Annotated in this window: 54 protein-coding genes (1 of these 54 running past the window's edge); 22 read left to right on the forward strand and 32 right to left on the reverse strand. The window is 62.5% G+C overall.

Annotation, left to right across the window (positions count from 1 at the left end):
- The 3 genes in view from holA to leuS are tightly spaced (at most 10 nt apart) and all read right to left on the reverse strand, a layout consistent with a single transcriptional unit that may run on beyond the window.
- A protein-coding gene (gene holA, locus CNX70_RS27040) for a DNA polymerase III subunit delta (protein WP_092802781.1) crosses the window boundary here: on the reverse strand, nt 1-148 show its 5' portion. 869 nt of this gene lie to the left of the window's left edge; the window shows 148 of its 1,017 coding nt (coding positions 1-148); its start codon is at nt 146-148; its stop codon lies beyond the left edge, outside the window.
- A 10-nt stretch (nt 149-158) separates the two neighbouring features.
- Nucleotides 159-761: an LPS-assembly lipoprotein LptE gene (locus CNX70_RS27045; protein WP_096238081.1), complete on the reverse strand. Its 603-nt coding sequence runs from the start codon at nt 759-761 to the stop codon at nt 159-161.
- 2 nt (nt 762-763) lie between these two features.
- Complete coding sequence (gene leuS, locus CNX70_RS27050; RefSeq protein WP_096238082.1) at nt 764-3,403, reverse strand: leucine--tRNA ligase; 2,640 nt, start codon at nt 3,401-3,403, stop codon at nt 764-766.
- Nucleotides 3,404-3,535: 132 nt separating this feature from the next.
- Between leuS and CNX70_RS27055 the strand changes: the two genes are divergently transcribed.
- Entirely contained in the window at nt 3,536-4,324 is a 789-nt protein-coding gene (locus CNX70_RS27055) for a helix-turn-helix domain-containing protein (protein ID WP_244198969.1), read from the forward strand.
- Nucleotides 4,325-4,401: 77 nt separating this feature from the next.
- Complete coding sequence (locus CNX70_RS27060) at nt 4,402-4,767, forward strand: VOC family protein (RefSeq protein ID WP_096238702.1); 366 nt, start codon at nt 4,402-4,404, stop codon at nt 4,765-4,767.
- A gap of 157 nt (nt 4,768-4,924) precedes the next feature.
- Here the strand turns inward: CNX70_RS27060 and CNX70_RS27065 are convergent, their stop codons facing one another.
- Nucleotides 4,925-5,830, reverse strand: a complete 906-nt coding sequence (locus CNX70_RS27065) for a LysR substrate-binding domain-containing protein (RefSeq protein WP_167389725.1) — start codon at nt 5,828-5,830, stop codon at nt 4,925-4,927.
- Nucleotides 5,831-5,989: 159 nt separating this feature from the next.
- Here CNX70_RS27065 and CNX70_RS27070 point away from each other — a divergent pair, with 159 nt between their 5' ends.
- Nucleotides 5,990-7,171 carry an acyl-CoA dehydrogenase gene (locus CNX70_RS27070; protein WP_096238083.1) on the forward strand — a complete coding sequence of 394 codons (1,182 nt, stop codon included), beginning with the start codon at nt 5,990-5,992 and terminating at the stop codon, nt 7,169-7,171.
- The gene (locus tag CNX70_RS27075) at nt 7,171-8,418 is read left to right on the forward strand and encodes a CaiB/BaiF CoA transferase family protein (RefSeq protein WP_096238084.1); all 1,248 of its coding nucleotides are present in this window, start codon (nt 7,171-7,173) and stop codon (nt 8,416-8,418) included. The genes CNX70_RS27070 and CNX70_RS27075 overlap by 1 nt, the downstream gene beginning before the upstream one ends.
- 101 nt (nt 8,419-8,519) lie before the next feature.
- Here CNX70_RS27075 and CNX70_RS27080 read toward each other — a convergent pair whose 3' ends face one another.
- The 3 genes from CNX70_RS27080 to CNX70_RS27090 are packed head-to-tail and all read right to left on the reverse strand — an operon-like array spanning nt 8,520 to nt 10,331.
- Complete coding sequence (locus CNX70_RS27080; protein ID WP_096238085.1) at nt 8,520-8,846, reverse strand: barstar family protein; 327 nt, start codon at nt 8,844-8,846, stop codon at nt 8,520-8,522.
- Nucleotides 8,847-8,854: 8 nt separating this feature from the next.
- On the reverse strand, nt 8,855-9,664 hold the full coding sequence (gene dapB, locus CNX70_RS27085) for a 4-hydroxy-tetrahydrodipicolinate reductase (RefSeq protein ID WP_092711959.1): 810 nt from the start codon (nt 9,662-9,664) through the stop codon (nt 8,855-8,857).
- 19 nt (nt 9,665-9,683) lie between these two features.
- On the reverse strand, nt 9,684-10,331 hold the full coding sequence (locus tag CNX70_RS27090; RefSeq protein WP_244199208.1) for an outer membrane protein assembly factor BamE: 648 nt from the start codon (nt 10,329-10,331) through the stop codon (nt 9,684-9,686).
- A gap of 195 nt (nt 10,332-10,526) precedes the next feature.
- On the opposite strand from CNX70_RS27090, the gene fur reads away from it, so the two are divergent.
- Nucleotides 10,527-10,958 carry a ferric iron uptake transcriptional regulator gene (gene fur, locus CNX70_RS27095; RefSeq protein WP_096238086.1) on the forward strand — a complete coding sequence of 144 codons (432 nt, stop codon included), beginning with the start codon at nt 10,527-10,529 and terminating at the stop codon, nt 10,956-10,958.
- Nucleotides 10,959-11,130: 172 nt separating this feature from the next.
- On the opposite strand, the gene hrcA is transcribed toward fur, so the two are convergent.
- Entirely contained in the window at nt 11,131-12,147 is a 1,017-nt protein-coding gene (gene hrcA / locus CNX70_RS27100; RefSeq protein ID WP_096238087.1) for a heat-inducible transcriptional repressor HrcA, read from the reverse strand.
- 117 nt (nt 12,148-12,264) lie between these two features.
- The gene (locus tag CNX70_RS27105) at nt 12,265-12,990 is read right to left on the reverse strand and encodes an HAD family hydrolase (protein ID WP_167389726.1); all 726 of its coding nucleotides are present in this window, start codon (nt 12,988-12,990) and stop codon (nt 12,265-12,267) included.
- A gap of 243 nt (nt 12,991-13,233) precedes the next feature.
- Between CNX70_RS27105 and CNX70_RS27110 the strand changes: the two genes are divergently transcribed.
- Both CNX70_RS27110 and CNX70_RS27115 read left to right on the forward strand, forming a co-directional pair.
- Entirely contained in the window at nt 13,234-13,836 is a 603-nt protein-coding gene (locus CNX70_RS27110; RefSeq protein ID WP_096238088.1) for a hypothetical protein, read from the forward strand.
- 36 nt (nt 13,837-13,872) lie between these two features.
- On the forward strand, nt 13,873-14,454 hold the full coding sequence (locus CNX70_RS27115; protein ID WP_096238089.1) for a DUF4369 domain-containing protein: 582 nt from the start codon (nt 13,873-13,875) through the stop codon (nt 14,452-14,454).
- A gap of 186 nt (nt 14,455-14,640) precedes the next feature.
- Here CNX70_RS27115 and mmsB read toward each other — a convergent pair whose 3' ends face one another.
- The 5 genes from mmsB to CNX70_RS27140 are packed head-to-tail and all read right to left on the reverse strand — an operon-like array spanning nt 14,641 to nt 20,162.
- Nucleotides 14,641-15,546, reverse strand: a complete 906-nt coding sequence (gene mmsB / locus CNX70_RS27120) for a 3-hydroxyisobutyrate dehydrogenase (protein ID WP_096238090.1) — start codon at nt 15,544-15,546, stop codon at nt 14,641-14,643.
- Between the two features lie 20 nt (nt 15,547-15,566).
- Nucleotides 15,567-16,697, reverse strand: a complete 1,131-nt coding sequence (locus CNX70_RS27125; protein ID WP_096238091.1) for an enoyl-CoA hydratase/isomerase family protein — start codon at nt 16,695-16,697, stop codon at nt 15,567-15,569.
- A complete protein-coding gene (locus CNX70_RS27130; RefSeq protein WP_035822702.1) occupies nt 16,690-17,475 on the reverse strand; it encodes an enoyl-CoA hydratase in 786 nt (261 codons plus the stop codon). Before CNX70_RS27130 ends, CNX70_RS27125 begins: the two co-directional genes overlap by 8 nt.
- The gene (locus CNX70_RS27135; RefSeq protein WP_096238092.1) at nt 17,472-18,632 is read right to left on the reverse strand and encodes an acyl-CoA dehydrogenase family protein; all 1,161 of its coding nucleotides are present in this window, start codon (nt 18,630-18,632) and stop codon (nt 17,472-17,474) included. The genes CNX70_RS27130 and CNX70_RS27135 overlap by 4 nt, the downstream gene beginning before the upstream one ends.
- A 9-nt stretch (nt 18,633-18,641) precedes the next feature.
- The gene (locus CNX70_RS27140; RefSeq protein WP_096238093.1) at nt 18,642-20,162 is read right to left on the reverse strand and encodes a CoA-acylating methylmalonate-semialdehyde dehydrogenase; all 1,521 of its coding nucleotides are present in this window, start codon (nt 20,160-20,162) and stop codon (nt 18,642-18,644) included.
- Between the two features lie 158 nt (nt 20,163-20,320).
- Between CNX70_RS27140 and CNX70_RS27145 the strand changes: the two genes are divergently transcribed.
- Nucleotides 20,321-21,703 (forward strand): short-chain fatty acyl-CoA regulator family protein, encoded by a 1,383-nt coding sequence (locus CNX70_RS27145; protein WP_096238094.1) that lies wholly within the window; start codon nt 20,321-20,323, stop codon nt 21,701-21,703.
- On the opposite strand, the gene CNX70_RS27150 is transcribed toward CNX70_RS27145, so the two are convergent.
- Genes CNX70_RS27150 through CNX70_RS27180 form a run of 7 tightly spaced genes read right to left on the reverse strand, consistent with a single transcriptional unit; the run spans nt 21,700 to nt 28,628 of the window.
- Complete coding sequence (locus tag CNX70_RS27150) at nt 21,700-22,761, reverse strand: adenosine deaminase family protein (RefSeq protein ID WP_096238095.1); 1,062 nt, start codon at nt 22,759-22,761, stop codon at nt 21,700-21,702. The two genes, CNX70_RS27145 and CNX70_RS27150, sit on opposite strands and share 4 nt — an antisense overlap.
- Before the next feature lie 25 nt (nt 22,762-22,786).
- The gene (locus tag CNX70_RS27155) at nt 22,787-23,731 is read right to left on the reverse strand and encodes a nucleoside hydrolase (protein WP_244198970.1); all 945 of its coding nucleotides are present in this window, start codon (nt 23,729-23,731) and stop codon (nt 22,787-22,789) included.
- Nucleotides 23,732-23,750: 19 nt separating this feature from the next.
- A complete protein-coding gene (locus CNX70_RS27160; protein WP_096238096.1) occupies nt 23,751-24,782 on the reverse strand; it encodes an ABC transporter ATP-binding protein in 1,032 nt (343 codons plus the stop codon).
- 13 nt (nt 24,783-24,795) lie between these two features.
- Complete coding sequence (locus tag CNX70_RS27165) at nt 24,796-25,575, reverse strand: ABC transporter permease (RefSeq protein ID WP_070290842.1); 780 nt, start codon at nt 25,573-25,575, stop codon at nt 24,796-24,798.
- Nucleotides 25,572-26,411, reverse strand: a complete 840-nt coding sequence (locus CNX70_RS27170) for an ABC transporter permease (RefSeq protein ID WP_071075234.1) — start codon at nt 26,409-26,411, stop codon at nt 25,572-25,574. Before CNX70_RS27170 ends, CNX70_RS27165 begins: the two co-directional genes overlap by 4 nt.
- 21 nt (nt 26,412-26,432) lie before the next feature.
- Nucleotides 26,433-27,455 carry an ABC transporter substrate-binding protein gene (locus CNX70_RS27175; RefSeq protein ID WP_244198971.1) on the reverse strand — a complete coding sequence of 341 codons (1,023 nt, stop codon included), beginning with the start codon at nt 27,453-27,455 and terminating at the stop codon, nt 26,433-26,435.
- A gap of 57 nt (nt 27,456-27,512) precedes the next feature.
- The gene (locus CNX70_RS27180) at nt 27,513-28,628 is read right to left on the reverse strand and encodes a porin (protein WP_244198972.1); all 1,116 of its coding nucleotides are present in this window, start codon (nt 28,626-28,628) and stop codon (nt 27,513-27,515) included.
- 227 nt (nt 28,629-28,855) lie between these two features.
- On the opposite strand from CNX70_RS27180, the gene CNX70_RS27185 reads away from it, so the two are divergent.
- On the forward strand, nt 28,856-29,773 hold the full coding sequence (locus tag CNX70_RS27185; protein ID WP_096238099.1) for a LysR family transcriptional regulator: 918 nt from the start codon (nt 28,856-28,858) through the stop codon (nt 29,771-29,773).
- Between the two features lies 1 nt (nt 29,774).
- Here CNX70_RS27185 and rsmA read toward each other — a convergent pair whose 3' ends face one another.
- The 4 genes from rsmA to CNX70_RS27205 all read right to left on the reverse strand — a co-directional run bounded on the left by rsmA (nt 29,775) and on the right by CNX70_RS27205 (nt 35,416).
- A complete protein-coding gene (gene rsmA, locus CNX70_RS27190; RefSeq protein ID WP_096238100.1) occupies nt 29,775-30,554 on the reverse strand; it encodes a 16S rRNA (adenine(1518)-N(6)/adenine(1519)-N(6))-dimethyltransferase RsmA in 780 nt (259 codons plus the stop codon).
- Between the two features lie 51 nt (nt 30,555-30,605).
- Nucleotides 30,606-31,655 carry a 4-hydroxythreonine-4-phosphate dehydrogenase PdxA gene (pdxA, locus tag CNX70_RS27195; protein WP_096238101.1) on the reverse strand — a complete coding sequence of 350 codons (1,050 nt, stop codon included), beginning with the start codon at nt 31,653-31,655 and terminating at the stop codon, nt 30,606-30,608.
- 19 nt (nt 31,656-31,674) lie between these two features.
- Nucleotides 31,675-33,069: a peptidylprolyl isomerase gene (locus CNX70_RS27200; protein ID WP_244198973.1), complete on the reverse strand. Its 1,395-nt coding sequence runs from the start codon at nt 33,067-33,069 to the stop codon at nt 31,675-31,677.
- Between the two features lie 103 nt (nt 33,070-33,172).
- Nucleotides 33,173-35,416, reverse strand: a complete 2,244-nt coding sequence (locus tag CNX70_RS27205) for an LPS-assembly protein LptD (RefSeq protein ID WP_096238103.1) — start codon at nt 35,414-35,416, stop codon at nt 33,173-33,175.
- 99 nt (nt 35,417-35,515) lie between these two features.
- Here CNX70_RS27205 and CNX70_RS27210 point away from each other — a divergent pair, with 99 nt between their 5' ends.
- The 5 genes from CNX70_RS27210 (at nt 35,516) to CNX70_RS27230 (ending at nt 40,900) form a co-directional block, all read left to right on the forward strand.
- The gene (locus CNX70_RS27210) at nt 35,516-36,583 is read left to right on the forward strand and encodes an aminoglycoside phosphotransferase family protein (RefSeq protein ID WP_096238104.1); all 1,068 of its coding nucleotides are present in this window, start codon (nt 35,516-35,518) and stop codon (nt 36,581-36,583) included.
- 45 nt (nt 36,584-36,628) lie between these two features.
- Nucleotides 36,629-37,357: an N-acetylmuramate alpha-1-phosphate uridylyltransferase MurU gene (gene murU / locus CNX70_RS27215; protein ID WP_096238105.1), complete on the forward strand. Its 729-nt coding sequence runs from the start codon at nt 36,629-36,631 to the stop codon at nt 37,355-37,357.
- Entirely contained in the window at nt 37,357-38,679 is a 1,323-nt protein-coding gene (locus tag CNX70_RS27220) for an aminopeptidase P N-terminal domain-containing protein (RefSeq protein WP_167389787.1), read from the forward strand. Before murU ends, CNX70_RS27220 begins: the two co-directional genes overlap by 1 nt.
- A 9-nt stretch (nt 38,680-38,688) precedes the next feature.
- Nucleotides 38,689-39,831, forward strand: coding sequence for a UbiH/UbiF/VisC/COQ6 family ubiquinone biosynthesis hydroxylase (locus CNX70_RS27225; protein ID WP_096238107.1), 1,143 nt, complete (start codon nt 38,689-38,691; stop codon nt 39,829-39,831).
- Nucleotides 39,832-39,946: 115 nt separating this feature from the next.
- Nucleotides 39,947-40,900, forward strand: coding sequence for a GGDEF domain-containing protein (locus CNX70_RS27230; RefSeq protein WP_096238108.1), 954 nt, complete (start codon nt 39,947-39,949; stop codon nt 40,898-40,900).
- A gap of 45 nt (nt 40,901-40,945) precedes the next feature.
- Here the strand turns inward: CNX70_RS27230 and CNX70_RS27235 are convergent, their stop codons facing one another.
- Genes CNX70_RS27235 through CNX70_RS27245 form a run of 3 tightly spaced genes read right to left on the reverse strand, consistent with a single transcriptional unit; the run spans nt 40,946 to nt 43,860 of the window.
- The gene (locus tag CNX70_RS27235; protein ID WP_071075223.1) at nt 40,946-42,400 is read right to left on the reverse strand and encodes an NAD(P)(+) transhydrogenase (Re/Si-specific) subunit beta; all 1,455 of its coding nucleotides are present in this window, start codon (nt 42,398-42,400) and stop codon (nt 40,946-40,948) included.
- An 8-nt stretch (nt 42,401-42,408) separates the two neighbouring features.
- On the reverse strand, nt 42,409-42,723 hold the full coding sequence (locus CNX70_RS27240; protein ID WP_071075222.1) for an NAD(P) transhydrogenase subunit alpha part 2: 315 nt from the start codon (nt 42,721-42,723) through the stop codon (nt 42,409-42,411).
- 24 nt (nt 42,724-42,747) lie between these two features.
- Nucleotides 42,748-43,860: a Re/Si-specific NAD(P)(+) transhydrogenase subunit alpha gene (locus tag CNX70_RS27245; protein ID WP_096238109.1), complete on the reverse strand. Its 1,113-nt coding sequence runs from the start codon at nt 43,858-43,860 to the stop codon at nt 42,748-42,750.
- 410 nt (nt 43,861-44,270) lie between these two features.
- Between CNX70_RS27245 and CNX70_RS27250 the strand changes: the two genes are divergently transcribed.
- Nucleotides 44,271-44,750 carry an NUDIX hydrolase gene (locus CNX70_RS27250; protein WP_096238110.1) on the forward strand — a complete coding sequence of 160 codons (480 nt, stop codon included), beginning with the start codon at nt 44,271-44,273 and terminating at the stop codon, nt 44,748-44,750.
- A gap of 41 nt (nt 44,751-44,791) precedes the next feature.
- Nucleotides 44,792-45,913, forward strand: coding sequence for a tRNA 2-thiouridine(34) synthase MnmA (gene mnmA / locus CNX70_RS27255; RefSeq protein WP_096238111.1), 1,122 nt, complete (start codon nt 44,792-44,794; stop codon nt 45,911-45,913).
- Here the strand turns inward: mnmA and CNX70_RS27260 are convergent.
- The 3 genes from CNX70_RS27260 to CNX70_RS27270 all read right to left on the reverse strand — a co-directional run bounded on the left by CNX70_RS27260 (nt 45,910) and on the right by CNX70_RS27270 (nt 47,877).
- Nucleotides 45,910-46,320: a response regulator gene (locus CNX70_RS27260; RefSeq protein ID WP_096238706.1), complete on the reverse strand. Its 411-nt coding sequence runs from the start codon at nt 46,318-46,320 to the stop codon at nt 45,910-45,912. The genes mnmA and CNX70_RS27260 overlap by 4 nt on opposite strands.
- Before the next feature lie 40 nt (nt 46,321-46,360).
- On the reverse strand, nt 46,361-47,134 hold the full coding sequence (locus CNX70_RS27265) for a 5'-3' exonuclease (RefSeq protein WP_096238112.1): 774 nt from the start codon (nt 47,132-47,134) through the stop codon (nt 46,361-46,363).
- A gap of 71 nt (nt 47,135-47,205) precedes the next feature.
- Nucleotides 47,206-47,877: a glutathione S-transferase gene (locus CNX70_RS27270; protein ID WP_096238113.1), complete on the reverse strand. Its 672-nt coding sequence runs from the start codon at nt 47,875-47,877 to the stop codon at nt 47,206-47,208.
- Nucleotides 47,878-48,042: 165 nt separating this feature from the next.
- On the opposite strand from CNX70_RS27270, the gene CNX70_RS29165 reads away from it, so the two are divergent.
- The 6 genes from CNX70_RS29165 (at nt 48,043) to nagZ (ending at nt 55,039) form a co-directional block, all read left to right on the forward strand.
- Nucleotides 48,043-48,171, forward strand: a complete 129-nt coding sequence (locus CNX70_RS29165) for a hypothetical protein (RefSeq protein ID WP_279629338.1) — start codon at nt 48,043-48,045, stop codon at nt 48,169-48,171.
- Nucleotides 48,172-48,213: 42 nt separating this feature from the next.
- Entirely contained in the window at nt 48,214-49,563 is a 1,350-nt protein-coding gene (locus CNX70_RS27280) for an IS4 family transposase (RefSeq protein WP_425269253.1), read from the forward strand.
- A 3-nt stretch (nt 49,564-49,566) separates the two neighbouring features.
- Nucleotides 49,567-50,589, forward strand: coding sequence for a YjgN family protein (locus CNX70_RS27285; RefSeq protein WP_096238115.1), 1,023 nt, complete (start codon nt 49,567-49,569; stop codon nt 50,587-50,589).
- Nucleotides 50,590-50,592: 3 nt separating this feature from the next.
- On the forward strand, nt 50,593-51,603 hold the full coding sequence (locus CNX70_RS27290) for a M48 family metallopeptidase (protein ID WP_096238116.1): 1,011 nt from the start codon (nt 50,593-50,595) through the stop codon (nt 51,601-51,603).
- A 102-nt stretch (nt 51,604-51,705) separates the two neighbouring features.
- Nucleotides 51,706-53,316: an FMN-binding glutamate synthase family protein gene (locus tag CNX70_RS27295; protein WP_096238117.1), complete on the forward strand. Its 1,611-nt coding sequence runs from the start codon at nt 51,706-51,708 to the stop codon at nt 53,314-53,316.
- Between the two features lie 181 nt (nt 53,317-53,497).
- A complete protein-coding gene (gene nagZ / locus CNX70_RS27300) occupies nt 53,498-55,039 on the forward strand; it encodes a beta-N-acetylhexosaminidase (protein WP_096238118.1) in 1,542 nt (513 codons plus the stop codon).
- A gap of 45 nt (nt 55,040-55,084) precedes the next feature.
- Here the strand turns inward: nagZ and CNX70_RS27305 are convergent, their stop codons facing one another.
- Entirely contained in the window at nt 55,085-56,074 is a 990-nt protein-coding gene (locus CNX70_RS27305) for an oxidoreductase (RefSeq protein WP_096238119.1), read from the reverse strand.
- Between the last annotated feature and the right edge of the window lie 55 nt (nt 56,075-56,129).

Genomic DNA, 56,129 nt, shown 5'->3' on the forward strand with positions numbered 1-56,129 from the left:
CGCGCTCGGAATAGCCCTGCGCACGCGCCGCGCGACGGATCTTGTCGGCCGCTTCCAGCGCCAGCAAGTGTTCGTCGCTGGTGATCACATATAGCTGCGCCAGCGGCTTGGCCACATGCCCGTCGAGCGCGTCTATCCGCAATTGCATGGCGTCCCCGTTACTGCTGCGGGGCGGCCGGCGCGACCGGCGTCACGGGCGCCACCGACATGGCCGGCAGCACCGGCTTGATGGCGGCCAGGCGGCGCATGATCTGCTGCACCAGGTCGTTGCGCATGTCGCGGTACAGCGCCGCCTCCTCGGTTTCCTTGGCCAATACCTGCGACTCGTCGAAGGTAATCGGACGCACCAGGCTGATGGTGGTCGGTGCCAGCAACTGGTTGCCGGCCTTGTCCAGGACGCGGAAATTGATCGAATAGCCAAGTTGATACTCTTGTACGCGACCATTTTTGTTCAGCGACAAAATGGTCTTGGTACGATTCCTCTCCGGGTCGCTGAGCACTTCAAGGACAGCGTCGGCGCCATCCTTGGTGCCCACCACCTCGGTGCTGCCGATGGCGCGGATATAGCGCTTCAGGCCAATCGCCAGCGGCGATGTCTCGGGCAAGCCGATGTACATCGTCGCGAACGGCAGCATGAAACTGCCGTTCGAGCCGCGCAAATGAAAGCCGCAGGCCGACAACAAAACAGTCAGACCCAACGCCAGCACGGCACGGCGGCCCAACAGCGATGCTTGAGAGAAAGTCGGAGAGAAAGTCGTCATGATTACACCACGATGCTGATTAACTTGCCTGGCACGACGATGATCTTCTTCGGCGTGGTTTCGACGTACTTTTGCACACTTTCGCACGCCAGCGCAGCCGCTTCGATACTGGCCTTGTCCGCATCCTTGGACACCGTGATCGAGCCGCGCAGCTTGCCGTTCACCTGGATCATCATCTCGATCTCGGACTGCTCCAGCGCTTGCGGGTCGACCTGCGGCCAGGCGACGTTCAGCAGGTCGCCGTGCACGCCCGCGTAGCCCAGTTCCTGCCACAGCACGTGGGTGATGTGCGGCGCGACAGGATTGAGCAGGCGCAGGAAGATGGAGAAGCCTTCGGCGATCAGGGCCTTCGACTGCGCGCTATCGTCCAGCTTGGCCGATTCCAGGGTATTGAGCATCTTCATGCAGGCCGACACCACGGTGTTGTACTGGATGCGCTTCAAGTCGTAATCGGCTTGCTGCAGCAGCTTGTGCAATTCGCGGCGCAGGTTTTTCTGCGCGTCACCCGTGGCCGGTGCGGCGCCGCCAGCCAGTGCGGCTTGAATCGTGGCCGACTGGGCGTAGCCGAAGTTCCATACGCGGCGCAGGAAGCGGTTCGCGCCTTCGACACCGCTGCCCGACCATTCCAGCGTCTGTTCCGGCGGCGAGGCGAACATGGTGAACAGACGGGCCGTGTCGGCGCCGTACTGCTCGATCTGCGCTTGCGGATCGATGCCGTTGTTCTTCGACTTCGACATTTTTTCCGTGCCGCCGATTTCCACCGGCTGGCCATCGGCCACCAGGACGGCGCTTTGCGGACGGCCCTTGTCATCGAGCGACAGGCGCACGTCGTCCGGGTTGAACCAGGTGGTCTTGCCCACCGCGTCCTTGCGGAAGTACGTTTCGTTGAGCACCATGCCTTGCGTCAGCAGGTTGACGAACGGCTCGTCGAACTTGACCAGGCCGAAGTCGCGCATGATCTTGGTCCAGAAGCGCGCGTACAACAAGTGCATGACGGCGTGTTCGATGCCGCCGATGTACTGGTCCATCGGCATCCAGTAATCGTTGCGCGCGTCGACCATGGCGTCGTTCGAGCCTGGCGACGTATAGCGCATGTAATACCACGACGAATCGACGAAGGTATCCATGGTGTCCGTCTCGCGGCGCGCCGGCTTGCCGCACTGCGGGCAGTCGCACTGCAGGAAGGCTTCATATTTGTTCAGCGGATTGCCCGTGCCGTCCGGCACGCAGTCTTCCGGCAGCACCACCGGCAAATCTTTTTCCGGCACCGGCACCACACCGCAATCGGCGCAATGGATCATCGGAATCGGCGTGCCCCAGTAGCGCTGGCGCGAAATACCCCAATCGCGCAGGCGGAAGGTGGTTTTCTTTTCGCCCAGGCCCAGGTCTGCCAGGTCGGCGGCCACCGCATCGACGGCGGACGCGAAATGCAGGCCGTCGTATTTGCCGGAGGCGACACAGACGCCGTCCTTGCTGCCATACGATTCCTGCCAGGCGTCCGTCGAAAATTGCTGACCCTTGACTTCGATCACTTGCTTGATCGGCAGATTGTATTTCTTGGCGAAGCCGAAATCGCGTTCGTCATGCGCCGGCACGCCCATCACGGCGCCATCGCCGTAGGTCATCAGCACGTAATTGCCGACCCACACTTCCACTTGCGCGCCCGTCAACGGATGGGTGACGAACAGGCCGGTCGGCATGCCCTTCTTCTCCATCGTCGCCATGTCCGCTTCGATCACGGAACCGAGCTTGCATTCGGCGTTGAAGGCAGCCAGCGCAGGATTGCTTTGCGCAGCGTGGATGGCCAGCGGGTGCTCCGCGGCCACGGCGCAGAAGGTCACGCCCATGACGGTGTCCGGACGGGTGGTAAATACATACAGCTTGCCGTCGCCGATCAGGGCGCCATTCGCGTCCTTGATTTCATGCGGGAAGGCGAAGCGCACGCCCGTCGACTTGCCGATCCAGTTGGTCTGCATGGTGCGCACGCGCTCGGGCCAGCCCGGCAGCTTGTCGTCCACATACGCCAGCAATTCTTCCGCGTAATCGGTAATGCGCGCGTAGTACATGGGGATTTCGCGCTTTTCGATCAGCGCGCCGGAACGCCAGCCGCGGCCATCGACCACTTGCTCGTTGGCCAGCACGGTCTGGTCGATCGGGTCCCAGTTCACGGTACCGGTCTTCTTGTAGATGATGCCTTTTTCCAGCATCTTCAGGAACATCCACTGGTTCCATTTGTAGTATTCGGGCTTGCAGGCGGTCATTTCGCGCGACCAGTCGATGGCCAGGCCCATCGATTCCATCTGCTGCTTCATGTGGGCGATGTTCGAATACGTCCATTGCGCGGGCGGCACGTTGTTGGCCATGGCCGCGTTTTCCGCCGGCATGCCGAACGCATCCCAGCCCATCGGCATGAGCACGTTGTAGCCGTTCATGCGCAGGTAGCGGTACATCACGTCATTGATCGTATAGTTGCGTACGTGACCCATGTGCAGCTTGCCCGAAGGGTAAGGCAGCATCGAGCAGGCAAAATACTTGCCTTTTGGGAAACGCGGGTCGTGTTCGACGGCTTTGTAGGCGTCGATCGCCTTCCAGTGCGATTGGGCGGCTTGTTCGACGTCGGCGGGACTATATTTATCTTGCATGATGTGCGGCCAATAGTGGATATGAACCGAGCATTATACTGGTTGTCGCCGCCCGATAGCGCGGCGCGCTGGCGGCCCGGCCTGGCAAATTTTGGCCGGCGCACAATTATGCTGTGTAATATATGGGCAATCTTGTTCTTTGCATCAAAGCCGGCCATGATCGTCTACCAGGAATATCTGCCCATTCCCGCCCTGCGGCCCTGGCTGGACTGCGTCTGGACCTGCCGCGTGCAGACGGGCGCCACACCCGTCACGCACCAGGTCTTGCCCGACAATTGCATCGACATCCTGTGCCAGGACCAGCAGGATGCCAGCTTTGCCGTGGGCATGATGACGGTGCCGATTGCCGTCGCCAGCCTGGGGCTGGTGCAGACGGTGGCGGCCCGCTTCAGGCCGGGCGCGGCGGCGTCCTTCTTCCAGCTGCCGCTGTGCGAACTGAGCGATGGCCGCACGGGACTGCGGCAACTGTGGGGCCGCGAGCTGGCGGCACGCCTGGGTGACGCGCTGTGGAGCGAGCCCTTGTCGAATGCACAAAGAGTTTCTGTTTTGCAAGATTATCTGCTGCTGCGCCTGCGCAGCGCGCCGCCACGGCACCAGGCCGGCGCGGCCGGACATGCCATCGCGGCCATTGAGGCAGCGTCCGGCCAGGTGCGCGTGGAGGAACTCGCCGCGCAATTGGGTGTGTCGCGCCAGCACCTGGCGCTGCAATTTCGCCAGCACGTCGGCATCAGCCCGAAATTGTTTGCCCGTATTTGCCGTTTTCGCGCTGCCAGCGCCGGCATGCAAAGCCTGGCGGGGCAGCCGGACTGGGCGCAAGTGGCCTTGCAATTCGGTTATTTCGACCAGTCGCACCTGATCCGCGACTTCCAGGATTTCGCGCACAGCTCGCCCGAGGCGTGGCTGACGGGCCGGCGCGCCTGAGCACCTTCCATTTTTCCAATCGCCCCGCACGCGCCGGTGGCATGATGGCGTTATTCTTCATTCACCAGGAGCAGAACATGATCAAGGGCTTACGCACCGTCACCTATCCCGTCCCCGACCTGGACCAGGCCAAAGCCTGGTACAGCCAGGTATTTAACGCGGCGCCGTATTTCGACCAGCCGTTTTATGTGGGTTTTGCCATTGGCGGCTTCGAACTTGGGCTGATGCCGGGCGGCGAGCCAGGCACGCAAGGCAGCGTGACGTACTGGGGCGTGGACGGCATCGAGCAGGAAGTCGAGCGCATCGTTGCGCTGGGCGGCACCTTGCACCATCCGATCACGGACGTGGGCGACGGCATCCGCACGGTGGAGTTGCTCGACCCGTTCGGCAACCAGATCGGCCTCATCGACAATCCCCATTTCGAGACCGGCAAAGTCGTTTAAGAGCCTATCCCAGTAGGGAGCGTCTTCTGCTGGCAGTTCATCAGGAGCGCGGACAAGGCGTGAGGAGGACGCGTGGCGAGCCACGCGACGACGATCAACGCCGTCCCCGCTTCTGAGGGGCGCCAGCAGGGGATGTATTCATCTACTGGGATAGGCTCTAAGCCGCTTCGTCCTGCAGCCAGGTACGCAATTGCTGCAAGGCCGTCTTTTCATGCGCCGTTTCAGGCGTGATCAGGTAATACGCCCGCTGGCCGCGCAGTGGGCGCTCGCAGACGATGCGCAGTTCGCCACGCGCCAGTTCCGCCTCGACCAGCATGCGCGGCAGCAGAACTGCCCCTTGCCCCTGCACGGCCGCCATGGCCAGCATGGAAAACAGTTCGTAGCGGGCGCCGTAATGCGCCCCATCGCGTCCTTCGCCCTCCACCTGCATGGCGTCAAACCACTGACGCCAGGCGCCCGGACGCGTACTTTGCTGCAGCAAGGTCAGTTCCAATACATCGTGCGGCTGCCAGTCACTGCGCGCCGCCAACAGGCGCGGGCTGGCGACGGGCACGATTTCTTCGTGCATGAGCAAAGTGGCGCGCGTGCCGGGCCAGCGCGCCAGCTGCTCGGGCGTGCCCGCATACAGGGCGCCGTCGTATTCCGTATCGGCAAACATGAACGGTTTTGTATACGCGTCGATATGCACGACGATGTCGGGGTGCAGCCCTGCCAGCGAGCTCAGGCGCGGCATCAGCCAGCGCGTGGCAAAGGTGGGCACGGAAGCGAGCTGCAAGGCCCCGCCGCCACCCTGGCGCGCCATGGTGTCGAGCGTGTCGCGCTCCAGGCCATCGAGGCGGGCCGCGATCTGGCGCGCATACGCGGCGCCGGCGCTGGTCAGCAGCACGCCATGGCGCGTGCGCTGGAACAGTTGCACGCCAAGAAAGCTTTCCAGTGATGAAATCTGCCGCGACACGGCGCTTTGCGTCAGCGACAGTTCGCGCGCCGCGTGCGTGTAGCTCTGGTGGCGCGCGGCCGCCTCGAAACAATTGAGCGCCTGCAGCATCGGGATTTTGCGTGACATGGGGTATCCGGCCGGTGAAAGAACATCAGTATGCCGCAAGATATGCGTAACACGCATGTCTGGGTGCGAAAAAATCGTTTGCGCAAGGCTAGGCAAGAACCTACCATGAGCCATATTCAATCTTGCGCCGATCACCGGCGCTCACCTGCGAGGCCTGTGATGAGCAAAACCGTATTCGACTGGAATTCCCCCCTGCTGCTGGAAGAACAACTGACGGGCGACGAACGCGCCGTGCTGGAAGCGGCCCGCGACTATTGCCAAGGCAGCCTGGTGCCGCGCGTGCTCGAATCGTTCCGCCATGGCCGCACGGACGCAGCCATCTTCCGCGAAATGGGAGAATTGGGCTTGCTGGGTACGACGATACCCGAAGAATACGGCGGCGCCGGCCTGAACTACGTCTGCTACGGCCTGGCCGCGCGCGAAGTCGAGCGCGTCGATTCTGGCTACCGCTCGATGATGAGCGTGCAATCGTCGCTAGTGATGGTGCCGATCCATGCCTTCGGCAACGAAGAAACGAAACAGAAATACCTGCCGAAACTGGCGACGGGCGAATTTATCGGCTGCTTCGGCCTGACGGAACCGAACCACGGCTCCGATCCGGGCAGCATGGTCACGCGTGCGCGCAAGGTGCCGGGCGGCTACAGTCTGTCGGGCGCCAAGATGTGGATCACCAATAGCCCGATTGCCGACGTGTTCGTCGTCTGGGCCAAGGATGATGAAGGCGCGATTCGCGGCTTCGTGCTGGAAAAAGGCTGGAAAGGCTTGTCGGCGCCGGAAATCCACGGCAAGGTCGGCTTGCGCACCAGCATCACCGGCGAAATCGTCATGGATGAAGTGTTTTGCCCGGAAGAAAATGCCTTCCCCGACGTGCGCGGCTTGAAGGGTCCATTTACATGCCTGAACAGCGCCCGCTACGGCATCGCCTGGGGCGCGCTGGGCGCGGCGGAAGATTGCTATCTGAAGGCACGCCAGTACACGATGGACCGCCAGCAATTCGGCCGCCCATTGGCCGCGAACCAGCTGGTGCAAAAGAAACTGGCCGACATGCTGACCGAAATCACCATGGGCTTGCAAGGCTGTTTGCGCCTGGGCCGCATGAAGGATGAGGGTTCGCCCGCCGTGGAAATCACCTCTATCATGAAACGCAACAGCTGCGGCAAGGCGCTCGATATCGCCCGCGTGGCGCGCGACATGATGGGCGGCAACGGCATTTCCGACGAGTTCGGCGTCATCCGCCACCTGGTCAACCTGGAAGTGGTCAACACCTATGAAGGCACGCACGATGTGCACGCGCTGATCATCGGCCGCGCCATCACCGGCATCGCCGCCTTCAACAACTGATGGACGCCTTGGCTTCCACCCTGCGGCCCGCACCGCTGACCGGCTTGCGCGTGCTGGACCTGTCGCGCGTGCTGGCCGGCCCGTGGGCCGGGCAAATGCTGGCCGACCTCGGCGCCGACGTGGTCAAGGTTGAACAGCCGGGCCGCGGCGACGACACGCGCTCCTGGGGTCCGCCGTATCTGAAAGATGCAGACGGCCGCGACACCGCCGAGGCCGCCTATTTCCAGTGCGCCAACCGCAACAAGCGCTCCTTGTGCATCGACCTGGCCGTGCCCGAAGGCCAGGCGCTGGTGCGCCAGCTGGCCGCCGAAGCGGATGTCTTGCTGGAAAATTTCAAGCTGGACGGCTTGAAGCAATATGGTTTGGACGCGGCCAGCTTGCTGGCACTCAACCCGCGCCTCGTCTACTGCTCCATCACGGGCTTTGGCCAGGATGGGCCGTATGCGGCGCGCGCCGGCTATGACTTTTTGATTCAGGGCATGGGCGGCTTGATGAGCATCACGGGCGTGCCCGATGGCCAGCCGGGCGCCGGGCCACAAAAAGTGGGCGTGGCGCAAACGGACATCATGACGGGCCTGTACGCCACCATCGCCGTGCAGGCGGCGCTGGCCGAGCGCGAACGCTCGGGCCTGGGCCAGCATATCGACCTGGCCCTGCTGGACGTGCAAGTGGCGGCGCTGGGCAACCAGGCGGCGAATTACTTGTGCGGCGGCAAAGTGCCGCAGCGCATGGGTAATGCGCATCCGAACATCGTGCCGTATCAAGACTTCCCGACGGCCGATGGCGACATGATTCTGGCGATCGGCAACGATGGGCAATTTTCGCGCTTTTGCGCCGTCGCCGGCCACCCGGAATGGGCACAGGACGAGCGTTTCATGAGCAATCCGCAACGCGTGGCAAACCGGGCGATTCTGATTCCCTTGATGCGCCAGACCACGGTCATGCGCACGACAGCCGAGTGGATCAGCGCGTTCGAGGCGCAAGCCGTGCCGTGCGGCCCCGTCAACCGCATCGACCAGGTGTTTGCCGACCCGCAAGTGGTGGCGCGTGGCTTGAAAGTGGAGATGCCGCATCCGACAGCGGGGACTGTTGCGCTGGTAGCCAATCCCGTGCGCCTGTCCGGCTCGCCGGTGCAGTACCATTTGCCGCCGCCGTTGCTGGGGCAGCATACGCAGGAGGTGCTGCAGCAGTGGCTGGGCCTCGATGGCAGCCAGATCGACGGCTTGCGCGAGCGCAAGGTGGTGTAAATGTTGGTCGTCTGGACGTAGGTCGGATTAGCGCTTGCGCGTAATCCGACTTGCACAGCCAACAATGTTGTCGGATTACGGCCCGCAGGGCCTAATCCGACCTACTTCAATACCAGCTTCAGCGCCGGCTTTTCGCCATAATCTTCATAGCGCTCATTGATGCCGGCGATACAGAACGTCATTTCTTCCAGTAAATCAGGCACTTGCGCCTTCATTGCCTCTGCGTCTTGCACCACGATTTCCAGCACTTCGTTCGGTTTCAAACGGAACTGCGTCATGTTTTCGTCGTCGCGCAGGTAGCTGAGGCAATCGACCCAGGCATCCATGCTGTTGCCGTAGAATTCAGGGAAACCGAAGGCTGGCACGCATTGGGCGTGAAAGCTCGCTGCGTCGGTGATGTCTTTTCCATTCAGGATGGCAGTGGCCATGATCTTCCTCAGTTCTTCAGCGACAGCACATCCTGCATGTCGAACAGGCCGGTCGGCTTGTCCGCCAGGAAACGCGCGGCGCGCAGCGCGCCGTGGGCGTAGGTGACGCGGCTGCTCGACTTGTGGCTGATCTCGATGCGCTCGCCGATGCCGGCAAACAGCACCGTATGATCGCCGACGATATCACCGCCGCGGATGGTGGCAAAGCCGATGGTCGACGGATCGCGTTCGCCCGTCACGCCTTCGCGGCCGTACACGGCGCACTCTTTCAAGTCGCGGCCCAGGGCGCCGGCCACCACTTCACCCATTTGCAGGGCGGTGCCCGATGGCGCGTCGACCTTGTGGCGGTGATGCGCTTCGATGATTTCAATGTCATAGCCTTCGGACAGGCTTTTTGCCGCCAGTTCCAGCAACTTCATGGTGACATTCACGCCCACGCTCATGTTCGGCGCGAACATGATGGCCGTTTTTTCGGCAGCGGCGGCAATCGCCGCCTTGCCCGCGTCATCGAAGCCGGTGGTGCCGATGATCATCTTGATGCCGTGCTCGGCGCAATACGCCAGGTGCTGCAAGGTGCCTTCGGGACGCGTGAAGTCGATCAGGTAATCGGCGCCGGCCAGGCCGGTGGCCAGATCGGACTCGATCAGCACGCCGGCCGGCTTGCCCAGGAAAGCGGCGGCGTCCTGGCCGACGGACGGTGAACCAGCGCGGTCGAGCGCACCGGCCAGCACGGCGTCGGGGGCGTTGCTGACGGCTTCGATCAGGATATGGCCCATGCGGCCACTGGCACCAGCGATGGCGATTTTCAGTTCAGTCATTTTATTCTCTTACAACAGCTTATTTGGTGGGTTCGGCAGCAGGTGCAGGCTCGGCGGCAGGCGCCGTTGCAGGTGCAGGTGCAGGTGCAGGTGCAACGTCAGGCTTGCTCACAGGAATGGCAGGAGCGGCATCGGCCGGCACGGGCACGGCGCTCGGCGCCACGGGCGACGGCACGGCGGCGGCAGGCACGTCGGCCTTGGCGACCTTGGCGAACGGCGACGGACCGGCGATGCGGTCGATGTATTCTTTCTCGGTCGGCAAGTTGCCGCCTTCGAAACGTGCCACCTTGCCTTCTTTATCAAAAAACACAACCACGCGGCTGCTGGTGGTTTCGCCACTGCCCCGGGCCAGGCGGAACGGGTAATCCCAGCGGTCGGCATGGAAAATGTCGGTCAGCAACGAGGTGCCGAGGACGAAACGTACCTGGTCGCGCGTCATGCCCACTTTCAACTGGGCCAGCATCTCTTCGGAGACAAAGTTGCCTTGTTGAATGTCAGGACGATACGGCGAGAAAAACCACATGAATTTTTGCAGCGGCGTAATAGTGGTCGTTTGTGCGCCCTGTTCAGGGACCACTTCCTTGCCTTCTTTTTGGCTGGCTGCCGGCTTTTCGCCAAGGATGCCGCGGCTGGCGCAGCCGGACATGACCAGCGCGACACAAACCATGCCTGCCACGACTGGTGCTCGAAATGAAATACGGTGCCAGAGAGATGGCAATACAGCCGGTGTTACGCGCATAAATGACCTCAATTGGATGAACAAAACGCCAGGAGTGACCGGCCTGCCAAAAAATGCATATTTTGGCACTCCCCGACAAAACGCTATATGATAAAGCACCTGACCCACATACGAGCAACAAACATGAGTAACAATCCTAGTGATCTCAAGGCAAGCGGCCTGAAAGCCACCCTGCCACGCCTGAAGATACTCGATATCTTCCAGAGTAGCCCGGTACGCCACCTGACAGCGGAAGACGTCTATAAAATTCTGCTGGCCGACAATATGGATGTCGGTTTGGCAACTGTCTACCGTGTCCTGACGCAGTTTGAACAGGCAGGCTTGCTCAACCGCAACCATTTTGAAACCGGCAAGGCAATTTTCGAACTCAACGAAGGATCGCACCACGACCACCTGGTGTGCCTCGACTGTGGCCGGGTCGAAGAATTCTTCGACGAAGAGATCGAAATCCGCCAGCAAAAAGTTGCTGAAGAGCGCGGCTTCAAGATCGCCGAACACGCCTTGGCCATCTACGGCAACTGCATCAAGACGGCTTGCCCGCATAAAGCCGCCTGACGCTTGCCGGCCGCTCCCACGGGGCGGCTGGCAGTAATACTCGGCAATACAACGCCGGACAAAACCGTCGCGAGCGGAAGGGAGAGGTGGCCGAGAAGCGCAACCGTACTTTCAGTACGGTGAGCATCGCAAGCCGCCTATACCGACGCGCAGCAGGTTTGGTCAGGCGTCCCTAGTGATGGCTAAGCGCGCTCGACAGTAATTTAGCCGTGATATCGACGATCGGGATGACGCGCTCGTAGGCCATGCGCGTCGGTCCGATCACTCCCAACGTTCCCACGATCTTGCCGTTGACTTCATACGGCGCCGTCACCACGCTCATCTCATCCATCGGCACCAGGTTCGATTCGCCGCCGATGAAAATCTGCACGCCCGTCGCCTTGCTCGACACGTCGAGCAGCTGCATCAAGCCCGTTTTTTGCTCGAACATGTCGAACATCTGGCGCAGCGAATGCATATTCGATGACAGATCGCTCACGCTGAGCAAGTTGCGTTCGCCGGAAATCACCATGTCGTCGCTATGGTCGGCCATCGCTTCGCTGCCCGCTTCCACGGCTGCCTGCATCAGGCTGCCCATGTCGTCGCGCAGCTGGCGCAGTTCGCCCCGCAGGCGCACGCGCACGGCATCGAACGACAGGCCGCCATAGTTCTGGTTGATGTAATTGGCCGATTGCACCAGTTGCGCCGGCGTGTAGTCAGCCTCCGTCAGCAATAAACGGTTCTGCACGTCGCCGCCCGGGGCAACGATGACGAGCAGGATGCGCTTTTCGGACAGGCGCAGAAATTCAATTTGCTGGAACACGGATTCGCGGCGCGGACTGAGCACGACGCCGGCAAACTGCGACAGCGACGACAGCATCTGCGCCGCATTGGCGATGGTTTTTTGCGGCTGCGGTGTCTGCAGACGCATGCGCGATTCCACCATATGCTCGTCCAGGTGCCGGACGGTCAGCAAGGTGTCGACAAAGATGCGGTAGCCGCGCGGCGTGGGGATGCGTCCGGCCGAGGTGTGCGGACTGGACACATAACCGAGCTCTTCCAGATCGGCCATGATGTTGCGGATGGTGGCTGGCGACAGGTCCAGGCCGGAAATTTTCGACAGGGCGCGCGAACCAACCGGCAGGCCGTCGGCGATATAGCGCTCGACCAGGGCTTTCAGCAGTGTTTGGGCACGGGTATCGAGTTGCATGGTGTCTCAGGTAAGCAAATATTCTTTAAACAAACATATTGTTAATCAAGCGGCAACGACAGCGGCCGAACGTGCAATAACAGCACCTATTATGCACGTTCGCCCGTCCGGCGGCGATCAATCTTCCAGTTGCCCCTGCAGCCACAGCAGCAACTCGTCAAAGTTGGCACAGATGGCGTCGGGCTGCACACCGGCGGCCAGGTGGGCGTCGCTGCCCTTGCGGTTCATCCAGATGGCACGCATGCCCGCGCCTTGCGCTCCCGTCACGTCGAAATACAAATCGTCGCCGACATACACGGCCTCGCTCGGCGCCACGCCCAGCGCGGCGCAGCCGGCCAGGAAGATGCTGGCATCGGGCTTGGCCACGCCAAACTCGCTGGCGGCGATGGACACCTTGAAATGCTGCGCCAAGCCGATAATTTCAAGGTCCGCATTGCCATTCGAGATGGAGCCGAGCAGCATGCGCTGGCGCATCCAGGCCAGGCCAGGCAAGACGTCGTCATACGGCTGGACGCGGTTGCGCGCGGCCAGGAAGTGCACGATGGCCTGCTCGACCAGGGCGGCATCCTCGCCGGCGGTCTCGAAGGCGGCCAGCAGGCCGGCGCGGCGCAACTCGATCAAATTGCCATGGAAATGCGGTTGCGCATTGAGCATGGCCAGGCGGTGCTGGCGCAGCACCTCGATGGAAAACTGCTGCGCCACCCTGGGCGCATGCGTGGCCAGCCAGTCGTGCAGCAGGGTTTCGGCGGCGGCAATCACGGGCGCGATGGGCCACAAGGTATCGTCGAGATCGAACAGGATGGCCTTGGGCGGCACGGCGGGTTTGACAGGGGCAAGGGACATGGGACTCACGGTGGATGCCGCGCCACGATGCGCAGGCTGCATGTATTGTCGCACCGATCGCCGCCGCCGGCATGGCCGCGTACCGTGAAATGGGGCCGGGCCAGCGCTTCCCGGCGAAAAATTGTTACAGGGTGATACAAGGCAAGATCATTCGGCTTGCCAGATAGACTAAAATAGGCGCCATTCCAATGCGGCGCCAGCGTCCGCGTTGCGCTACCCAACCTAATTCGTTTTGGAGAATGTATGAAAAATTTGTACCTGCGCTCGATGCTGGCGGCGGCTTGCGCCGTCACACTGGCAGCTTGCGGCGGCAGCGGCGGCAACCTGTATCTGAGTGGCCAAGTCTCCAATCTGGCAAAGGATGGCCTGATTCTGCTGAATGATGGCGAAAGATTGCCTGTTCCTGCGGGCCAGTCCTCCTTTGTTTTCACCAAGCTGGTCAAGACCGATGACCGCTACGACATCAGCATCGCGGAACAGCCAAAAGGCGCCGTTTGCAGCATTACCAATGGCAGCGGCAAGGCAACGAGCTATTCCGTGAGCACGACCGTGGTGAGCTGCACGACCAACACCTACCCGCTGAGCGGCAAGATCACGGGCCTGACCGCTGGCGGCTTGCGCCTGGTGATGGGCCCCAACGGCATCAGCCCCCTGGCTGGCACCGACTCCTACAAATTCGATTCGGTACCTGACGGCGCCCCATACAGTATTTCCATACTGCCTCCCCAGCCAACGGGCCTGAAGTGCCGCTTCCAGGGTTCCACCAGCACCGACGGCAGCGATACGGTCGGCACGATGGGCTCTGCCCCCACGATCGCAGCCACACTCGACTGCACGCCGCAGTAATCCTTGCGATCCGTCACCTAATTTTTGGAGAAATACATGAAGTTATCCTTCCTGCGCCCACTCGCCGCGCTGCTGCTGACCCTGGGACTGGCCGCTTGCGGCGGCAAGGCATCGTATGATGTCAGCGGCACCGTCAGCAACTTGAACAACAATGGCCTGATCCTCGCCAATGGCGGAGAAGAGCTGCCGATTGCAGCCGGCCAGACCTCGTTCACCTTTAAAAAGCGCATCGACTATGGCACCGACTACAACATCACCTTCAAGCAACAACCGGCCCATATGACTTGCGGCATCAGTGGTGGCTCCGGTTCGGCTGGCCATTACATCAACATCAGCGCCGCTGTTTCTTGTTCACAAAATACGTATAGCGTGAGCGGCACGATTTCTGGTCTGACGGTAGACGGCTTGGTACTGATTAACGGTAATGTAACAACCATAGTGGCCAAGGATGCCAAGACCTTTACCTTGAGCGGCGCTGTCGCCGATGGCACCACCTATGGCGTCGGCGTCTCCACCCAGCCGAAGGGGCTACTGTGCGTCGTACAGCCAGGCACAGGCGCTGGCACCATGGGCAGCGCCAACGTCACCAACGTACAGATCGCCTGTAATCCGGTCTGAGTTGCGGGAACGGTAGCCGCCATGCGGCTACCTGGAAGAGATATCACGTAAATCTATAATAGATATTCAAAAGATAAATTGGAGTTATATGTGGCGATGCAGCATAATGCATCTGTCTCCTCCAACTCTTCCAAGAATTGGATTTAGCCCGCTTTTACCAGCGGGCTTTTTTTTGCCCAAAATTTCTCAGGCGGCAGGCGTTTGCAAACCAGGCTGCAGCATCTGCACGATGCTGGAGAAATCCTGCTGCGCATAACCGGCTTGCGCATGCATCTGGTACAGCTGGCGCACCAGGCCGCCCAGTGGCGTGGGGGCGTTTGCCGACAAGGCCGACTGCTGCGCCAGGCCCAGGTCTTTCAGCATCAGCGCCGTGCCGAAGCCGCCCGTGTAATTGCGCGACGCGGGCGTGCCCTCCATGACACCCGGCCACGGGTTGTACACTTCCAGGGTCCAGTTGCGGCCCGAGCTCTTGGCCATGATGTCGGACAACACTTTCGGGTCCAGGCCATGCGCCACGCCCAGGTTCAGCGCCTCGGCCGTACCGGCCATCAAAATGCCTAGCAGCATGTTGTTGCAAATCTTCGCCACTTGGCCCGCGCCCGCCTCGCCCGCATGGAAGATGTTCTTGCCCATCTTTTCCAGCAGGGGTCGCGCCTGCTGCAAGGCCGCATCGCTACCGCCGACGATGAAGGTCAGGGTGCCAGCCGCCGCGCCCGCCGTGCCGCCCGAGACGGGCGCATCGATCATGGCAAAGCCACGCTCGCTGGCTGCCTGCGCCACCTGGCGCGCCACATCGGCGGCGATGGTGCTGCAATCGATGAACAAGGCGCCGGGCTTGGCCGAGTCGAGCACGCCCCCGGCGCCCAGGTACAGTTCCTGCACGTGCTTGTTGGCTGGCAGCATGGTGATGACGGCGTCGGCCGTCTGCACGGCTGCGCTGGCGGATGCTGCCGCCGTAGCGCCTGCTTCAACCAGCGACGCCACTGCCGCCGGCGCCAGGTCGAATACGGACACGTGGAAGCCGGCGGCCACCAGGTTGCGGGCCATCGGCGCACCCATGTTGCCCAGGCCGATGAAAGCGATATGTTGCATATATGTCTCCTGTTATTCTTTTACTGTAGGTCGCGCAAAGGATGGCTATCCCATGGCGCCGTGAAATATTCATTGAGATACGCTTCGCTGACCTCGGCCAGGCTGGCCGGCTGCCATTGCGGCGCATTGTCCTTGTCGATCAGCAAGGCACGTACGCCTTCGCTGAAGTCCGCGTGGGCGCAGCATTGCACGGCAACAATGAGTTCCAGCTGGAACACTTGCGCCAGACTCAGGTGAAGAGTGCGCTCACGCATGGCCCACACCAGGGCGGCCGAAGTGGGCGCGCCCTTGCCCAGTGCATGGGCCGCCTTTTGCAGCCAGGCCGAATCGCCGTCATAGGCGGCAATGGCGGCCACCACTTCGGGCAAGGTGGGCGCTTGCGTCAAGGCGGCGATGGCGTCGAAGTTGGCGCGCACTTCGGAGACGGGCAGCATGGACGCCGGGGCCGAGAAGCCGCGCAGCAAACGGCTCAGCTGCTGGTGGTTTGCGGGCGCATCCACTTGCCATTGCGCCAGCGCCAGCGCGTCGAGCACCATGGCGCGCTCTTCCTGGCGCAGGAAATAATCACCGAGGCCCGCAAACAGGGCGTCGGCCGCGTTCATAGGCGCGCCCGTCAAGCCCAGGAACAGGCCGCTGCGTCCCGGCATGCGGCCCAGGAACCAGCTGCCACCCACGTCCGGGAACAGGCCGATCGTAATTTCCGGCATGGCGATACGCGTGCTTTCCGTCACCACTTTGTGGCTGGCACCGGCCATCAGGCCCAGACCGCCGCCCATGACGATGCCGCCGCCCCACACCAGCAGCGGTTTCACATACGTATGGATACGGTGGTCGAGCCGGTATTCCTCGGCAAAGAAGGCCAGCGCCTGCGGGTTCGGTACGACGCCCGACTGCTCGACCACGGCAGTGCGCAAGCTGCGCACGTCGCCGCCGGCACAGAAGGCCTTGTCGGTCGACGACTGCAGCACCACGCAGGCGATGGCATCGTCACCGGCCCAGCGCACCAGCGCGCCATCGATGGCGCGGATCATCTCCAGCGTCAGCGCGTGCAGGGACTTCGGTGCGTCGAGGGTGATGACGCCCAGCTTCATGCCGCCGGGGCAGTCGCGTTCCTCGATCCTGACAGTTTCAATACTGACGGTCTCAACCATTCTTCCACTCCGCAGGACGTTTTTCCAGGAACGCTTGCACGCCCTCTTTCTGGTCTTGCGTATCGAACAGGCCCAGGAACAGGGTGCGTTCGTCGGGCAGGGAATTGACCAGCGGATGACTGCGCGCGCCCTGGATCAGGGTCTTGCATGCCGTCACGCTGCTGGGGCTCTGGCGCGCCACCTTGGCGGCCAGGGCCAGGGCCGTGGCGGCAGCCTTGCCGGTAGGCACAACTTCCTCGACCAGGCCGATGGCCAGGGCCTTGGCCGCATCGACTCTTTCGCCACATAAAATCATGCGCTTGGCCCAGCCTTCGCCCACCAGCCACGGCAAATGCTGCGTGCCGCCCGCGCACGGCAGCAAGCCGACGGACGCTTCCGGCAAGGCCATCTGTGCGTGTTCTTCGGCAATGCGGATGTCGCAAGCGAGCGCGCATTCGAGCCCGCCGCCCATGGCATAGCCATTGATGGCGGCGATGCTGACGCCGCGAAACGCGGACAGCGCCTCGAACGCCTCGCCAAACGCGGCGGCCATGGCGAACGCCGTGTCCTTGTTGCCGTCGGCAAACACTTTCAGATCGGCACCAGCCGAGAAGAACTTGGCGCCGCCGCCGGTGATCACCAGCGCATACACGTCCGGATCGGCATTCAGGTCGGCCACCAGCTGCGTCAGCGCGTTCAGGCTGGCCAGGGTCCACGTGTGGGCGGGCGGGTTGTCGAGGGTCACCAGGGCCGTGTGGCCACGGCGTTCCAGCAGCAGATTGGTATACACTTTGCTCATCGTAAGGTCTCCGTGGCGCCGTCTTTCAAAATCGCTCGCGCGACGATCAGGCGCATGATTTCATTCGTCCCTTCCAGGATTTGATGTACGCGCGTGTCGCGCACGTGGCGCTCAAGCGGGTACTCGCGGATGTAGCCGTAGCCGCCGTGCAATTGCAGCGCATCGTTGGCGACATTAAAACCCACATCCGTGGCGAAACGTTTGGCCATGGCGCAATACGCGGTGGCGTCCGGGCTTTCCTGGTCCAGTTTCCAGGCCGCCAGGCGCACCATCTGGCGCGCCGCCACCAGTTCCGTCAGCATATCGGCCAGCTTGAATTGCAAGGCCTGGAACTGCGCCAGTTCGCGGCCGAATTGCGTGCGCTCCTTCATGTACGCTTGCGCCCGCGTCAAGGCCGCCTGCGCCGTGCCCACCGAGCACACGGCGATATTGATGCGCCCGCCATCGATACCCTTCATGGCAATGGCAAAACCTTCGCCTTCCGCGCCCAGCAAGTTACCAACAGGCACTTTCACCTGGTCGAAGCTGATGATGCGCGTAGGCTGGCTGTTCCAGCCCATCTTTTCTTCTTTCTTGCCATACACGATGCCGGGCAAGTTCGCCGGCACGGCAAACGCGGAAATGCCGGCCGCGCCTTCGCCGCCGGTTCTCGCCATGACGATCAGCATGTCCGTCTGGCCCGCGCCGGAGATAAACGCTTTCGTGCCGTCCAGCACATAAAAGTCGCCATCCCTGACAGCTTTGGTGCGCAAGGACGCCGCGTCGGAACCCGACTGCGGTTCCGTCAGGCAATAGCTGGCCAGCTTCTGGCCGGCGGCCAGGGCTGGCACCCACTCGTCGCACAGGGCTTCCGATCCCCAGCGCGACAGCATCCACGTGGCCATGTTGTGTATCGTGATGTAGGCCGTGGTCGAGGTGCAGCCGCCGGCCAGCTCCTCGAAGACGATGGCCGCATCCTGGCGGCTCAAGCCCAGGCCGCCCCAGCGCTGCGGCGTGTACAGGCCGCAAAAGCCCATCTCGCCCGCCTTGGCAATCGTTTCCACGGGGAAGATCGATTCCGCATCCCAATGCGCCGCGTGCGGCGCCAGTTCGCCTTCGGCGAACGCGCGCGCCGCCTGCTGAAACTCGCGCTGCTCGTCGCTCAATTCAAAGTCCATGGCAACTCCTTACTTGAGGCTGATGGTGGTGTTGACCTTGCCCACCGAGGCCGCGTCCGTAAACCAGCGCTGGGTAATCGTTTGCGTCTGCGTGTAGAACAGCACGACTTGCTTGCCGAACGGACCCAGATCGCCCAGTTTCGAGCCGCGCGAACCCGTAAAGCTGAACAGGGGAACAGGCACGGGAATGGGCACGTTGATGCCGACTTGCCCCACGTCAATTTCTTCCTGGAAATAGCGCGCGGCCGCGCCGCTTTGCGTAAACAGCGCCGTGCCATTGCCGTTCGGATTCGCGTTCACCAGGGCGATCGCTTCATCGAGGGTATCGACTTCGACGACGATCAAGACCGGGCCAAAGATTTCCTGGTCATACACGACCATGCCGGGTTTCACGCCGGAAAGGATGGTCGGGCCGACGAAGTTGCCGTTCGGATAGCCATCGACCTTCACGTCGCGGCCATCGAGGGTCAGCACCGCGCCTTGCTCGATGCCCTTGGCGACCAGGCTGAAGACGCGCTCTTTCGCCGCGCAGGAAATCACGGGGCCCAGGTCAGGATTGTCCTTGCCCGCACCGACCGTCAAGGTTTGCGCCTTGGCGGACAGTTCCGGCAGCCACTCGCGCGCCGCACCCACCAGCACGGCCACGGAAGCGGCCATGCAGCGCTGGCCGGCTGCGCCGAAACCGGCGCCCAGCAGCTGGTTCAGTGTCTGCTCCTTGTTCGCGTCAGGCAAGACGACGGCGTGGTTCTTGGCGCCCATCATGCATTGCGCGCGCTTGCCGTTCAGGCTGGCGCGCTGGTACACATGCGTGCCCACCTTGCTCGATCCCACGAACGAAATCGCCTTGATGTCCGGGTGGTCGCACAGGGCGTTGACCACGTCTTCGCCGCCGTGAATCACGTTCAGCACGCCTGCCGGGATGCCCGCCTGCAGGGCCAGGCGCACGAGTTTTTCCGTCACCAGCGGATCTTGCTCCGATGGTTTCAGCACGAAGGTATTGCCGCAGGCAATTGCCATCGGGAACATCCACAGGGGGATCATGGCGGGAAAGTTGAACGGGGTAATGCCGGCGCACACGCCCAGCGGCTGCATCACGCTGTAGGTATCGACGCCGCCGGCCACGTTTTGCGCGTATTCGCCCATTTGCAGGGTGCCGATATTGGCGGCATGCTCGACCACTTCCAGGCCGCGGAACACGTCGCCTTCCGCGTCGAGCAGGGTCTTGCCCTGTTCCATCGTCAAGGTGGCGGCCAGGTCGGCCATGTTTTCGCGGATCAGTTGCTGCAATTTGAGGAAAATGCGCGCGCGTGCGCCGATCGGCGTCTTGCGCCAGGTCTTGAAGGCGCGCTGGGCCGAGGCGATGGCGGCATTGACTTCATCGGGCGTGGCAAACGGCACACGCGCCAGCACTTCCTGCGTGGCCGGATTGACGACGTCGCGCCAGACGGTGGTTTGGGATTCAACCCACTCGCCGTTGATCAACAGTGGAACGGTCGGAACGTTATTGGCAGCAGCGGTTTGCGTGGTCACTCGGTGTCTCCTGGTTTTATGGATAGGTCTGTTTGCATTATTCGCACAATACGGGCCGCAAACAAGGCGTGAAAATGCGAGATAATGCAAAGCTGAATCTGTTAATCTGCAAATATTGTAAATTTGCAGATTCCACAAACCGGGGAAGAGGAAGCGCGATGGCAAAGGTTTTCATGGGCGTGCGCCTGCAGCGGCTGCGCGAAGAACGGCGCATGACGCAGGTGGCGCTGGCCAAGTCCCTGGGCATTTCGCCCAGCTATCTGAACCAGATGGAGCGCAACCAGCGCCCGCTGACGGTGCCGATTCTGTTGCGCATCGGCACGGTACTGGGGGTCGATCCGCAAATTTTCTCCGAACACGACAGCGCCAGCCTGGTGGCCGACGTGCGCGACGTGTTCGGCGAATTGCCCGACGCGCCGCCCACCTCGATGGCCGAACTCAAAATGCTGGTGGAAAACATGCCGGAACTGGCGCGTTCCATCCTGCTGCTGCAGCGGCGCTACCGGGTGATGGCGGAACGGGCTGACACGCTGGCCGCGCGCCTCGACGACGGCAGCCGTGGCGCCAGCTCGGCGGCGCCCTCCACGGACGAGGAAGTGCGCGAATACCTGAACCGGCGGCAAAACTATATCGATGAGCTGGACCGGGCGGCCGAACTGGTGGCGGGCGAACTCGATCCGCAGCTGCGCGCGCTCGACGCGCTGCAAAGCCGCTTGCTGTCGCGCCACGGCGTCAAAGTGCAGCTATCCGATGGCGACGCGGGCATGGTGCGCAAGCATCGCTTTGATGCCCAGCAACACATCCTGTGGCTGCCCGACACCCTGACGGGCGGCCAGCGCGCCTTCCAGATGGCGGCGCAAATCAGCCTGCTCGAGCACAGCGAGCTGATCGATGCCCTGGTGCTGGCGGCGGGATTTTCCGGCGCGGCCGCGCAAACGAGCGCGCGCCTGGCATTCTCGAATTACTTTGCCGGCGCCCTGCTGATGCCATACCAGCGCTTTTTGCAGGCGGCGGAAACGCGCGCTTACGATATCGAGCGCCTGGCGCACCAGTTCGGCGTGGGTTTCGAAGCTGTGTGCCACCGTTTGAGCACCATGCAGCGCCCCGAGGCAGCGGGACTGCCCTTCTTCTTCGTGCGCGTCGACCGCGCGGGCAATGTCTCGAAGCGCCAGTCGGCCACGGACTTTCACTTTTCGCGGGTGGGCGGCACCTGCCCCCTGTGGATCGTCTACGACGCCTTCAGCCATCCGGGCCAGGTGCTGACGCAAGTGGCCAGCATGCCCGACGGCTGCACCTATTTATGGATCGCGCGCCAGGTGAGTACGGCCTCGCCAGGCTTCCGCGCGCCGGGCAAGACCTTTGCCGTGGCACTGGGCTGCGACATCTCGCAGGCGCACCGGCTGATTTACTCAAAGGGGCTCGATTTGCACGACCCTTCCAGCGCCACGCCCATCGGCACGGGCTGCAAGGTGTGCGAGCGCCAAAGCTGCCCGCAGCGGGCGTTTCCGTCCTTGCTGCTGCCGCCGCCCGTTTCAGCTTAGGAGGCGTCAACCACGCGGGCGCGCAGCGCGTCGAACTCGCGCGTAAAATCGGCGCGCCAGTCGCGCCGCGTACTCTCATCGATCCAGGCCGCGTCCAGGCCGTTCAACATGAAGCCGCGCATGTCATCCAGGCCGAAACCGAATTCACGCATCATCATCCAGGCGCCCGTTGGCGTCACGTGATGCAGGGTCGGGTCGTCCGTGTTCGGATGCAGTTTCAGGCCCAGCTTGGCCATGGCGCGAATCGGGTGATCCAGCGCCCAGCGCTCGGGCGCCAGCGTGCGCAGATAATACGAATTGGTCGGCACGACCGTAAACACCAGGCCACGCTCGACGCAGCGCTGCGCCAGTTCCGGGTTGTCGACAATCGTGTAGCCATGGTCGACACGGTCCACCTGCAATTGCTCGATGGCCGTCGCCACGTTCATCCACGGCATGCCGAATTCACCCGCATGCGCCGTGCATTTGAAGCCGGCTTCGCGCGCGGCCCGGTAGGCTTCGATGAAGAGTTCCGGCGGGCGGTCGTTTTCGCGGTAGTCGATGCCGATGCCGATGACTTCCGGCGCGCGGTGCGCCTTCATCCATTCCACCATCTGCACGGCTTCGGCGGGAGCGGCTTCGCGGTCGATGCTGGGAATCAAACGGCCGATCACGCCAAAATCGCGCTGCGCGTCGCGGATGGCGGCCACGATGGCGTCTTGCGCCGCGTCATAGCGGATGCCCGAGACGCGCACGGTGCCGGTCGGGTTCCAGAAGAATTCCGCATAGCGCACGCCGTGGCCATGCACGTCTTCCAGATATTCATACGTGAGGCAATACAGGTCGGTCGGCGAAACGATCAGGTGCGCGTCGAGCGCGCGCAGCACGCGCAGCACGCCCACCGGTTTGTCGCCGCGCGTATAGAACGCGTCGATTTCCTCGGGGCTGACGACATTGCCCGTCTTGGCGGCCAGCGCGCGGAAAGTTGCCTGGCGCACCGTGCCAAACAGGTGGCAATGCAGCTCCACCTTCGGCATGGCGCGTAAAAACTGTTCGATGCTCAGGGGTGAATTAGACATGAAGCTCGTTTCGTAGTGAAGTGGGTCAGACGAGAATGGCAGCCAGGCGGCGCATCAGGCGCTCGATGGCGGCCGGGCCGTCGGCCAGCATCGCCACTTGCGTGTTGATGGGCGCGCGGCGCGGCACGCGGAACTCGCACACCGTCATGCCGCGCGTCAGTTCGCCCGTCAATTCGATGGCCACGTGGGCGCTCTGGAACTGGAATAGCTGCGGCGCTTCCAGGTACAAGGCCACCACCGGGTCGTACATCGGCATGGGCACGGAACCGTCGGCACTGCGGATGCGCACATACGCTTCCAGGTAGCCAGCCAGACGCTGCGCGCGCGGCGTGCCGATGGCGCGCAGGCGCTGCACTTCCCCGTTCGTCACCAGCAACTGGCGGCACAGGTTCAAACCGAACATGCGCAGCGCAATGCCGGACTTGAACACCTGAGCAGCCGCTTCCGGGTCCGCATAGATATTGAATTCGGCCGCCGCCGTGTGGTTGCCCTGGTCGGTCGAACCGCCCATCAGGATGATTTCAACGATTTTTTCCGCGATGTCGGGCGCCTTGGCCAGTGCGGTTGCGATATTGGTCATCGGCGCGATCGCCATGATGGTGATCTGGCCAGGATACTTGCGCACGGCGGCGATCAGCGCGTCGACGGCGTGACCGGCAGCATCCGTGGCGGCGCCCGGCGGCAGGATCTCGCCCGTGGTCGGCATGCCGCTGTCGCCGAGGATGCGCTGCGCCGTTTCGATCACGCCGGCCAGCGGCTGCTCGCAGCCGCGATAAATCGGTACCGTCAAACCGTCATGCGCCTTGATGCGCAAGGCATTGTCGTAGGTGATATCGACGGGCGCATTGCCCACCACCACGCTCACGCCCAGCCACTCGATATCGGGATTGCTGCCAAGCAGCAACATCGTCAGCCAGTCGTCGAAACCGGGATCGGTGTCGAGCCAGATCTTTTTCAAGGCTTGGGTCATGCTGCGCTCCATTCAGAAATCACGCGCCCAGCCACAGGGCGCTGTCGGACGGCAGCACGAAGGACACGGCCGTGCCTTCGCGCCAGGTGGCGCCGCCGGCCGCGCAAATGCCCTTGACCTGGCCCAGCGGCGTTTGCAGCAGGTATTCGACGGTGTCGCCGAGGAAGCCCCGTGCCAGCACGGTGCCAGGATACTGTCCTGCTGCGTCGTCGGCGGCGCAGACGCGCACCTTGTCCGGACGCCAGCCCAGCACCGTGGTGCCGGCCGCGACGAGGGAGGTGTACGGCAGGCTGGCGCCCGCGTGGTGCAGCGCGCCATCGCGGTAGTCGAACAGATTTTCAAAACCCATGAAGTTGGCGACGAAACGCGTCGACGGCGTATTGAAGACGGCTTCCGGCGTGGCCAGCTGCTCGATGCGCCCGCCGTTCATGACGACGATGCGGTCGGATAGCGCCAGCGCTTCTTCCTGGTCATGCGTCACGTACAGCATGGTGATGCCCAGTTCGCGCTGGATGCGGCGCAGCTCGGCGCGCATCTGCACGCGCAGCTTGGCGTCCAGGTTCGACAGCGGTTCATCCAGCAGCAGCAGGGCCGGTTCGACGACGATGGCGCGCGCCAGCGCCACGCGCTGCTGCTGGCCGCCGGACATCTGCGCCGGCAAGCGGGTTTCAAAACCCGTCAGTCCCACGGCGGCGATCACCGCTTCCACTTTCGTTTTCAGCAGGGCCGGCGCGACCTTGCGCAGGCGCAAACCAAAAGCGATGTTGTCGTACACATTCAGGTGCGGAAACAGCGCGTACGACTGGAACACCATGCCGATATTGCGTTTATTCGGCGCCAGCTTGCCGATTTCGCGGCCATCGAGCACGATGCGGCCCGACTGCAGCGGCATCAGGCCGGCGATGGCGCGCATGGTGGTGGTCTTGCCGCAGCCGCTGGGGCCCAGCAGGGAAATCAGTTCGCCCTGCTCGACGTGCAAGTCCAGGTCTTTCACGGACGTCGTGTTCTTGGCGTAGCCGAGGTTCAGCTTGTGCAGTTCCAGATAACTCATCGTGTGTTGCCTCTTACATGTATTTAGAAATGCCCAGCACCTTCTCGGTCACCATCACGAAGGCCATGGTGAACAAGACCAGCAAGGTCGACAGGGCAGCGATCGACGGGTCGAAGCTGTTTTCCATATGCCCCAGCATCTCGATGGGCAAGGTGCTGATGCCCGGTCCCGTCAGGAACAGCGAGACGGGCACCTGGTTGAACGAGGTGACGAAGGCGAGGAAGAAGGCAGCGATCACGGCGTTGCGGATATTCGGCAGCACGATCATGAAGAACGCGCGCAGGCGCGACGCGCCCAAGGTGATGGCGGCATCCTCGATATCCACGCGCAAATTCACCAGGCTGGCGTACACCACGCGCACCGAGTACGGAATCAACAGGGCGATATGGCCGATCAAGAGGCCCACGTACACGGGCGCGTTGATGGTCAGGACCAGGTGGTGCAGCAAGCCCAGGCCGACGAGGATGGCGGGAATGATCAGCGGCGACGTCAGGATCTGGCGGATGGCGCCGATGCCGGGGGGCGGCATGCGCGAAAACGCATACGCGACGGGAATGCCCAGCAACAGCGCGATGACGGTGGCGATCAGGCCGATTTCCAGGCTGGTCTGGAAAGCGCGGCGGAACTCGGGCGCCGCCCACACTTCCAGAATCCAGCGCAGCGAATACGACTCGGGCGGGAAGGCCAGCGTTTCACCGCCGGAAAAGCCCGCCAGCACGACGATGGCGAAAGGCCCCAGCAGGAACAAAAACACCAGCCACAGGACGGCGCGCGAAAACAGGCTTTCTTTCATACAGAGCTCCGGCTCGAGGAAATACGTTTAAGGCCGGCATTCACCAGCAGGGTCATGCAGACGAGGATGACGGCGATCACATTCGCGGCACCAAAATCGCTCTCCACGCTGACCTTCTGGTACAGCAGCGTTTCCAGCATCAGCACCTTGGTGCCGCCCAGGAGGGCCGGCGTCACATAGGCCGTCACGCAGCCCGTAAACACCAGCGTGCCGCCAACCACCAGGCCTTCCTGCGTCAGCGGCAGGGTGACCTTGCAAAACACTTGCCATGGATTCGCGCCCAAAGTCGCCGCAGCCGGTTCCACGTCGCGCGGCAGGTTTTCCAGCGCACCGGCCAGCGACATCAGCATCAGCGGCAGCAGCAATTGCAGCAAGCCGACAAACACGGCGAACTCGCTGAACAGCAAACGCAGGGGCTCGTCCGTGAAACCCATGTTGACCAGCGCCGCGTTGAGGGCGCCATTACGCCCAAGCAAGACGATCCAGGCATAGGTACGCGCAATCGGCGAGACCATCAGCGGCAGAATCATCATGCCCACCACCAGGCCGCGCCACTTCGGCGACACGCGCGCCACGGCTTGCGCGGCCGGGTAGCCGAGGATGATGGCCGCCAGCGTCACCAGCGCGGCGATGCGCAGGGTGCGCCAGAAGATGGTGCGGTTGAATTCCTGCGAGAAGAATTCAATGAAGCGGTCAACGCCCCACTGCATGCCGTCGCCGACACGGAAGGCGTCAACCAGCAAGGCCAGCACGGGCAGCAGGAAGCAGACGACGATAAAGATCAGCGCCGGCAGGACCAGCAGCAGTCCCAGGCGCTTTTTTGGATCAGCAAACATGGTGTTTTCTCCTCGTCACCACTATTTGCTCATGGCCTTGTTCCACTGCGTCATCCAGTTGCTGCGCTGCTTGAGGATGGTTTCCGGCTTGACGAACTTCAGCGAGCTGATTTGATCGGCGCCATAGGTATTGAATTGTGCGGCCGCCACCGACAGGCGCACGTCCCTGTTGACGGGCGAGTCGACCAGGTTAGTCGCCAGCTGCGTCTGCACTTCCTTGGAGAGCCAGAAATCCATCAGCTGGTAGGCCAGGTCCGCATTCTTCGAACCGGCCACGATGCCCATCACGTTCATGCCGGCCGCCTGGCCTTCGGCCGGGATGCTCCATTTCAGGGGCAGGCCCGTCTTGAGCATTTGCGACCAGGTAAAGCGCGCCACGGGCGCGGCCCAGATTTCATCCTGCGCGAACAGGGCAGCGAGCTGCGCGCTGTTCTTCGAGAACGTGACGACGTTGCCCTTCATGCCAACGATCTTGGCAAAGCCGGTGGCGTAGTCGTCCGTCTTGCCGCCCCAGGCCGCATCGGCCATGCGCAGCATCAATGGGCCCTGCGTGGTGCTCACGTCGGGGAAGGCCACGCGGCCCTTCAGTTCGGGGCGCCACAGGTCCTTCCAGGACGTCAGCGGGGCAATCTTGTCGCTGCGGTACACCAGGCCTACCGAATACAGCGTGTAGCCGACGGCGTAGTTGCCGCCGATGGGGTTTTTCGCTACGTCGTACAGGGCCTTGTAATTGCTCAGTTTGGCGTAATCCATGGGCTGGATGACGCCCTTTTGCGCCGCTTCCAGCATGCCGGAATCGGACAGCAGCACCAGGTCGATCACCGGATTCTTGGCGTGCACCACCAGCTTGGCGATGCGGTCCGCATTATTCCCTGTTTCCACCTTGATATCGCAACCGCACTTGGCCTTGAATGGCTCGTACACATACTTCATGAACAAGGGCTGGGCAATCGGATAGGCCGAAATGACCAGCTCGCGTTTTTCCGCGTGGGCGGCGTTGGCCAGCAAGCCTAGGCTCAACGCCAACATGAGGTGCTTTTTCAAGATGCTTCCTTTCAGGGGGCGGCGCTGCGGGACAGCGCCTGTAAAAATGAATCAGACTCAGAAATAATGTCGCATGCCGACGATCAGGACACTTTGCGTCTTGCCGCCCGCGGCACCGAAACCAAACACGCGGGCGAACGTCGCATCGCCGGCCGCTTTCTGGTAGCTCCAGGTGATGGCGACATCGGTGCGCTTGGACAGGAAGTAATCGGCCTGGAAGTTGACCTGATGCCATTTCGGCGTCTTGTTGATCACGTCATATTTCCCGGTGGTATAGAAATACGACGCGCCCAGGTTCAGCGCTTCCGTCAGCTTGTGGTTCACGTTCAGATCCACGTTTTGCAGGGTCAGATTGCTTTGGTCCAGGTAGTGGTAGCGCACGTTGGTGTACAGCGCGCCAAACTTGGTCCTGCCCACATTATAAAAGCCTCCCGTGCCGGCGATGGCCTGGCTGTCCACGCCGGCGCCCTTGACGGCGCTTTTATTGAAGATCAACAGGGAACTGCCATAGTCGTTGCCGATGGCGCCATTCGGCGCATCGGGGCTGTTCGGGTGGTCCATCTTGGTGTAGGCGACGGCCCAGCTGAAGGCATCAACCTTGTAGCCGGCGCCCATGCTGTAGACGCGGTTGCGGTTGGAGTCTGCCGGGTTTTCGCTGAAACCGTACAAGCCCGTGAACGACAGGTTGCTGATGTTCGGGCTGACATACTTGACGGCATTTTGCACGCGCAGGTTGTTGTAGCCATTGTCGTTGTCGCCGATGTGCACGCCGTTACTGGCGATGACCACCGGGCCCAGCAGATCCTTGACGGCTTCGTACTGGCGCCCCAGGGTCAGGGTGCCCTTGTCATTGCTGGACAAACCCACATACGACTGGCGGCCGAACAAACGGCCGCTCTGCGACGCCGTGCCCGTCATCACATTAAAACCGTTTTCCAGCACGAAGATAGCCTTGGTGCCGTCGCCCAGGTCTTCCTGGCCGCGGAAACCGATGCGGGGATTCTGATTCGTGCCGCTCAGCGCATGCGTGCGGCTGCCGCTACCCTCATCCGACACATAGCCGATACCGGCCGACAGCAAGCCATACACTTGCACGCTGCTTTGCGCCTGCGCCGCACCCTGTGCCGCCAGCAAGCCACCCACCACCACCGTTCCCGTCATCCATTTGTTCATCGCCGCCACCCTAAAAAGAATACACCCTGAGTTTTTTTGGAATTATTGTATTGATGCGTCCCTTGCCTGACGCGCCGCCGCACGTGCCGGCGCCGCATTCCAGGCGCTTCTCCTGAATATTATTGCTTTCAAGACAAGTAAAGACCAGTCCAGAATATGGTAAATTGCGGGATAAGAAAATTTGTTTATTTTTATAAATCCATTACTTTTTCTAATAAGCAACGCCCATGCATGAACTGAGCAAGAAGATTTCCTTACGACATTTACAAGCGTTTGCCACCCTGGCCCGGGTAAACAGCTTCAGCAAGGCTGCACAGGAATTGTGCGTGACCCAGCCAGCGCTCAGCGCCTCGATCAAGCTGCTGGAAAATCAGCTGGGAAAAAAGTTGTTTAACCGCACAACCCACCAGCTGGAACTGACGCGCGAAGGCAAGCTGGCGCTCGACTACGCCACGCATTTATTGAATACGGCGAGCAACACCTTTGCCGATATCCAGCGCGCCATCGGCAGCGGCCGGCACCGCATCCGCATCGGCGCGATCCCGTCGGCCATGGCGATGACGGCCGTGGTGGTGGCGCGCTACAGCGAGCAGCATGGCGATGAAGTGGAAATCGTCCTGTCGGACATGCCCAACGATGGCTTGCTGCACGCGCTGCATTCGGGCCAGCTGGACTTTTGCGTGGGCATCGAGGTGCCCGGTTCCGTCTCGCTGGAAAGCGTGGGCTTGTTCGAAGACGAGCTGGTGCTGGTGACGGCTGGACGCCATGCGCTGGCGCCGCTCAAGGAAGTACGCTGGGAGCAGCTGGCGGGGCAGGAAATCGTCGTGTTTACCAAGGGCAGCATCTGGGAATTCGCCTCGAGCGCGCTGCGCCAGCATGGCTTGAGCCCGTCGAGCCTGTACCAGATGATACACAGCGAATCGCTGTACGGCGTGGTGCGCGCCGGCATCGCCGTGGGCATCATGCCCAGCCTGTACACGACGTTCCTCAACGACGAGGATCTGCACGTGGCCCCCCTGCGCCAGCCCACCTGCAAGCGCAAGATCGCCTTGATGCGGCGCAATGAAATCAGCCGCAACCACCATGTGGACGATTGCTTCCTCGCGTTACGCAAGGATCTGCAACAGGTCGACCAGTGGTTTTAAGTTAAGCCGGGGCTTTCAGCAAATTCGCCAAAGCAACATACTGCTCCAGGCCCACGGTTTCCGGGCGCTTGGTCGGGTCGATGCCGGCCGCCTTGATCTGCTCTTCCGTAAACATCCCGGCCAGGCAGTTGCGGATCACCTTGCGGCGCTGCGAGAAGGCCTTCATGACGACCGCTTCCAGCGTCGCCTGGTCGCACGCCAGGCGCTCGGCCACGGGGATCATGCGCACGATGGCCGATTCCACCTTCGGCGGCGGATCGAAGGCCGTCGGCGGCACGATGAACATCAAGGTCATGTCGTAGCGCCATTGCAGCATCACGGACAGGCGGCCAAACGCCTTGCTGCCAGGCTCGGCCACCATGCGTTCGACGACCTCCTTTTGCAGCATGAAATGCTGGTCTTTCACCAGCGGTGCGAAGTCCGCCAGGTGGAACAGCAGTGGACTGGAAATGTTGTACGGCAAGTTGCCCACGATGCGCAACTTCTGGCCGGCCGGCACGGGAATTTGCGCAAAATCGAATTTCAGCGCGTCGCCCGAGTGGATTGTCAGCTTGGCCGGATTGAAGGTCTTTTCCAGGCGCACGATCAGATCGCGGTCCAGTTCCACCACATGCATGTGCTTCAGGTGGCGCAGCAACTGCTCCGTCATGGCGCCCAGGCCGGGGCCGATCTCGACCATGGCGTCGTCCTCCTGCGGCGCGATGGCGGCCGTGATGTCGTTGAGGACGAAGCGGTCGTGCAGGAAGTTCTGGCCAAAGCGTTTGCGGGCAACGTGTTTCATATTCTGTTTTTCTATTCTAGAGGCGGTGTAGCGGGGTAAAACCGGTGGGGTTCAGGCGCGGGTGCTGGCGCGCAGCATGTCGAGCGCCGTTTGCAGCGCTTGCTCCATGCTGTGGCAATCGGCCAGCCCCAGCCCTTGCGCGGCCAGGTCCAGCGCCGTGCCATGGTCGACCGAGGTGCGGATCAGCGGCAAGCCCAGGGTGATATTGATGCCGCGCCCGAAGGTGGCGTATTTCAGCACGGGCAAGCCCTGATCGTGGTACATGGCCAGCACGCAATCGGCGTCGGCCAGGTATTTGTGCTGGAACAGGGTGTCGGCAGGGTACGGTCCGCGCGCATCGATGCCGCGCGCTTGTGCCGCAGCAATCGCCGGGGCGATGACATCGATTTCCTCGCGTCCCAGATAACCGCCCTCGCCCGCATGCGGATTCAGGCCGGTCACCAGGATGCGCGGCGCGGCGATGCCGAATTTCTGCTGCAAGTCCGTCTGAATGATATCCAGGGTGACGGCCAGGCTGTCCAGGGTGATGGCAGCGGACACGTCCTTCAATGGCAAATGCGTGGTGGCCAGCGCCACGCGCAGGGTCGGTTCGCCATGTCCCGGTTCGCCGGCCAGCATCATCACCACTTGCGCTGTGTTGGTTTTTTCTGCCAGGTATTCCGTATGGCCGGAAAAGGCCACGCCGGCGTCGTTGATCGTACTCTTTTGCAAGGGCGCCGTGACCATGGCGCCAAACCAGCCGGCTTCGATACCTTCCACGGCCGCGTCCAGGGTCGCCAGCACGGAGCGCCCGTTTTCCTTGTTGAGTACGCCAGGAATGACATTATTGACAGTCGGAATATCGATCACGGCCAGGCGGCCGGGTCCGAAATGCGGCAGGCCGTTGTTGCGCACGGCTTGCAGCGACAGCGCTGCCAGGCGGATCTCCGGGTCGATCAGGCTGGCCGTCAGCGCCAGGAAGGCGGCGTCGCCCAGCAGGATGACTGTGACTTCATTGCGCATGGCCCAGGCCGCGCGTATGGAGATTTCCGGGCCGACACCGGCCGGTTCGCCACAGGTAATGGCGATGGCCGGGCGGCGTGCAACGGGCAAGTTACTCATGCGCAAATAGTCGGCAGCATTACTGGTCGTCCGCGCGGAATTCGACGTAGGCACGGTCGCGTACTTCGCGCGCCCAGTTTTCCGTCGCTTCTTCCAGTTTGCGTTCGCGCAAGGCGTTGCGTGCGGCGCTGCGCTGCTTCTCTTTCGAGACGTCGTCGCTCTTGCGTTCCAGCACTTCGATCAGGTGGAAGCCAAAGCTCGATTCGATCGGCTCGCTCACTTCGCCCGGTTTCAGCGCATTCATCGCCGTTTCAAATTCCGGCACGGTGTCGCCTGGATACAGCCAGCCCAGGTCGCCGCCCTTGGCGGCCGAACCATCATTCGAGAACAAGCGGGCCAGGTCTTCGAACTTGGCCGCCTTGTTGTCCAGGCGCTCTTTCAATTCGGCCAGTTTGCGCTTGGCTTCGGCAGCCGACAGGGTCGGCGTAATTTTCAGCAAGATGTGGCGCGCATGCGTCTGCTGCACGGCGGCCACCGCTTGCGCTTCAGCCGCGCTGCGGCGATCCACCAGTTTCAAAATATGGAAACCGGTATTGCTCTTGATGATGGGCGTGATCTGGCCCGGCTTCAACTTCAGCAACTGTTCCGTGAACAAAGGCGGCAAACGGTCGCTATTGCGCCAGCCGATATCGCCGCCGCTCAGCGCATCGCTGGCGTCGGAATAGGTGGCGGCCATCTTGGCAAAATCGGCGCCCGTGCGCAACTGGCGGCTGACTTCTTCGGCGCGCGCGCGGCGCGCGGCGATCTGTTCAGGGCTGGAGTTTTCCGGAATGCGCACGAGAATCTGCGCCAGGTTCAGCTCGACCTGTTCGCTGGCCGCCGCTTTTTCCGCTGCCAGGAAGTTATCCACTTCGGAATCGGAAATCTGGATCTTGGCGTCGACTTCATGCTCGCGCAAGCGCTGCATGATGATTTCATCGCGAATTTCTTCGCGGAAGGTCGCAAACGGCGTGCCTTCTTTTTCCATCTGATTGCGCAGCTCTTGCACCGTCATCTTTTGCTGTTCAGCAATACGGCCAATCGCGCGGTCCAGGGTCAGGTCATCCACGCGCACGCCCATTTCCTTGGCCAGCTGCATTTGTGCGCGCTCAACAATCATGCGTTCCAGCAATTGGCGACGCAGGTCGGCGGGATCAGGCAAGGGCACGTTTTGCGCCTTCATGCGCTGCTCGACGCTCTTGATGCGGGCCGCCACTTCATTGCGCGTGATCACATCGTCATTGACGACGACGGCGATGGAGTCGATGCTCTGGCCACTGCTCGAGGCCGGCGGGGTGAAACCCTTGACCGGTGCTGGCGTGGCAGCAGCGGGCTTGCTCGCAGGCGCTGGTGCAGCCTGTTGCGCCCAGACACTACTGGTCGTGGCGCCGGAAATGGCGCACAACAAAACCGTTGCAATTTTGAGTTGGTGCATACTGGCATTACGCATAATGTGTAGAGCGCTCATGAGTTCAGGTGAATAAAAAAACCGGTTTGTGCCAGCGCCGGGAACACCGGCAGCGGCAACGGTGCCTATCTTAACGGAGTGGCTGGCTCAGTGCCTGGTAACCGGGGATGGTTTTTGTAAAAGTTTCCAAGCCATTCGCGCCCAGACCCAGTCCATTCGACAAGCCCGTCAATTCCAGCTGGAAGAAGATCGGCGTCGAGACAGTCTTGGCCGTCGTCACGAAACGCTGCGCGCCCATGCGGAACACCCAGCAGTCGCCCTTGTACTCCAGGCCGACCAGGCTTTCCAGCATGCTGCGCTCCTTCACGGAGTAACTGATGCGTCCCACGCCATACAGGCGGTCCGTCAACGGCCATTGGGTCGACACTTCAACGTTACGCCAACCAGTATCTCCACGCTGGAAACGACTGCCAAAATTCAATACTTTCTTGGCACCAGGCTGATATTGCAAGGTGTAGTTGTAGTTCATCAACTGGCGATCGCTGGGATTGTACTGCACCAGGCTGTCGACGGTCCAAGTCTCGGACACGCGGCCCGTTGCTGCCAGCAGGATATCCGAACGCGACTGGTTGACGGGCGTGCTCGAATCGAGTTGCACGCGCTGGTCGGCAAAGTAGAAACGCTGGCCGAAAGTCAGGCGCATGCGTTCCGTTCCATCGGACTGCAGGAAACGCGATACCAGGGCGGCGGTGACCTGGTTGGCGTCGCCGATGCGGTCGCTGCCGACAAAACGGTTTTCCGTGAAGATCTGCGTCAGGTTGAACGTCCCAGCGGCCGTATCGAATTTCGGAAACTGAGACTGGTCACGGTATGGCGTGTAGACGTAGAACAGGCGCGGCTCCAGAGTTTGCGTGCCGCCCTTGGCGCCAAACAGATTCGTGTCGCGTTCAAACACCAGGCCGCTGTCGACCGAGAAGGTTGGCACGGCGCGCGTAAACGACGTATCCGCAAACTTCGCCTTGGTCCTGGCGTCGTTATCAAGCTGATACGCACTGGCATTGAGCATCAGCTTGGGCGTGATGAAGTAACCAGGGCGCACGATGGGGAAACTCACTTGCGGCACGGCCACCAGGCGCGACCCTTGCACCTCGGTCGGGTGGGCGAAGCGCGTCGCTTCCGCGTCGAAGGTCCAGTCGAAGCCGCCCCAGACGTCGTATTTACCAGCGTGGAAGTTCACCGCCGGCAAGCGGTCATACGGGCGCGGCACGGTCACATTGGGATCGGGATCCTGCAGCACCTGGTAATTCTGCACGCGCGCCGTCAGGCTCCAGTCCTCGGTGCGGTAATCGGTGCGCAATTCGCGCAGCAACTGACGCTCGGTGGCGGTGGCGACGGTTTTCGAAAAATCGTTCGGGTAATTATTGTCGGACGCCTCGCGCAGGTCCCAGCTGTAACTCCAGCCCTTGGCCAGCGCCTGCTCATGCTTGGACTTGATCATGTAGCGGTTGGTCTTGGTCTGCTTGTCGTTAGGCAAAAACTCAAACGATGTTTCGCCCTGGTACAGGCCGGCATCCGTCTCGCCCATGTAGCGGCCCGTCGCACCGAGCTGGATGCCACGCCGCTGTATGTAGCGCGGGAACAGGGTCAGGTCGCGGTTCGGCGCGATGTTCAGGTAATACGGCATCAGCAGCTCGAAACCGTTCTTCGAGGCAAAGCCCGGCGTGGGCGCCAGCCAGCCCGAGCGCCGCGCACCCGACAGCGAAAATGAGATGCCCGGCGTACCCAGGATCGGCACGTCCTTGAAATAGATGATGGTCTTGCTGCCGGTGCCCACGTCGCGGCCCGTATCGAGGTTCAAGGTGCTCGATTTCAGGTACCAGTCCGGATTCGGCCCTTCGCAGGTACTGTACGTACCGTCGATGACCGTGGCTTCGTCGGGGTTGATGAAGTCGACACGCTCGGCTTTGCCCTGGCCGCCACCCACTTCGAAGCGGTACGTCGGGTTGAGCAGGAAACCCTTGCCGGTCTCCATGTTCAGCTTCAGGACGTCACCCGTGTAGTAATCGCCGAAACGCCACATCTTGATATGGCCCTCGGCGTCGAACTGATCTTCAACTTGTTTGTAACAAGCTGTATCGGCCGTCATTTTTGTGGTTTTTCCGCGCTCAATCACGACATTTTTATCGAGATTGATCTCCCTTTCGGGTCGTCCGTTCATGCTGTTCGCCGTCATGACGGTGGGCGCGTCGGGATCTTCCACATGAACCGGACGCGGTGCTTTCTGGGCGTGGACAGGCACCGTCGTGGCGGCGACGAGCGCGCTGATGGCGAAAGCCCAGCGCTGCGAAGGGGGGGAGGCCGAAAACCAGCTCATGAATTGGAAGGGGCAAGCACCATTGAGAGGCGATTTTTTGATTTGAATCCCTTATTATATGGGAATCTGCATCATCAACCCGATTCCACAGGCCGCTTAATGTCATTCTCTTCCAATTCCTCCACCGCGCCGGCCCAGGCCGACGCTCGCCTGACCCTGTTGAAAGCCTGGTTGACCTCGCTTAACCTCGTCGCGCCTGATTCCGCCCGCCCCGCTTCCAGCGATGCCAGCTTCCGCCGCTACTACCGTCTCGATATGCTGCCAGGCAATACAACATTGCCAGGAAGTACACTGATTGCCATGGATGCACCGCCCGAGCGCGAAAACGTGCCCGCCTTCGTCAAGGTAGCCGGCTTGCTGAAAGGTGCCGGCGTGTCCGTGCCCGAGATCATCGCGCAAGACCTGGACAACGGCTTCCTGCTGCTCTCCGACCTGGGCACGACCACGTATCTCGACGCCCTGAACCACGACAACGCCAGCGTGCTGTACGCCGAAGCGCTGGAATCGTTGATGAAAATCCAGCTGGCCAGCCAGCCGGACGTACTGCCCGAATTCGACCGCGCCTTCATCCTGCGCGAAATGCATCTGTTCCCGGAATGGTTCATCGGCAAGCATCTGGGCGCCACCTTGACGGATGTGCAACAAGCCCAGCTGGACAAGGTCTTCGAAGCCATCACGGCGAATATCTTGTCGCAGCAGCAAGTATTCATGCACCGCGACTACCATTCGCGCAATTTGATGCACATCAACGATGGTTCGATTCCGAATCCCGGCATCCTCGATTTCCAGGACGCCGTTTTCGGTCCCGTCACCTATGACATCGCCTCGCTGCTGCGCGACGCCTACATCCAGTGGGATGAAGAACTGGTGCTCGACTGGGTGATCCGCTACTGGCAGCGCGCCAAGCAGCTGGGCTTGCCAGTCAATCCCGACATCGACGCCTTCTACCGCGATTTCGAATTCACGGCCCTGCAGCGCCACCTGAAAATCCTCGGCCTGTTCGCGCGCCTGAATTACCGCGACGGCAAGGATCTGTACATGGGCGACCTGCCAACCGTGCTCGACTACGTGCGCAAGACCGCCAACCGCTATACGGAACTCAAGCCGCTGGTGCGTTTGCTCGATGCATTGGAGAATAAAACGCCCCAGGTCGGCTACACATTCTGATCACTTCAGAGCAATGTACAAAATAAATCAGAAAACGAGTATTCCATGAAAGCCATGATCTTTGCCGCAGGCCGCGGTGAACGGATGCGTCCGCTTACCGATACCTGTCCCAAACCGCTGCTGAAAGTGCGCGGCCGCCCGCTGATCGTCTGGCATGTGCTGAACCTGGTGCGCGCCGGCATCACGGACATCGTCATCAACCATTCCCACCTGGGCCATCTGATCGAGGAAACCCTGGGCGATGGCAGCGCGTATGGCGCGCGCATCGCGTATTCGCCGGAAAGCACGCCGCTGGAAACGGCGGGCGGCATCGCCCAGGCGCGCCACTTGCTGGGCGAGGAACCGTTTCTCGCCATTTCCGGCGACATCTATTGCCCCTACTTTGACTTCAAGCAAGTACTCGATGTGCTGGCAGACAAAGACGTGCTGGGCACGCCGTACCCGGCCGACCAGCGCGACATCGCCTGGACTTACCTGGTGCCCAATCCCGACTTCCATCCACAGGGCGACTTCGGCCTGACCTTGTTCGCGATCAACAATACCGACGACACCAAATGGACCTTCGCCAATATCGGCGTATACCGTCCCGAAATGTTCGACGGCATCACGCCGGGCAGCCACGCCAGACTGGGCGACCTGCTGCGCAGCTATGCGGACCAGGGCCGCGTGGGCGGCGAAGTCTATCCGGGCGAATGGACGAATGTGGGCACGCCACAGCAGCTCAATGTACTCAATGCGCTCAATGGCATCACGCCCAGGGCCAGCGCAACATGATGGCCAATTACGCGGCCCGGCGCGCGGCGCTGCTGGCGCAGATGCTGCCGGGCAGCGTGGCCATCCTCGCCACGGCGCCCGAAGTGCCGCGCAACAGCGATTGCGATTATCCGTATCGTCACGACAGCTATTTTTACTACCTCAGCGGTTTCACGGAACCCGACAGCGCCGTGGCGCTGGTGGCCGCCAGCGCCACGGCGCCCGCGCGCGCCATCCTGTTTTGCCGCGCCAAAAACACCGAGCGCGAAATCTGGGAAGGTTTCCGCCATGGCCCCGAGGCGGCACGCGCCAGCTTCGGTTTTGACAGCGCCTTCCCCATCGAGGAATTCGACGTGGAAATGACGCGCCTGCTGGCCGACGCCCCCGCCATCTACTATGCGCTGGGCGGCAGCCTCGATGCACAGGTCAAGGTTTGGCTGCACAGTGTGCGCAAGAAGGCGCGCAGCGGCGTCACGGCGCCCGCCATGGCCATTGAGCTCAACGGCATGCTCGACGCCATGCGACTGCTGAAAGACACACAGGAACAGCAGCTGATGCGCCGCGCGGCCGCCATTTCCAGCTCGGCCCACGTGCGCGCCATGCGCGCCACGCGGCCCGGCATGCACGAATACGCGCTGGAAGCGGAGCTGCTGTACGAATTTCGCCGCAGCGGCGCGCAGTTCCCCGCGTATTCCTCCATCGTGGCCGGCGGCGACAATGCCTGCATCCTGCATTACAGCGCCAACAACGCGGTATTACAGGACGGCGAACTGGTGCTGATTGACGCCGGCTGCGAACTCGATGGCTACGCGTCCGACATCACGCGCACGTATCCTGTCAACGGCCGCTTCAGCGGCCCGCAGCGGGCGCTGTATGAACTGGTGCTGGCCGCGCAGCAGGCAGCGCTGGACATGGTGCGCCCCGGCTTGCCGCACAGCGCCATCCACGAGGCGGCCGTGCAAGTGCTGGCGCAGGGCATGCTGGATTTGAACTTGCTGGACCGGCAGAAAAGCGGCAGTGCGCAGGACGTCGTCGCCGACAAGGCGTATATGCCCTTCTACATGCACGGCACCAGCCACTGGCTGGGCATGGACGTGCACGACGTGGGCACCTACCGCGACACGGGCGCGCCCGGCAAGCCATGGCGCGCTTTGGCACCGGGCATGCTGCTGACGGTGGAACCGGGCATCTATGTGCGCCCCGGCGCGGGTGTGCCGGAGCAGTTCTGGCATACCGGCATCCGCATCGAAGACGATGTGCTGGTCACGCCGCAAGGCCATGAAGTCTTCAGCACGGCGCCCAAGAGCGTCGCTGAAATCGAACAACTGATGTCACAGGATTAACGCCGCCGCATGCATACACCGTCCACTTTCAATCTCGCCATCTGCGGCGCCGGCCCCGTCGGCATGGCGCTGGCCGCCCTGCTGGTGCAGCGGGGTACACGCGCCGCCGGCATCGCCCTGCTCGACGCCAAATCCCTCGAGCAAGCCAGGCGCGACCCGCGCACCATCGCCCTGTCGCACGGCAGCCGCCAGATTCTCGAGGAAGCGGGCGCCTGGCCCGTGGCAGCGACCCCGATTCATCAGATTCACGTTTCGCGCCGCGGCCAATTCGGGCGCAGCCTGATGGACCGCAGCGAGCATGGCGTCGAGGCGCTCGGTTATGTTGCCCGTTACGGCGCCGTCGTCAGCGCGCTGGCCGATGTGTGCGAGCGCCTGGGCGTGGCCAGCTTGCGCCCGGCGCTGGTCACGGGCAGCGTGGAAGACGGCGATGGCGTGTCCGTGCAGATCGACCAGGCGGGCGCCGCATCGAGCTTGCGCGCCAGTCTGCTGGTGCAGGCCGAGGGCGGCCTGTTCGGCCAGCAGCAGGAGCGCGCCGTCAGCCGCGATTATGGCCAAAGCGCCATCATCGCCCATGTGCGCACCAGCGCCCCCATCGCCCACCGCGCCTATGAGCGCTTCACCGACGAAGGCCCGCTGGCCCTGCTGCCGCAGGACGATGGCTACGCGCTGGTGTGGTGCGTGCCGCCCACGCGCGCCGAACAGTTGCTGGCCCTGGACGACGCAGCCTTCCTGGCGCGCCTGGGCGCCGCCTTCGGCAGCCGCCTGGGACGCTTTACCCACACGACGGCGCGCCTGGCCTATCCCCTGGGCCTGAACGCGCAGGCGGACGGCACGGTGCGCACGGTCGCCATCGGCAATGCGGCGCAAACCCTGCACCCGGTGGCAGGGCAAGGCCTGAACCTGGGCTTGCGCGACGCCGCCGTGCTGGCCCGCGTGCTGGCGCAGGACAGCAGCCCGGCCGGCCTGGAACGCTATGCGCAATTGCGCCAGGCAGACCGGGGACTGACCGTGCGCGTCACCGACACCATGGCGCGCATTTTCACGGGCAGCGCCCCTACGCAAGGCTTGCTGGGACTGTCGCTGGGCTTGCTGGACGCCTTCCCGCCCGCGCGCAAGGGACTGGCGGAACTGATGATGTACGGCCGCCGCTGAATCTTGGCAATAAAAAAAGAACACGGGCGAAAAAGAAACAGCGAGCATATCCGGCATGGAGTAAACGGCCTGCGGATGCGACAATGCCTGTCACCTGGCTTTCGGCGACCGTTCCATGACAGATACTTTGCCCGCAGCACCGCCTGCCGCTCTTCCCGAAGTACTTTTTTTCCGTCTGCTGGAAGATGCCCTCGACGCCGTCATCATCATCGACGAGCAATGCCGCATCCGCTATATCAATGGCGCCATGCAGGCGCTGTCGGGCTATGCCAGCGGAGAGTTGCTGGGCCAGACACTGAACGGCCTGCTGCCCGACGCCGTCGGCGCGCAGCATGACAACCTCGTGCTCAACTACATCCGCAGCTCACGCAGCTCCAGCGTGCTGGGCAAGATACGCGAATTCGCCATTCGCCACCGCGACACGCAAATGATCCCCATCGAAATGAAGGCGATGGACCTGGGCGTGGTCGACGGCACGCGCTATTTCGGCGCCTTTTTGCTCGATGTGCGCGAACGGCGCGAACTGGCGGCAAAAAACGCCAGCCTGCTGGCGCAGCTGGAACAGCAGGCGCTGTACGATGCGCTGACGTCGCTGCCCAACCGGCGCGCCTATGAAGCGCAGGCCGAGCAGGCGATGGCGCGCGCGGCACGCAGCGGCGCCGCCCTGAGCGTGGGCGTGGCCGACCTCGACCACTTTAAAAAGATCAACGACCGCTACGGCCATGCCGTGGGCGACGCCGTGCTGCGCACGGTGGCGCAGGCGCTGCGCGACACGGGACGCATCACCGACGTGGCGGCGCGCCTCGGTGGCGAGGAATTCGGCCTGCTCTTCCCGGACGCCAGCCTGCAGCAGGCACACCAGGTGGCTGAACGCATCCGCGCGGCCGTGGCAGCGGCGGTCACCGTGCTGCCCGACGGCGCCCCGTTGCACGTCACCATCAGCATCGGCGTGGCGTCGCTGGTGCAAGGCGCCAGCCTGGACGCAGCCATATCGGATGCCGACAAGGCCCTGTACGCGGCCAAGCATCAGGGCCGCAATAAAGTCGTCGCGGCAGCGGCCGGCCAATAAAAACGGCCCGCGCAAGGCGGGCCGTCCGGTCGCTGCAAGCGGCATTTATTCGATCGCTTTCAGCATATCCTCGATCACCTTCTTGGCGTCACCAAACACCATCATCGTGTTCGGCTGGTAGAACAGTTCATTGTCCAGGCCCGCATAGCCGGAAGCCATCGAGCGCTTGTTGACGATGATGCTCTTGGCCTTGTAGGCTTCCAGGATCGGCATGCCGGCGATCGGCGATGTCGGATCTTTCGCCGCCGGGTTGACCACGTCGTTCGCGCCCAGCACCAGCACCACGTCCGTCTGGCCGAATTCGCCGTTGATGTCTTCCATCTCGAAGACCTGGTCGTACGGCACTTCCGCCTCGGCCAGCAGCACGTTCATGTGGCCCGGCATGCGCCCTGCCACCGGGTGGATCGCATACTTGACGGTGATGCCCTTGTGTGTGAGCTTTTCTACCAGTTCCTTCAACGAGTGCTGCGCGCGCGCCACTGCCAGGCCGTAGCCGGGCACGATGATGACGGTTTCCGCATTGCTCATGATGAAGGCGGCGTCGTCGGCCGAACCCGATTTCACGGGACGCTGTTCCTGCGCGCCGGCCACGCCTGCCGCCGGTGCAGCGCCACCGAAGCCACCGAGGATGACGTTGAAGAACGAGCGGTTCATGGCCTTGCACATGATGTACGACAGGATCGCGCCGGAAGAACCGACCAATGACCCCGCGATGATCAGCATCGAGTTATTCAGCGAAAAGCCGATGCCGGCCGCAGCCCAGCCGGAGTAACTGTTGAGCATCGACACCACCACCGGCATATCGGCGCCACCGATGGGGATGATGATCAGCACGCCCAGCGCAAAGGCGATGACGGTCATGACGATGAACGGCGTCCAGGCCGGCTCCACTCCGTCAGCGAAGCAGAACGCCAGGCCCAGGCCGACCATCAGCAGCGCCAGCACCAGGTTGAGCATGTGCTGGCCCTTGAAGCTGACGGGCGCGCCCTGGAACAGGCGGAACTTGTATTTGCCCGACAGCTTGCCGAAGGCGATCACCGAACCGGAGAACGTGATGGCGCCGACAAAGGTGCCGATAAACAGCTCGAAGCGGTTGCCGATGGGCAGCGCCTGGCCTTGCTGGGCGATATTGAAGGCCCATGGCTCGGACACGGCCGCCACGGCGATGCACACGGCCGCCAGGCCGATCAGCGAATGCATGGCCGCCACCAGTTCCGGCATCTTCGTCATTTCCACGGTTTTTGCCAGGTAGGCGCCGATGGCGCCGCCCGTGACGATGCCGATGATGACGAGGGTCAGTCCCATGCCGCCCGTTTGCTGCTCCTTCAGTTTCAGGATCAGCGCCACGGTGGTGACGGCAGCAATGGCCATGCCGCTCATGCCGAAGGCATTGCCGCGGCGCGCCGTCGAGGGCGACGACAGGCCTTTCAAGGCCTGGATGAAGCACACCGAGGCGATCAGGTACATCATCGTCACCAGATTCATGGTGACGAAGCTCATGGCGTGACTCATTCTTTTGCTCCTTGCTTGGCCTTCGGTTCTTTTTTGCGGAACATCTCGAGCATGCGCTGCGTGACGAGGAAGCCGCCGAACACGTTGACGGCGGCCAGCGCCACGGCCAGGGTGCCAGCCACCTGCGCCAGCGGGCCTTGCGTCAGGCCGGCCGCCAGCATGGCGCCGACGATGATGATGGCGGAAATGGCATTGGTGACGGCCATCAGCGGCGTGTGCAGCGCTGGCGTGACGGTCCAGACGACGTGGTAGCCGACATAAATGGCCAGCACGAAGATGATCAGGTTGGTGATGGTGTGACTGATTTCCATGATGTTGTTCTCTCCGGCGCCGCGTTATTTACGTAAGATTTCACTACCTGCGCACACCAGGCTGGCCTTGATGATTTCATCCTCGCGGTCGATCAGCAATTGATCGTCCTTGTCGATGATGAGCTTTAAGAAGTCCAGCACGTTGCGCGCATACAGGGCCGAGGCGTCGGCCGCCACCAGGGTCGCCAGGTTCGGCTCGCCCACGATATAGACGCCGTGCTTGATGACCGTCTTGCCCAGTTCTGACAGGGGGCAGTTGCCGCCCTGCTCGACGGCCAGGTCGACGATGACGGAGCCGGGCTTCATGGCTTTCACCGTTTCTTCGGAGATCAGCACGGGTGCGGCGCGGCCGGGGATCAATGCCGTGGTGATGATGATGTCGGCCAGTTTCGCCCGCTCATGCACCAGTTCGGCCTGGCGGCGCATCCAGTCGGCCGGCATGGCGCGCGCATAGCCGCCCGAGCCCTTGGCGATTTCCTTTTCTTCCTCGGTCAGGAAAGGTACGTCGAGGAATTTCGCGCCCAGCGACTCCACTTGTTCCTTGACGGGCGGGCGCACGTCGGACGCTTCGATGACGGCGCCCAGGCGCTTGGCCGTGGCGATCGCCTGCAAGCCCGCCACGCCCACGCCCATGATCAGCACGCGGGCTGCCTTGACGGTGCCGGCCGCCGTCATCAGCATGGGCATGAAGCGCTGGTAGGTATTGGCCGCCACCAGCACCGCCTTGTAGCCGGCGATATTCGCCTGCGACGACAGCACGTCCATCGACTGCGCGCGCGTGATGCGCGGCACGGCTTCCAGCGCGAAGGCGGACAGGCCGGCCGTCGCCATGGCGGCGATATTGTCCGCGTCAAACGGGTTCAGCATGCCGATCAGCACCGTGCCGCTGGCCATCAAGGCCCGTTCAGGGGCATCGGGGGCGCGCACCTTGAGCACGATGGCGCAAGCATAGGCTTCCTGGGCGCTGCCGATCTGCGCGCCGGCGGCAGCATACGCCTCGTCGGGAATCGACGCTTGCAAGCCTGCTCCCGCCTGCACGATGATCTGATGCTTGGCTGCCAGCTTCTTGACTGTCTCGGGCGTGGCTGCCACCCGCGTTTCACCAGGCCGTGTTTCGGCCGGTATGCCTATCCTCATGATGCCTCCGCTAATTGATAAACTGACTAGAATCTAACACGGAAAGCAGCGCGTTAAACGTTTGTGAACCAGCAACTTCTAGTTGTACGACACTAATTTCACCAGCATCGCCCAATTCGTTTCACCATGCGGCGCGGCGACCATATTGTGGAAATGTGTGTCAATCTCACCACAGTCGAGCCTGCGTGCGCGCTTGTTTTGACCACAGGGAAAGCCTATATTAGCGGGCGTTTCCTGCCATCATGGCTCCAAGCCCCCATGCTAGTGCGCTCCCCGGGAAAGACGTAAGTACCTCCCACCGCTATTTGCTAAAACGTTGTCATTTATCAATATGTCCGCGCAACAGAAGGCCGGGTTCAAACCGCGCGCGCAGAACAAGATAAAATGTCGGCTCTTTCAAGGATGGAATCATGCCGAGAATCTGGAAACCCTCTGTCACCGTTGCCGCCATCGTCGAGCGCGACGGCCTGTTTTTACTGATTGAAGAAGAAACCAGCGAAGGCATCAAGCTCAACCAGCCGGCCGGCCATCTCGATCCGTTCGAGTCGCTGGAACAGGCGGTGATCCGCGAAACGCTGGAAGAAGCGGCCTACGATTTCATCCCCACGGCACTGGTCGGCATGTACATGTCGCGCTATCAGTCGTTGCGCACGGGCGAGGACGTGACCTATTTGCGCTTCACCTTTTGCGGCACGGCCGGCGCCGAGCATGACCGCCCGCTGGACGAAGGCATCATCCGCACCTTGTGGATGACGCGCGACGAGCTGGCGGCATGCCAGGAGCGCCACCGCAGCCCCCTGGTGCTGCAGTGCGTGGACGAATACCTGGCTGGCCGGCGCGCGCCGCTGGCCCTGCTGCACACGCATGTGTCCGTTTTTAATAGTGCATAGACCCGCGCATGGCAATCATTTAAAAGTAACTGGAAAGCAAGATGAGCAAGAAGAAAGTCGTTATCGGCATGTCCGGCGGGGTCGATTCCTCGGTCGCGGCATGGATGCTGAAGGAACAAGGCTATGAAGTCATCGGCCTGTTCATGAAAAACTGGGAAGATGACGACGATTCGGAATACTGCTCCACGCGCCAGGACTGGATCGACGCGGCCAGCGTGGCCGACGTCATCGGCGTCGATATCGAAGCCGTCAATTTCGCCTCCGAATACAAGGACCGCGTATTCGCCGATTTTTTACGCGAATACCAGGCCGGCCGCACGCCGAACCCGGACGTGCTGTGCAACGCTGAAATCAAGTTCAAGGCCTTCCTCGACCACGCCATGAGCCTGGGCGCCGACCTGATCGCCACCGGCCACTACGCGCGCGTGCGCCAGGCGCCGACGGACGCTGGACGCTATGAACTGCTGAAAGCCGTCGACGCCAGCAAGGACCAAAGCTACTTCCTGCACCGGCTGAACCAGGCGCAATTGTCGAAAACCCTGTTTCCGCTTGGTGAAATCCCGAAAACGCAAGTGCGCCAGATCGCCGAACAGCTGGCCCTGCCGAACGCGCAGAAGAAGGATTCGACGGGCATCTGTTTTATCGGCGAACGCCCGTTCCGCGAATTTTTGAACCGCTACCTGTCCTACAAACCGGGCCCGATGAAGACGGCCGATGGCAAGACGGTGGGCGAACACGTGGGCCTGAGTTTTTATACCCTGGGCCAGCGCAAGGGCATCGGCATCGGCGGCGTGAAGTCGTACCAGAATGCCGATGGCAGCAGCGACGCCTGGTATGTGGCGCGCAAGGATATCGCCAACAACACCCTGTGGGTGGTGCAGGGCCATGACCATCCGTGGCTGCTGTCGCCCGCCTTGACGGCCGACCAGGCCAGCTGGGTCGCGGGCGTGGCGCCGCAAGCGGGCGCCCTGTCCGCCAAGACGCGCTACCGCCAGGCCGACGTGGCTTGCCAGCTGCTGCCGGAGGGAAATGAACACTTCAGCCTGGCGTTTGACCAGGCACAATGGGCCGTCACGCCGGGCCAGTCGGCCGTGCTGTACGACGGCGACGTGTGCCTCGGTGGCGGGATTATCGCCAGCTCAACGGGCCTGGCCGGCGTTTAAGTATTGCCTTGCGCAGCGGCGGCCAAGGCCTGCTGCTGCTTGCGCACCATGGCAATGACCGTATTGCGCACAGTTTTCAGGACCGTGTCGGCCATGAAGGGTTTCACGATGAAGCCCGATACGCCCATCGCATGCGCCGCCTGCAGCGAAGCGGCGTCGATGCCGCCCGAGACCATGAAAATGAGCGTTTTCGGATACTGGGCGCGGATGGTTTGCACCACATTCGTCCCGTCTTCCACCTGCTCGCGCGCGATGCACACGAAATGCGGGTGGTGCTTGACCAGCAGCGCCAGTCCCAGCGCGCTGGTATGCGTCTGCCCGCAGACATCGTAGCCGCCATCGGTCAGGACCGAATTCAGCAGACCGCGCGCCACGGCGCTGCTATCGATCAGGACTGTTTTTAACATCATGATTGCTTTCCTTGCTTGATTGTTCTTGCCTGGCGTTCTACTTTTCCCACGCGAGCTTGTTCCAGGTCACGCCCAACGTGACATCCGTTTTGAGCGCAACTAACTTTCTTGAAAGATACAGTATTTCCCGCTCTTTTCGCAGGCTTTCGCCCAGCGCACCGGGCAAAATCCCTGCGCCGGCCATCACGGCGTCGATATTGCCGTAACCGCGCAACAGTTTCGCCCCCGTTTTCAGGCCGATCTTCGACACCCCGGGGATGCTGTCGGTGACGTCGCCCATCAGCGCCAGCAAGTCGGGCAGCAGTTCCGGCGGCACGCCGAACTTTTTCTCGACCCAGGCACGGTCGTGCCAGATGCCCTTGAAATGGTCCCACACGAGCGCGCCGTGCGCGATCAGGCCATGCAAATCCTTGTCGGTGGTGGCGATGACGGCCGCGCCGCGCCCCTCGTGCAACCAGCGCATGACGGCCGTGCCGATCACGTCGTCGGCCTCCACTTCGGGAATGCTGACCACATGCATGCCGAAGCTGGCCAGGGTGGCGTAAAAGCCCGGCAAGGCGTCGCGCAGCACCTGCGGCATGGGCTGGCGCCCCTCGCGATAGCCCGCATACAGGGCGTGGCGCCAGGTCGGGCCGCCAAAGTCGAAGGCCGGCAGGATGTGCGTCGGCTCGTGGTCGTTGATGAGGGTGCGGAACGACGACAGCGCGTGGCGCAGCGCGATCTCCGCCTTCAGGTCGGAATCGGGTTCAGGACTGGCTTCGTAGACGCGGCGTACGATATTCAAGCCGTCGATAGCGAGGAGTCTGGCCATGCGGTAAGTGGATACTGGTTGAATCGGGCATTTTACCGTATGGTTCCCCGCACATAGCCCTTGAATGCCCCTTATTTGGCGAAATCGTAGGGCCCGCCCCGCTCGAGAGCCCGCTGGTAGGCCGGCCGCGCGTGGATGCGCTGCAGGAACGCCGTCAGCTTCGGCAGGCGCTCGTCGAGTCCGCCGCGCATGGCGGCCGCTTCCAGCGGAAAGCTCATCTGGATGTCGGCCGCCGTGAATTCATTGCCGGCAAACCATTTGGTGTTCTCCAGCTCCGCTTCCATGTAAGCCAGCTGGCTGTTGATATTGGGCAGGATGAAACTGCTCTTGACCTTGCTGGCGATGCCGCGCGCGATGGGCTTGACGAAAAACGGCATGGGCGACGATTCGACCTTGTCGAACACCAGCTTCATCAGCAGCGGCGGCATGGCCGAGCCTTCCGCGAAGTGCAGCCAGTAAGTCCAGCGCAGCTTCTCCGGCGTGCCCGCCGCCGGGATCAGGCGGCCATTGCCGTAGCGCTCGACCAAATACTCGATGATGGCGCCCGATTCAGCGATGGTGTGGGCGCCATCCGTGATCACGGGCGACTTGCCCAGGGGATGGACGGCTTTCAGGGAAGCCGGCGCCAGCATGGTTTTCGGGTCGCGCTGGTAGCGCTTGACCTCATATTCCAGGCCCAGTTCCTCGAGCAGCCAGAGCACGCGCTGCGAGCGCGAATTGTTCAGATGATGGACGACGATCATGGTGTTTCCCGTTAGGCGATGGTTGAGTTCCAGTATAGCCGGGACGGCCGGATCGGGCAGCGCATGACGATATACAAAAAGAAATTGCGAAAAACAGTATTTTCAATTGATAACTATTCCGTATTCCCTTATCTTGTTTTGTTTCCAATAAGTAAGGAAACCCCTGTGGATTTCGACACCAACAACACCACGCCCCAGCGCGAAGCCATTACCTTCAGCCATATCGTTATACACAAGTCGGCAGGCGTCCCACACGCAGCCCTGAAAGTCGTTAACTTTCAAGGACTTACCTGAGGGGCTTGTAAACTTTGCCGAGATCGCGTTTACTCTTTGACTTTGGGTGACGCATTGGTCAAGGTATCGAGCCGCTGGACGGAGCAAGAGTTTGCTGGACTGGACTTGGGCGATGCTCGCCTCGACAAACGAGCGAGAACACTGATGGAACGATTTACGGCAAAGCCGACGGCGAGCATTCCCGAAGCCTGCGACAGTTGGAGCGAAACCTGCGCGGCCTACCGCTTTCTCGGCAACGAGGATGTGTCTTGGGAGGCCATCCTGGCCCCGCATTGGGAGCGCACCCGCGAGCGCATGCAGGCCCATGCTGTCGTGCTGTGCATCCAGGACACGACCGAACTCGATTTCAACGGCCAGGAAGCGCAGGGGCTGGGGCCGCTGAACTATGAGGCACGGCGCGGCATGTACCTGCATCCGACCTACGCCGTCACGCCGGCGCGCGAACCGCTCGGCGTGCTCGATGCCTGGATGTGGGCGCGCGCGAAGCGTGGCAAGGACGGCGTGCGTCCCGGGCAGAAAGAAAGCGCGCGCTGGATTGAGGGTTACGAACGCGTGGCCGAGATGGCCGCGACGTTGCCTGGTACACGGCTGGTGTACGTGGCCGACCGCGAGGCCGACGTGGTGGCGTTGATGCGCCGTGCGCGCGACTTGGACACGCCGGCCGACTGGCTGGTGCGCGCCACGCACAACCGCAGTGTGGACGACGGCGAAAAGCTGTGGGAGCACACTTGCAGCGGCGCGGCACTGGGAGAAATCAGCTTCACCATGCCGGCCGGCGAAGATCAGAAGGCGCGTACTGTGCGCCAACAACTGTGGGCCCGGCAGGTCGAGATTGCCGACGGCAAAGGCGGACGCCTGGGCGTGACCTGCGTGGTGGCGCGCGAAGTGGGCGCGCCAGCCGGCAGCGAGCCGGTCGAATGGCGCTTGCTGACCAATCGGCCCATCGAGACGGTCGAGCAAGCCGTCGAATTGATCGAATGGTACCGGGCGCGCTGGGAGATCGAGATTTATTTCCATGTGATCAAAAATGGTTGCAAGGTCGAAGCGCTGCAGCTATCGGCCATCGACCGCATCGAGCGGGCGCTGGCCTTGTTCATGGTGGTCGCCTGGCGCGTCACCTATCTGATGCGGATGGGCAGGACCTGCCCCGATCTCGATGCCGCGCTGTTCTTCGATCCCGACGAGATTCGTGGCGCCCATTTGCTGACCAAGAAGAAGATGCCAGCCTCGCCGCCCACCTTGAACGAGATCGTCCGCCTGATCGCCCAAGTCGGCGGCTTCCTCGGCCGGAAAAGCGACGGAGAACCTGGCGTCAAAACCATCTGGCGCGGATTGAGTCAAGTTCACGCCGCAGCCGAAACATTACGCGCACTGCGCGATGGGCTTGGCTGACTTATGTATAACGATATGACCTTCAGCGCCACCGGCAGCGAATACTTCCGTATCTGGATCGTCAACCTGCTGCTGAGCATCGTCACCCTGGGTATTTATTCCGCCTGGGCCAAGGTGCGCCGCAACCGCTATTTCTATTCCAGCACCCATCTGGCTGGCAGCAGCTTCGAATACCATGGCAATGCCGTGGCCATCCTGAAAGGCCGCATCGCGGCCGTGGTGCTGATCGGCGGCTACAACATCGCCCTGCGTGTCTCGCCCATCGTGGGCCTGCTGATGTTCGTGCTGCTGGCCGCCATCCTGCCCTGGCTGGTATGGAAAAGCCTGCAGTTCAAGCTGTACAACACCAGTTACCGTGGTATCCGCTTCGGTTTCGGCGGCAGCGCCAAGGAAGCCTACAAGTATTTCCTGTGGCTGCCCATCCTGAATACCTTCACGGCAGGCTTGATGACGCCGTTTCTGCACCAGCGCCTGAAGCGCTTCCAGCACACGCAAAGCCGCTTCGGCACCAGCCAGTTCAGCTTTGACGCCACGGTCGGCAGCTTTTACAAGACGTACCTGCTGTTCTTCGCGCTGCTGCTGGGCGGCCTGCTGGTGCTCATTTTCGTCGTCTTCGGCAGCGTGTTTGCCTCGTTTGCAGCCCACGCCAACGATGCCACCAAGGTCGGCAGCCTGCTGTTTGCCATCGGTGCCTTGTACCTGTGGATGTTTACCGTGCTGCCCCTGTTCCTGACCATGATCCAGAACCTGATCTGGAACCACACACGCCTGCAGCAGCACCAGTTCCAGTCGCAGCTGACTTGGGGCCGCACCACCTTCATCATGCTGACCAACCTGCTGGGCGTCGTCGTCACGCTGGGCCTGTTCGCACCATTCGCCCACGTGCGCTGGCTGAAGTACCGCCTGGAGGCAACGTCGATGCTGGTGCACGGCAGCCTGGACGAGTTTGTCGCCGCCACGGGCCAGCAAGTGTCGGCCACGGGCGAAGGCATGGCCGACCTGCTGGACTTCGACCTGTCGATGTAAGCAATGAACGCCAACACGCAAGAAGAGCACGCCGCTCTGGCCGCCCGCTATTTCGACGGCCAGAGTTCGCACCTGTACCACGTGACACTGTCCGTGCGCGATGGCGTGGCCATGCTGGCGGGCGACATCGAGCGCAGCTGCCCGCTGGGCGAACTGCACGTATCCGAACGCAGCAGCCACGCCGTGCGCAAGGTCAGCTTTCCCGACGGCGCCTACCTGGAGATCGCCGACCAGGCGGCCTTCAACGCCATGCTGCATGACACGGGCCACCGCGACGGCTGGGTAGTGCGGCTGCAGCAAAGCTGGCGCGGCGCCCTGCTGGCCACGGTCGCCACCGTGCTGGCCCTATGGCTCAGCTATCAATACCTGCTGCCCGTGGTGGCGAAAGGCATTGCCTATGCGATTCCCCAGTCCGTGGAGCGGCAACTGGGCCAGGGCGTGCTCGATTTCCTCGACAGCCACGTGTTTGAAGCGAGCAAACTCGACGGTGCGCGCCAGCAAGCCTTGCGCAGCCAGTTCGCCCGCCTGGCCACGCCTGGCGACAGCACGCCCGCGCACCGCATCGTGTTCCGCAAGAGCAAGATCGGTCCGAACGCGTTTGCCCTGCCTTCCGGCGACATCGTGCTGACCGATGAAATGGTGGCACTGATGCCGGACGACGACGCCATCATGGGCGTGCTGGCGCATGAACTGGGCCACCTGCAGCAGCGCCACCTGACGCGGCGCCTGATCCAGACGTCGGCCGTGGGCGCCGGCGCGGCGCTGCTGTTCGGCGACGTGTCGACCGTGGTGGCGACCTTGCCGCCGCTGTTGCTGGACTTGAAGTATTCGCGCGATGTCGAGCGCGAGGCAGACGACTATGCGATCGCCATGCTGCGCCAGAACGGCATTGCGCTGGAACACCTGGCGCAAGTGTTTGTCGCCCTGGGCAAGCTGGACGAGGGTACGCCGTATCTGTCGAGCCATCCGGCCAGCACCGAACGGGTGGCCCGCATCCGCGCGGCACAACGGTAAGCCTCACGCGGCGTCCGCTGGGCGCCGCGCTCTTTCCCTCCAGCACGTTCCGCAAATCGAAGGTAGACTCGACAGTATCAGTCTGACTTCACCGGAGTGCCCATGCACCTTGTACCATTTCGCTACCTGACCTTCATTGCGACGGCCGCCATCTTTGTCCTGTCCCTGTTTTACTACGATCATTACTGGCTGCCCGTGCTGGCCGGTGCACTGACCCTGGTCGGCATCAGCGACCTGCTGCAGACCAAGCGCGCCCTGCGCCGCAACTACCCCATCCTCGCGCATTTCCGCTTTTTCTTCGAGAGCATCCGCCCCGAAATCCGCCAGTATTTCCTGGAAAGCGACAGCGAGACGACACCGTTTTCGCGCAGCCAGCGCAGCATCGTCTACCAGCGCGCCAAGGAGCAGACGGACAAGCGCCCGTTCGGCACCCAGCTCGACGTGTATGCAGCGGGCTATGAATGGATCAACCATTCCATCGCCCCCGCCAAGGTCACGGGCCACGATTTCCGCATCGAGATCGGCAACCACCCGGACTGCCCGCGCACCAAGCCGTATTCGGCCAGCGTCTTCAATATCTCGGCGATGAGCTTTGGCGCCCTGTCGGCCAACGCCATCCTAGCCCTGAATGGCGGCGCGCGCAGCGGCGGCTTCATGCACGACACGGGCGAAGGCAGCATCAGCCCCTACCACCGCGAAAACGGCGGCGACCTGGTATGGGAAATCGGCTCCGGTTACTTCGGCTGCCGCAACCAGGACGGCACGTTTTCGGAAGAACGCTTCATCGCCAACGCCAGCTCCGAGCAGGTGAAAATGATCGAGCTGAAAATGTCGCAAGGCGCCAAACCGGGTCACGGCGGCGTGCTGCCCGGCCCGAAAGTCACCATCGAAATCGCCACCACGCGCGGCGTGATGGTGGGCGAGGATTGCGTCTCGCCGGCGGCGCACAGCGCCTTTTCCACGCCGCTGGAAATGCTGCATTTTATCGACCGTCTGCGCACGCTCTCCGGCGGCAAGCCGACGGGCTTCAAGCTGGCCATCGGCCATCCGTGGGAGTTTTTCGCCATCGTCAAAGCCATGCTGGAAACGGGCATCACGCCCGACTTCATCGTCGTCGACGGCAGCGAAGGGGGCACGGGCGCGGCGCCGCTGGAATTCACGGACCATGTGGGCACGCCGCTGCAGGAAGCGCTGGTGCTGGTGCATAACACCCTGGTGGGCGCCAACCTGCGCGCGAAGATCAAGATCGGCTGCTCGGGCAAAATCATCACGGCCTTCGACATCGCCCGCCTGCTGGCGCTGGGCGCCGACTGGTGCAATTCGGCGCGCGGCTTCATGTTCGCGCTGGGCTGCATCCAGTCGCAAAGCTGCCACACGGACCGCTGCCCCACGGGCGTGGCCACACAAGACCCGCAGCGCCAGCGCGCGCTGGTGGTGTCCGACAAGATCGCCCGCGTGGCGCACTTCCACCAGAACACCATGAAGGCGCTGGCCGAACTGATCGCCGCCGCCGGCCTGGCGCACCCGCAGGAGCTGCGCCCGCATCACCTGGTGCGGCGCATCTCGCCGAACCAGGTGAAACTGGCCTCGGCCCTGCTGCCCTTCCTGGAAGCGGGCCAGCTGCTCGACCCGAGCCAGCTGCCGCAGCTGCCGCCCGTGTTCGGCCTGTACTGGCCCAAGGCTCAGGCGGTATCGTTCCAGCGCCTCGATTGATACGGCGTTTGCGCAAGTGGAGCAATACCACTTAATAACCACTTGCGCAAATATCCAAATCCAATACAATACCAAAACAAGTACAAAACCAAGGCAGCTTTTCCGGTGAACGCCACGACGCGCCACCACGGTGCCAGAATACGTATGTCGTCGTCACAATCAATACCGGAGGAGTTGCAGCATGGAGCAGGGTTTGCGCGAGAAAGTAGGACAGTTGTTCATGGTGGGCTTCGACGCCCTGCAGGCGGACGAGCATATCAAGACCTTGATACGCGAAAAGAAGGTGGGCGGCGTGATCCTGTTCCGCCGCAACGTGCACACGCCTGCGCAAGTGTCCGCGCTGTGCCGCGAACTGCAGGAAATCAATGCGGAAGTATCCGACATTCCACTGCTGATCTCCATCGACCAGGAAGGCGGCATGGTCATGCGCATCGAGCAGGGCGTCACGCCGATCCCCGCGGCGATGGCTTTCCAGGCGGCCGGCTCGGTGGAAGATTGCGAGCGCATGAACCAGATCAGCGGCGATGAAATGCGCCAGGTGGGCATCAACCTGCTGCTCGCGCCCGTGCTGGACGTGAACAACAACCGCAGCAACCCCGTCATCGGCGTGCGCGCGTATGGCGAGGATGCCGCCACCGTCATAGCCTACGGCATGGCCGCCATGCGCGGCCAGCGCGCCAGCGGCATGGCCGTCACTGCCAAGCACTTCCCCGGCCACGGCGACACGGCCATCGACACGCATTACGCCATGGCCCTGGTGCCACACGACAAGGAACGCCTGCGCGCCGTGGAACTGGCGCCCTTCCGCGCGGCCATTGCCGGCGGCGTCGACGCCATCATGACGGCGCACGTGGTCTTCCCCGCCTTCGAAGCCGACACCAGCGTGCCGGCCACCCTCTCCAAAGGCGTGCTGACGGACCTGCTGCGAGGTGAAATGCAATACCAGGGCGTCGTCATTACCGACTGCCTGGAAATGGCGGCGATTGCCGACGGCATCGGCATCGCCCAGGGCGCCATCGCCACCTTGCAGGCAGGCGCCGACATCGTCCTCATCTCGCACCGCGAAGCGCAGCAGACGGAGGCCATCGACGCCGTCATCGCCGCCGTGGAGCGCGGCGACATTGCGATCTCGCGCATCGACGCGGCTTGCGCGCGCGTAGCTGAACTCAAACGCAACCGTGCCGTGCGCGACTGGCGCGAGCGCCCCGTCGCCCCGCCGGCGCTGATGCAGCCGGCCGCCATGGCCCTGTCGCAGCTGCTGCAAAAAGCGGCACTGCGCGTGCAAGGTGCGTACCGCGCGCTCGACGCCAGCCTGCCCGTGACCCTGCTGACGGTGGAAGTGCGTTCGCGCAGCGAAATCGACGAAGTGGCACTGGGCCGCAACAAGGAAGCGCGCAGCTCGATGCTGCCGGCGCTCCTGGCGGCGGGCCTGGACGTGCGCGAATACGCCTTGTCGGCCGAAGCGCTGGACGAAGAGGTCAACCAGGCCATCGCCTTTGCGCAAGGCGCGCAGCAGATCGTGCTGCAAACGTATAACGCCATGTTCGTCGAGGGCCAGCGCCGCCTGGTCGAGGCCCTGCCGCAGGATAAACTGTGGCTGGTGGCGGGCCGCTTGCCGTATGACCTGGACCTGGCGCCCCACGCACAAGGCCGCCTGGCCGCCTTCGGCTGCCGCCCGGCCGCGCTGGTGCCGGTCGTGGAAAAACTGGCAGGCCAGGCGTAAAGCCACGCCGCCGTCATGCACATGCCGGGCACCGCCCGGCATTTTTTATGCCGCGCCGCAATCGAAGCGCACGCCCGTCATCTGCTCGCTGAGCGTCCATAGCCGGCGTGCCTGCGCGGGATCGGCGGCCCAGCGCCGCACGCCCGGCCCCGTGCTGTCGTCCGCCACCAGGGTGGCGATGTCGCAATCCTCGCAATACACGCCACCGATACCATCGAGCTGCGCGCTGGTGGCGCACCAGACGGCGGTGGCGGCGCCCTGCGCGACATTCTTGAAGCCCGAGTGCGGCGGCGGATTCACCTGGCCTGCGTCGTCCAGCGCGCCCACGCGGCGCAGGTCATCGAGGTCGAGGTGGCGCAGCAGCGGCGTCAGGATGGCGCCCGGATGCAGCGAGTAGGCGCGCACGCCGTGCGCTGCAGCGCGCCGGTCCAGCGCCACGGCAAACAAGGCATTGGCGCTTTTCGACTGCGCATATGCGCGCCACTTGTCGTACGGCTGATGCAGGAAATGCGGGTCGTCCAGGTCAACGCCTGCCTGCCGGTGTCCCAGCGACGACACGCACACCACGCGCGCGCCCTGCGCCCGCCGCAAGGCCGGCCACAAACCCGCCGTCAGCTGGAAATGCCCCAGGTGATTCGTCGCGAACTGCGCCTCGTAGCCGCGCGCATCGCGCAGCAGGGGCGTGGCCATGATGCCGGCGCCGTTGACCAGCACGTGCAGGGCGCGGCCGGTGGCAAGAAAGGCGGCGGCAAAACTGTCGATGGCCTGCGGATCGAGCAGGTCGAGCGCGGCGACCTCCACGCCGGCCATGCCATCCAGGGCCACTTGCGCCGGATGCGGATCGCGCGCCGGCACCAGTACACGGGCGCCAGCGCCGGCCAGCACACGCACCGTTTCCAGCCCCAGGCCCGACGCACCGCCCGTGACGATGGCCTGCATGCCGGACAGGTCGCGCCCGGCCAGCGCCTCGGTGGCCGTGGTGCGCGCGTCAAAACCGGAATGCAAGGGAGTTTGAAGGGTAGTGGTATGGGTCATGGCTGCCTGGGCGTGATGGATAAAAACCCATTGTGCGCGCCGAAACATGGACTGT

The organism is Janthinobacterium svalbardense (assembly GCF_002327145.1).
GTDB lineage: Bacteria > Pseudomonadota > Gammaproteobacteria > Burkholderiales > Burkholderiaceae_D > Janthinobacterium > Janthinobacterium tructae.

Bases quoted from the DNA above. Each gene is read 5' to 3' on its own strand.
- CNX70_RS27295 (WP_096238117.1), top strand. From the start codon at position 51,706: ATGCACCTTGTACCATTTCGCTACCTGACCTTCATTGCGACGGCCGCC.
- mmsB (WP_096238090.1), bottom strand. From the start codon at position 15,546: ATGCAACATATCGCTTTCATCGGCCTGGGCAACATGGGTGCGCCGATG.
- CNX70_RS27160 (WP_096238096.1), bottom strand. From the start codon at position 24,782: ATGAGTTATCTGGAACTGCACAAGCTGAACCTCGGCTACGCCAAGAAC.
- hrcA (WP_096238087.1), bottom strand. From the start codon at position 12,147: ATGCAACTCGATACCCGTGCCCAAACACTGCTGAAAGCCCTGGTCGAG.
- CNX70_RS27125 (WP_096238091.1), bottom strand. From the start codon at position 16,697: ATGGTTGAGACCGTCAGTATTGAAACTGTCAGGATCGAGGAACGCGAC.
- murU (WP_096238105.1), top strand. From the start codon at position 36,629: ATGAAAGCCATGATCTTTGCCGCAGGCCGCGGTGAACGGATGCGTCCG.
- CNX70_RS27180 (WP_244198972.1), bottom strand. From the start codon at position 28,628: ATGAACAAATGGATGACGGGAACGGTGGTGGTGGGTGGCTTGCTGGCG.
- CNX70_RS27090 (WP_244199208.1), bottom strand. From the start codon at position 10,331: ATGGTTTGTGTCGCGCTGGTCATGTCCGGCTGCGCCAGCCGCGGCATC.
- CNX70_RS27225 (WP_096238107.1), top strand. From the start codon at position 38,689: ATGCATACACCGTCCACTTTCAATCTCGCCATCTGCGGCGCCGGCCCC.
- CNX70_RS27210 (WP_096238104.1), top strand. From the start codon at position 35,516: ATGTCATTCTCTTCCAATTCCTCCACCGCGCCGGCCCAGGCCGACGCT.
- CNX70_RS27245 (WP_096238109.1), bottom strand. From the start codon at position 43,860: ATGAGGATAGGCATACCGGCCGAAACACGGCCTGGTGAAACGCGGGTG.
- CNX70_RS27110 (WP_096238088.1), top strand. From the start codon at position 13,234: ATGAAAAATTTGTACCTGCGCTCGATGCTGGCGGCGGCTTGCGCCGTC.
- CNX70_RS27165 (WP_070290842.1), bottom strand. From the start codon at position 25,575: ATGAAAGAAAGCCTGTTTTCGCGCGCCGTCCTGTGGCTGGTGTTTTTG.
- CNX70_RS27230 (WP_096238108.1), top strand. From the start codon at position 39,947: ATGACAGATACTTTGCCCGCAGCACCGCCTGCCGCTCTTCCCGAAGTA.
- CNX70_RS27270 (WP_096238113.1), bottom strand. From the start codon at position 47,877: ATGATCGTCGTCCATCATCTGAACAATTCGCGCTCGCAGCGCGTGCTC.
- CNX70_RS27285 (WP_096238115.1), top strand. From the start codon at position 49,567: ATGTATAACGATATGACCTTCAGCGCCACCGGCAGCGAATACTTCCGT.
- pdxA (WP_096238101.1), bottom strand. From the start codon at position 31,655: ATGAGTAACTTGCCCGTTGCACGCCGCCCGGCCATCGCCATTACCTGT.
- CNX70_RS27070 (WP_096238083.1), top strand. From the start codon at position 5,990: ATGAGCAAAACCGTATTCGACTGGAATTCCCCCCTGCTGCTGGAAGAA.
- CNX70_RS27115 (WP_096238089.1), top strand. From the start codon at position 13,873: ATGAAGTTATCCTTCCTGCGCCCACTCGCCGCGCTGCTGCTGACCCTG.
- CNX70_RS27235 (WP_071075223.1), bottom strand. From the start codon at position 42,400: ATGAGCTTCGTCACCATGAATCTGGTGACGATGATGTACCTGATCGCC.
- CNX70_RS27155 (WP_244198970.1), bottom strand. From the start codon at position 23,731: ATGACCCAAGCCTTGAAAAAGATCTGGCTCGACACCGATCCCGGTTTC.
- fur (WP_096238086.1), top strand. From the start codon at position 10,527: ATGAGTAACAATCCTAGTGATCTCAAGGCAAGCGGCCTGAAAGCCACC.
- CNX70_RS27130 (WP_035822702.1), bottom strand. From the start codon at position 17,475: ATGAGCAAAGTGTATACCAATCTGCTGCTGGAACGCCGTGGCCACACG.
- CNX70_RS27250 (WP_096238110.1), top strand. From the start codon at position 44,271: ATGCCGAGAATCTGGAAACCCTCTGTCACCGTTGCCGCCATCGTCGAG.
- dapB (WP_092711959.1), bottom strand. From the start codon at position 9,664: ATGACTGAACTGAAAATCGCCATCGCTGGTGCCAGTGGCCGCATGGGC.
- CNX70_RS27240 (WP_071075222.1), bottom strand. From the start codon at position 42,723: ATGGAAATCAGTCACACCATCACCAACCTGATCATCTTCGTGCTGGCC.
- leuS (WP_096238082.1), bottom strand. From the start codon at position 3,403: ATGCAAGATAAATATAGTCCCGCCGACGTCGAACAAGCCGCCCAATCG.
- CNX70_RS27260 (WP_096238706.1), bottom strand. From the start codon at position 46,320: ATGTTAAAAACAGTCCTGATCGATAGCAGCGCCGTGGCGCGCGGTCTG.
- CNX70_RS27220 (WP_167389787.1), top strand. From the start codon at position 37,357: ATGGCCAATTACGCGGCCCGGCGCGCGGCGCTGCTGGCGCAGATGCTG.
- CNX70_RS27045 (WP_096238081.1), bottom strand. From the start codon at position 761: ATGACGACTTTCTCTCCGACTTTCTCTCAAGCATCGCTGTTGGGCCGC.
- CNX70_RS27265 (WP_096238112.1), bottom strand. From the start codon at position 47,134: ATGGCCAGACTCCTCGCTATCGACGGCTTGAATATCGTACGCCGCGTC.
- CNX70_RS27145 (WP_096238094.1), top strand. From the start codon at position 20,321: ATGGCAAAGGTTTTCATGGGCGTGCGCCTGCAGCGGCTGCGCGAAGAA.
- CNX70_RS27185 (WP_096238099.1), top strand. From the start codon at position 28,856: ATGCATGAACTGAGCAAGAAGATTTCCTTACGACATTTACAAGCGTTT.
- mnmA (WP_096238111.1), top strand. From the start codon at position 44,792: ATGAGCAAGAAGAAAGTCGTTATCGGCATGTCCGGCGGGGTCGATTCC.
- CNX70_RS27075 (WP_096238084.1), top strand. From the start codon at position 7,171: ATGGACGCCTTGGCTTCCACCCTGCGGCCCGCACCGCTGACCGGCTTG.
- CNX70_RS27135 (WP_096238092.1), bottom strand. From the start codon at position 18,632: ATGGACTTTGAATTGAGCGACGAGCAGCGCGAGTTTCAGCAGGCGGCG.
- CNX70_RS27305 (WP_096238119.1), bottom strand. From the start codon at position 56,074: ATGACCCATACCACTACCCTTCAAACTCCCTTGCATTCCGGTTTTGAC.
- CNX70_RS27205 (WP_096238103.1), bottom strand. From the start codon at position 35,416: ATGAGCTGGTTTTCGGCCTCCCCCCCTTCGCAGCGCTGGGCTTTCGCC.
- CNX70_RS27060 (WP_096238702.1), top strand. From the start codon at position 4,402: ATGATCAAGGGCTTACGCACCGTCACCTATCCCGTCCCCGACCTGGAC.
- CNX70_RS27150 (WP_096238095.1), bottom strand. From the start codon at position 22,761: ATGTCTAATTCACCCCTGAGCATCGAACAGTTTTTACGCGCCATGCCG.
- CNX70_RS27065 (WP_167389725.1), bottom strand. From the start codon at position 5,830: ATGTCACGCAAAATCCCGATGCTGCAGGCGCTCAATTGTTTCGAGGCG.
- CNX70_RS27200 (WP_244198973.1), bottom strand. From the start codon at position 33,069: ATGCACCAACTCAAAATTGCAACGGTTTTGTTGTGCGCCATTTCCGGC.
- rsmA (WP_096238100.1), bottom strand. From the start codon at position 30,554: ATGAAACACGTTGCCCGCAAACGCTTTGGCCAGAACTTCCTGCACGAC.
- CNX70_RS27170 (WP_071075234.1), bottom strand. From the start codon at position 26,411: ATGTTTGCTGATCCAAAAAAGCGCCTGGGACTGCTGCTGGTCCTGCCG.
- CNX70_RS27080 (WP_096238085.1), bottom strand. From the start codon at position 8,846: ATGGCCACTGCCATCCTGAATGGAAAAGACATCACCGACGCAGCGAGC.
- nagZ (WP_096238118.1), top strand. From the start codon at position 53,498: ATGGAGCAGGGTTTGCGCGAGAAAGTAGGACAGTTGTTCATGGTGGGC.
- CNX70_RS27290 (WP_096238116.1), top strand. From the start codon at position 50,593: ATGAACGCCAACACGCAAGAAGAGCACGCCGCTCTGGCCGCCCGCTAT.
- CNX70_RS27105 (WP_167389726.1), bottom strand. From the start codon at position 12,990: ATGTCCCTTGCCCCTGTCAAACCCGCCGTGCCGCCCAAGGCCATCCTG.